The organism is Halobacillus trueperi (genome assembly GCF_003386945.1).
Lineage (GTDB): Bacteria > Bacillota > Bacilli > Bacillales > Halobacillaceae > Halobacillus > Halobacillus aidingensis.
The window spans coordinates 57,517-110,529 of sequence record NZ_QUAE01000010.1; the positions used below are offsets into that span (position 1 = coordinate 57,517).

General features: G+C 42.5%; 51 protein-coding genes and 1 pseudogene (1 of these 52 only partly in view). 22 read left to right on the forward strand and 30 right to left on the reverse strand.

The features are described from left to right. A protein-coding gene (locus tag DYE48_RS21410) for a methyl-accepting chemotaxis protein (protein WP_115824042.1) crosses the window boundary here: on the forward strand, positions 1-1,376 show its 3' portion. It extends 649 nt beyond the left edge of the window; only the last 1,376 of its 2,025 coding nucleotides appear in the window; its start codon lies off the left edge, out of view; it ends in the stop codon at positions 1,374-1,376. Between the two features lie 38 nt (positions 1,377-1,414). Here DYE48_RS21410 and DYE48_RS13190 read toward each other — a convergent pair whose 3' ends face one another. From DYE48_RS13190 to trpE, 8 genes are all read right to left on the reverse strand, one after another. After that, positions 1,415-2,827 carry a sodium:solute symporter family protein gene (locus tag DYE48_RS13190; protein ID WP_115824043.1) on the reverse strand — a complete coding sequence of 471 codons (1,413 nt, stop codon included), beginning with the start codon at positions 2,825-2,827 and terminating at the stop codon, positions 1,415-1,417. Positions 2,828-3,467: 640 nt separating this feature from the next. Continuing rightward, on the reverse strand, positions 3,468-4,052 hold the full coding sequence (locus DYE48_RS13195) for an anthranilate synthase component II (RefSeq protein ID WP_115824044.1): 585 nt from the start codon (positions 4,050-4,052) through the stop codon (positions 3,468-3,470). Positions 4,053-4,082: 30 nt separating this feature from the next. After that, the gene (gene trpA / locus DYE48_RS13200; protein ID WP_115824045.1) at positions 4,083-4,883 is read right to left on the reverse strand and encodes a tryptophan synthase subunit alpha; all 801 of its coding nucleotides are present in this window, start codon (positions 4,881-4,883) and stop codon (positions 4,083-4,085) included. Between the two features lies 1 nt (position 4,884). Further along, positions 4,885-6,078, reverse strand: coding sequence for a tryptophan synthase subunit beta (gene trpB, locus DYE48_RS13205; protein ID WP_115824046.1), 1,194 nt, complete (start codon positions 6,076-6,078; stop codon positions 4,885-4,887). Beyond that, complete coding sequence (locus tag DYE48_RS13210) at positions 6,059-6,715, reverse strand: phosphoribosylanthranilate isomerase (protein ID WP_115824047.1); 657 nt, start codon at positions 6,713-6,715, stop codon at positions 6,059-6,061. The genes trpB and DYE48_RS13210 overlap by 20 nt, the downstream gene beginning before the upstream one ends. Beyond that, on the reverse strand, positions 6,712-7,476 hold the full coding sequence (gene trpC / locus DYE48_RS13215; RefSeq protein WP_089653898.1) for an indole-3-glycerol phosphate synthase TrpC: 765 nt from the start codon (positions 7,474-7,476) through the stop codon (positions 6,712-6,714). The genes DYE48_RS13210 and trpC overlap by 4 nt, the downstream gene beginning before the upstream one ends. Beyond that, positions 7,469-8,491, reverse strand: coding sequence for an anthranilate phosphoribosyltransferase (gene trpD, locus DYE48_RS13220; protein WP_115824048.1), 1,023 nt, complete (start codon positions 8,489-8,491; stop codon positions 7,469-7,471). Before trpD ends, trpC begins: the two co-directional genes overlap by 8 nt. After that, entirely contained in the window at positions 8,488-9,996 is a 1,509-nt protein-coding gene (trpE, locus tag DYE48_RS13225; protein ID WP_115824049.1) for an anthranilate synthase component I, read from the reverse strand. The genes trpD and trpE overlap by 4 nt, the downstream gene beginning before the upstream one ends. Before the next feature lie 1,003 nt (positions 9,997-10,999). Here trpE and sigY point away from each other — a divergent pair. The 8 genes from sigY (at position 11,000) to DYE48_RS13265 (ending at position 15,498) form a co-directional block, all read left to right on the forward strand. Continuing rightward, the gene (gene sigY, locus DYE48_RS13230; RefSeq protein WP_115824050.1) at positions 11,000-11,518 is read left to right on the forward strand and encodes an RNA polymerase sigma factor SigY; all 519 of its coding nucleotides are present in this window, start codon (positions 11,000-11,002) and stop codon (positions 11,516-11,518) included. Further along, positions 11,508-11,828: a DUF5345 family protein gene (locus tag DYE48_RS13235; protein ID WP_115824051.1), complete on the forward strand. Its 321-nt coding sequence runs from the start codon at positions 11,508-11,510 to the stop codon at positions 11,826-11,828. Before sigY ends, DYE48_RS13235 begins: the two co-directional genes overlap by 11 nt. Continuing rightward, positions 11,825-12,037 (forward strand): sigma-Y antisigma factor component, encoded by a 213-nt coding sequence (locus tag DYE48_RS13240; protein ID WP_115824052.1) that lies wholly within the window; start codon positions 11,825-11,827, stop codon positions 12,035-12,037. The genes DYE48_RS13235 and DYE48_RS13240 overlap by 4 nt, the downstream gene beginning before the upstream one ends. Positions 12,038-12,092: 55 nt before the next feature. Next, on the forward strand, positions 12,093-12,314 hold the full coding sequence (locus DYE48_RS13245; protein ID WP_244199427.1) for a PLD nuclease N-terminal domain-containing protein: 222 nt from the start codon (positions 12,093-12,095) through the stop codon (positions 12,312-12,314). Next, complete coding sequence (locus DYE48_RS13250) at positions 12,311-13,231, forward strand: ABC transporter ATP-binding protein (RefSeq protein ID WP_115824053.1); 921 nt, start codon at positions 12,311-12,313, stop codon at positions 13,229-13,231. Before DYE48_RS13245 ends, DYE48_RS13250 begins: the two co-directional genes overlap by 4 nt. Further along, entirely contained in the window at positions 13,209-13,982 is a 774-nt protein-coding gene (locus DYE48_RS13255) for an ABC transporter permease (protein ID WP_115824054.1), read from the forward strand. The genes DYE48_RS13250 and DYE48_RS13255 overlap by 23 nt, the downstream gene beginning before the upstream one ends. A gap of 147 nt (positions 13,983-14,129) precedes the next feature. Next, complete coding sequence (locus DYE48_RS13260; protein ID WP_115824055.1) at positions 14,130-14,900, forward strand: SDR family NAD(P)-dependent oxidoreductase; 771 nt, start codon at positions 14,130-14,132, stop codon at positions 14,898-14,900. A 100-nt stretch (positions 14,901-15,000) separates the two neighbouring features. Beyond that, the gene (locus DYE48_RS13265; protein WP_115824056.1) at positions 15,001-15,498 is read left to right on the forward strand and encodes a DUF6241 domain-containing protein; all 498 of its coding nucleotides are present in this window, start codon (positions 15,001-15,003) and stop codon (positions 15,496-15,498) included. A gap of 26 nt (positions 15,499-15,524) precedes the next feature. Here the strand turns inward: DYE48_RS13265 and DYE48_RS13270 are convergent, their stop codons facing one another. After that, positions 15,525-15,923 (reverse strand): GNAT family N-acetyltransferase, encoded by a 399-nt coding sequence (locus tag DYE48_RS13270; protein ID WP_089653909.1) that lies wholly within the window; start codon positions 15,921-15,923, stop codon positions 15,525-15,527. A gap of 297 nt (positions 15,924-16,220) precedes the next feature. Between DYE48_RS13270 and DYE48_RS13275 the strand changes: the two genes are divergently transcribed. Then, positions 16,221-16,688: a hypothetical protein gene (locus DYE48_RS13275; RefSeq protein ID WP_115824057.1), complete on the forward strand. Its 468-nt coding sequence runs from the start codon at positions 16,221-16,223 to the stop codon at positions 16,686-16,688. Positions 16,689-16,762: 74 nt separating this feature from the next. Here DYE48_RS13275 and DYE48_RS13280 read toward each other — a convergent pair whose 3' ends face one another. The 3 genes from DYE48_RS13280 to DYE48_RS13295 form a co-directional block, all read right to left on the reverse strand. Beyond that, a complete protein-coding gene (locus DYE48_RS13280) occupies positions 16,763-18,916 on the reverse strand; it encodes an ATP-dependent helicase (RefSeq protein ID WP_115824058.1) in 2,154 nt (717 codons plus the stop codon). Between the two features lie 562 nt (positions 18,917-19,478). Continuing rightward, positions 19,479-20,222 (reverse strand): PAS domain-containing protein, encoded by a 744-nt coding sequence (locus DYE48_RS13285; RefSeq protein ID WP_115824059.1) that lies wholly within the window; start codon positions 20,220-20,222, stop codon positions 19,479-19,481. 751 nt (positions 20,223-20,973) lie between these two features. Further along, a complete protein-coding gene (locus tag DYE48_RS13295) occupies positions 20,974-21,177 on the reverse strand; it encodes a hypothetical protein (RefSeq protein WP_089653914.1) in 204 nt (67 codons plus the stop codon). A gap of 211 nt (positions 21,178-21,388) precedes the next feature. Between DYE48_RS13295 and DYE48_RS13300 the strand changes: the two genes are divergently transcribed. From DYE48_RS13300 to DYE48_RS13310, 3 genes are read left to right on the forward strand one after another with little or no spacing between them, the layout of a single operon-like run. Continuing rightward, positions 21,389-21,973, forward strand: a complete 585-nt coding sequence (locus DYE48_RS13300) for a TetR/AcrR family transcriptional regulator (RefSeq protein WP_089653915.1) — start codon at positions 21,389-21,391, stop codon at positions 21,971-21,973. 14 nt (positions 21,974-21,987) lie between these two features. Beyond that, a complete protein-coding gene (locus tag DYE48_RS13305; RefSeq protein ID WP_115824061.1) occupies positions 21,988-22,332 on the forward strand; it encodes a DMT family transporter in 345 nt (114 codons plus the stop codon). A gap of 2 nt (positions 22,333-22,334) precedes the next feature. After that, positions 22,335-22,649, forward strand: a complete 315-nt coding sequence (locus tag DYE48_RS13310; protein WP_089653917.1) for a DMT family transporter — start codon at positions 22,335-22,337, stop codon at positions 22,647-22,649. 311 nt (positions 22,650-22,960) lie between these two features. Here DYE48_RS13310 and msrA read toward each other — a convergent pair whose 3' ends face one another. The 4 genes and pseudogenes from msrA to nadE form a co-directional block, all read right to left on the reverse strand. After that, positions 22,961-23,647, reverse strand: a complete 687-nt coding sequence (msrA, locus tag DYE48_RS13315; RefSeq protein ID WP_244199428.1) for a peptide-methionine (S)-S-oxide reductase MsrA — start codon at positions 23,645-23,647, stop codon at positions 22,961-22,963. Positions 23,648-23,723: 76 nt separating this feature from the next. Then, a pseudogene (locus DYE48_RS21595) lies at positions 23,724-25,630 on the reverse strand (endonuclease MutS2). 382 nt (positions 25,631-26,012) lie between these two features. After that, positions 26,013-26,552: a cysteine hydrolase family protein gene (locus tag DYE48_RS13325; protein WP_425269303.1), complete on the reverse strand. Its 540-nt coding sequence runs from the start codon at positions 26,550-26,552 to the stop codon at positions 26,013-26,015. A gap of 28 nt (positions 26,553-26,580) precedes the next feature. After that, the gene (gene nadE, locus DYE48_RS13330) at positions 26,581-27,330 is read right to left on the reverse strand and encodes an NAD(+) synthase (RefSeq protein WP_115824063.1); all 750 of its coding nucleotides are present in this window, start codon (positions 27,328-27,330) and stop codon (positions 26,581-26,583) included. Between the two features lie 749 nt (positions 27,331-28,079). On the opposite strand from nadE, the gene bshB2 reads away from it, so the two are divergent. Both bshB2 and DYE48_RS13345 read left to right on the forward strand, forming a co-directional pair. Then, positions 28,080-28,766, forward strand: coding sequence for a bacillithiol biosynthesis deacetylase BshB2 (gene bshB2, locus DYE48_RS13340; protein ID WP_208599197.1), 687 nt, complete (start codon positions 28,080-28,082; stop codon positions 28,764-28,766). A 157-nt stretch (positions 28,767-28,923) separates the two neighbouring features. Next, complete coding sequence (locus tag DYE48_RS13345) at positions 28,924-29,673, forward strand: FixH family protein (RefSeq protein WP_115824065.1); 750 nt, start codon at positions 28,924-28,926, stop codon at positions 29,671-29,673. Between the two features lie 53 nt (positions 29,674-29,726). Here DYE48_RS13345 and typA read toward each other — a convergent pair whose 3' ends face one another. After that, a complete protein-coding gene (gene typA / locus DYE48_RS13350; protein WP_115824066.1) occupies positions 29,727-31,568 on the reverse strand; it encodes a translational GTPase TypA in 1,842 nt (613 codons plus the stop codon). Positions 31,569-31,894: 326 nt separating this feature from the next. Here typA and DYE48_RS13355 point away from each other — a divergent pair, with 326 nt between their 5' ends. After that, the gene (locus DYE48_RS13355) at positions 31,895-32,836 is read left to right on the forward strand and encodes an RluA family pseudouridine synthase (RefSeq protein ID WP_115824067.1); all 942 of its coding nucleotides are present in this window, start codon (positions 31,895-31,897) and stop codon (positions 32,834-32,836) included. Between the two features lie 34 nt (positions 32,837-32,870). Here DYE48_RS13355 and DYE48_RS13360 read toward each other — a convergent pair whose 3' ends face one another. Together DYE48_RS13360 and DYE48_RS13365 are read right to left on the reverse strand one after the other, a co-directional pair. Continuing rightward, positions 32,871-33,170: a 4a-hydroxytetrahydrobiopterin dehydratase gene (locus DYE48_RS13360; RefSeq protein ID WP_115824068.1), complete on the reverse strand. Its 300-nt coding sequence runs from the start codon at positions 33,168-33,170 to the stop codon at positions 32,871-32,873. A gap of 19 nt (positions 33,171-33,189) precedes the next feature. Further along, the gene (locus tag DYE48_RS13365; RefSeq protein WP_115824069.1) at positions 33,190-34,962 is read right to left on the reverse strand and encodes a M3 family oligoendopeptidase; all 1,773 of its coding nucleotides are present in this window, start codon (positions 34,960-34,962) and stop codon (positions 33,190-33,192) included. 780 nt (positions 34,963-35,742) lie between these two features. On the opposite strand from DYE48_RS13365, the gene DYE48_RS13370 reads away from it, so the two are divergent. Together DYE48_RS13370 and DYE48_RS13375 are read left to right on the forward strand one after the other, a co-directional pair. After that, positions 35,743-36,663 carry a TIGR03571 family LLM class oxidoreductase gene (locus tag DYE48_RS13370; protein WP_115824086.1) on the forward strand — a complete coding sequence of 307 codons (921 nt, stop codon included), beginning with the start codon at positions 35,743-35,745 and terminating at the stop codon, positions 36,661-36,663. A gap of 24 nt (positions 36,664-36,687) precedes the next feature. Continuing rightward, complete coding sequence (locus tag DYE48_RS13375) at positions 36,688-37,389, forward strand: DUF5694 domain-containing protein (protein ID WP_115824070.1); 702 nt, start codon at positions 36,688-36,690, stop codon at positions 37,387-37,389. A gap of 62 nt (positions 37,390-37,451) precedes the next feature. Here DYE48_RS13375 and DYE48_RS13380 read toward each other — a convergent pair whose 3' ends face one another. Further along, a complete protein-coding gene (locus DYE48_RS13380) occupies positions 37,452-39,077 on the reverse strand; it encodes a BCCT family transporter (protein WP_089654911.1) in 1,626 nt (541 codons plus the stop codon). A gap of 255 nt (positions 39,078-39,332) precedes the next feature. On the opposite strand from DYE48_RS13380, the gene DYE48_RS13385 reads away from it, so the two are divergent. Next, complete coding sequence (locus DYE48_RS13385; RefSeq protein WP_115824071.1) at positions 39,333-39,605, forward strand: hypothetical protein; 273 nt, start codon at positions 39,333-39,335, stop codon at positions 39,603-39,605. 3 nt (positions 39,606-39,608) lie between these two features. Here the strand turns inward: DYE48_RS13385 and DYE48_RS13390 are convergent, their stop codons facing one another. From DYE48_RS13390 to DYE48_RS13400, 3 genes are all read right to left on the reverse strand, one after another. Beyond that, positions 39,609-39,863 (reverse strand): hypothetical protein, encoded by a 255-nt coding sequence (locus tag DYE48_RS13390; protein WP_089654908.1) that lies wholly within the window; start codon positions 39,861-39,863, stop codon positions 39,609-39,611. Between the two features lie 275 nt (positions 39,864-40,138). After that, a complete protein-coding gene (locus tag DYE48_RS13395; RefSeq protein WP_115824072.1) occupies positions 40,139-40,561 on the reverse strand; it encodes a hypothetical protein in 423 nt (140 codons plus the stop codon). Positions 40,562-40,703: 142 nt separating this feature from the next. Next, positions 40,704-42,131 (reverse strand): aldehyde dehydrogenase family protein, encoded by a 1,428-nt coding sequence (locus DYE48_RS13400; protein ID WP_115824073.1) that lies wholly within the window; start codon positions 42,129-42,131, stop codon positions 40,704-40,706. Between the two features lie 149 nt (positions 42,132-42,280). Between DYE48_RS13400 and purU the strand changes: the two genes are divergently transcribed. Together purU and DYE48_RS13410 are read left to right on the forward strand one after the other, a co-directional pair. Then, the gene (purU, locus tag DYE48_RS13405) at positions 42,281-43,177 is read left to right on the forward strand and encodes a formyltetrahydrofolate deformylase (RefSeq protein ID WP_115824074.1); all 897 of its coding nucleotides are present in this window, start codon (positions 42,281-42,283) and stop codon (positions 43,175-43,177) included. 124 nt (positions 43,178-43,301) lie between these two features. Next, positions 43,302-43,796, forward strand: coding sequence for a L,D-transpeptidase family protein (locus DYE48_RS13410; RefSeq protein ID WP_115824075.1), 495 nt, complete (start codon positions 43,302-43,304; stop codon positions 43,794-43,796). A gap of 37 nt (positions 43,797-43,833) precedes the next feature. Here the strand turns inward: DYE48_RS13410 and DYE48_RS13415 are convergent, their stop codons facing one another. From DYE48_RS13415 to mbcS, 3 genes are all read right to left on the reverse strand, one after another. Continuing rightward, positions 43,834-44,490 (reverse strand): reverse transcriptase-like protein, encoded by a 657-nt coding sequence (locus DYE48_RS13415; RefSeq protein ID WP_115824087.1) that lies wholly within the window; start codon positions 44,488-44,490, stop codon positions 43,834-43,836. A gap of 65 nt (positions 44,491-44,555) precedes the next feature. After that, positions 44,556-44,984, reverse strand: a complete 429-nt coding sequence (locus tag DYE48_RS13420) for a GNAT family N-acetyltransferase (RefSeq protein ID WP_115824076.1) — start codon at positions 44,982-44,984, stop codon at positions 44,556-44,558. Positions 44,985-45,074: 90 nt separating this feature from the next. Then, complete coding sequence (gene mbcS, locus DYE48_RS13425; protein WP_115824077.1) at positions 45,075-46,649, reverse strand: acyl-CoA synthetase MbcS; 1,575 nt, start codon at positions 46,647-46,649, stop codon at positions 45,075-45,077. 764 nt (positions 46,650-47,413) lie between these two features. On the opposite strand from mbcS, the gene DYE48_RS13430 reads away from it, so the two are divergent. Continuing rightward, complete coding sequence (locus DYE48_RS13430; protein WP_115824078.1) at positions 47,414-47,632, forward strand: hypothetical protein; 219 nt, start codon at positions 47,414-47,416, stop codon at positions 47,630-47,632. 9 nt (positions 47,633-47,641) lie between these two features. Here DYE48_RS13430 and DYE48_RS13435 read toward each other — a convergent pair whose 3' ends face one another. The 4 genes from DYE48_RS13435 to DYE48_RS13450 all read right to left on the reverse strand — a co-directional run bounded on the left by DYE48_RS13435 (position 47,642) and on the right by DYE48_RS13450 (position 52,465). Next, a complete protein-coding gene (locus tag DYE48_RS13435; protein ID WP_167449513.1) occupies positions 47,642-48,391 on the reverse strand; it encodes a GntR family transcriptional regulator in 750 nt (249 codons plus the stop codon). Next, positions 48,366-49,214 (reverse strand): YitT family protein, encoded by an 849-nt coding sequence (locus tag DYE48_RS13440; protein WP_115824080.1) that lies wholly within the window; start codon positions 49,212-49,214, stop codon positions 48,366-48,368. The genes DYE48_RS13435 and DYE48_RS13440 overlap by 26 nt, the downstream gene beginning before the upstream one ends. A gap of 347 nt (positions 49,215-49,561) precedes the next feature. After that, a complete protein-coding gene (locus DYE48_RS13445) occupies positions 49,562-51,427 on the reverse strand; it encodes a PAS domain-containing sensor histidine kinase (protein ID WP_244199431.1) in 1,866 nt (621 codons plus the stop codon). 168 nt (positions 51,428-51,595) lie between these two features. Continuing rightward, positions 51,596-52,465 carry a DNA-3-methyladenine glycosylase family protein gene (locus tag DYE48_RS13450; protein WP_115824081.1) on the reverse strand — a complete coding sequence of 290 codons (870 nt, stop codon included), beginning with the start codon at positions 52,463-52,465 and terminating at the stop codon, positions 51,596-51,598. Positions 52,466-53,013 lie beyond the last annotated feature (548 nt).

Here is a 53,013-nt window from a genome sequence, read left to right on the forward strand (position 1 = left end):
GTGGTACATTCCTTTCCCATCCAGATCCAGATCTTGTAGGTACAGATGTTTCTGAGGAAAGCTACTATCTGAACATTATGGAACAAGAGCAACCTTCAGGTGTCATTACATACGAATATGATGGAAGAGATAAGACATTAGGTTACTCGATCAACGAAACGACTGGTTGGATTATCGTCGGAACAGTAGATAAAGCAGAACTCGAAGAAAAAGGAGCCGCAGTTCTTCTACCGATTACCATCACCGTTTTAGCCATTTTGATCCTATCCGTGATCGTTTCAGTGCTGATAGCTCGTCGGATTCGCCGGCCGATTACTGATTTACAAAAAAATATGAAACGTGTCGAAGAAGGCGACTTAACGGTTGACCTCATCCAACACAGAGACGATGAAATCGGACAATTGTCAGCTTCCACACACAAAATGAAAGAAAGCATCAAAAGAATCATCGAACAATTGCAAGAAGCAACAGAAGCTGTTTCTGAACAAAGTAGGGGATTGAAACAATCCGCTGATGAAGTTCGCGAAGGAAGTGAACAAATTGCTTCCACAATGGAAGAACTTTCGGCTGGTTCAGAATCACAAGCGCATAGTTCCTCTCGTTTGTCTGAAATGATGGATTCGTTCGTAAACGAAATCAAGGAAGCCCGCCATAATGGAGAAAACGTTGCGGACTCTTCTCAACAAGTTTTATCCATGACGAATAATGGCAGTGAGATGATGCGGCATTCGGTGAATCAGATGCAGAGCATTGACCAGATTGTCAAAGATGCCGTTAAAAAAGTACGTGGTCTAGATCAACAATCCCAAGAAATCTCTAAACTCGTACAAGTGATCCAAGATATCGCAGAGCAAACCAATCTACTATCTTTGAACGCTGCTATTGAAGCTGCTCGTGCTGGAGAACATGGCAAAGGCTTTGCCGTGGTCGCGGACGAAGTACGTAAATTAGCCGAGCAGGTAACCAATTCAGTAGAAGATATCACAGGCATTGTCACAGGCATTCAAAATGAGTCAACGAATGTCGTCACAACACTAAAGCATGGATATGAAGAAGTCGATCAAGGCACAAAACAAATGAAGGTAACTGGAGAAACCTTTGATAAGATTGAAGAATCTGTAACAGATATGGTAGCCAAAAGTCGTGAAATATCCGACAAACTTAAGAAAATTTCTGAGGATAGCTATGAAATGAACGCTTCTATTGAAGAGGTGGCCTCTGTTTCACAAGAATCTGCAGCAGGTGTGGAACAAGTGACAGCCGCTGCCCAACAATCCAACAGCTCTGTGGAAGAGGTTTCTCATAGTGCAGATGAATTATCTTCTCTTTCCAAACAATTAAATGAACAAATTCGCCAGTTTAAAGTAAAAGAGTAAACAAAAAATCCTCCCGTGTACCGGGAGGATTTCTTAAATTATGAAGCTTTTGTAGCCTTTGCAGCTTGAGATCCAGATGTCGTCATTAACGTTGCAACAATCAAGACAATAACCGCCACAGGCACAGCAACGACGACACTGTTCACTTCGAACGGCTGCCCTAGAACGATTTCCCATGTCAATGTTGCCACCACACCAGCGATCATGGACGATACACCACCGACCGCATTGACGCGCTTCCAGAAGAATACGGCCAGTACAGCAGGAGTCAAGCCAGCGCCATAAACTGTATAAGCATACATTTGCACACTTAATACGGTTGGGAAATAACTGATAATTACAAAGGCAAATACACCCAAGGCCACAATGAATATTCTTGTCATAGCAAGAAGCTTTTTGTCAGAAGCATCTTTATTCACATATTTACCATAAAGGTCATAAGTCAAGTTCGTAGCTGCAGACAGCAAGTAAGAGTTCCCTGTCGTAATGATGAAGGAAGCTGCTGCTGCAAGCAAAATACCACCGATAGCGACCGGCATCGCTACTGTAGTAGCCATCAATGCCATTCCTGGATCGATGTCCGGGAATAAGGAGCGGGAAGCGAAGGCGATTAATGAAATGGATGGTGAAATGACGATCATCGCAATCAGCCAGCCCATTTGCGCACGCTTCGCAGATTTATCCCCTTTGGAAGATGCAAGACGCTGATACATGTTTTGGTCACCAAGTAATAAGAACAAAGAAGGCATCAGATAACCGATCATTTGAATCGTTGTCAAACCACCCGTAGCACTCATGTGGGACTCGGGAACATTAGCGACGATTTCGCTCCATCCGCCTGCAACCATAATGATTGTAGGGACAGTAATGATCAAACCTCCCACCATCAAAAATCCGCTGATGGCGTCCGTTTGAGAAACCGAACGAAGTCCACCGATCATTGCAAGGAAGATGATCATGGCAGCACCAATCATCGTACCTGCTTGAACAGTCATACCTGTTGTCAAATTAAGAATAAATCCAAAGCCTTTCATCTGATAAGAGACGATACCGACATAAGCAAGAATGATAATAACACTCGCAATGTTACGGGATGTACGCCCATATTTCGACTCTAAAATACCGGCAACGGTGAATTTCCCGTGTTCGCGGATTTTAGGTGCGACGACATAAAGAATGATAATACCGACTAACGTTGGGAGCATCATCATCAAGGAAGGAAGAATCCCGTATGAGAAAGCCATAGACGTTTCCCCACCTGAAATACTTCCGCTTCCTGTCCATGTAGCTAGAAGCGTTCCCATCAATACAAAAGGTCCTAGACTCTTACCGGCTAATACGAAATCTTCACTGCCGGCTACTTTTTTCGACATGAATATACCAATGCCGACCATTAATATTCCATAGATTGCTATAAACCATAACAAAGTTGGATCTTGTTGCAGTTCCATAACTACTAAATCATCTCCTGATGTTTTTTGTTGGCTGGTTCTTGTTGAGCTGTTCTATTAAAAACATCGGCCGATGATGTGAAATCGCTCTTTGAACACAACGATAATAAAACTAACATAGATTTTAATTTTGTGAAAATGGCGATTTAAGAAGTGAAAAAGGGCTATTCCATGCATTTTTAGAGGATTCCATTTTTTCACATACCTTTATGAAAGCGATAACCACAACCTTTCCAAGAATTGCTTTATTCTTACGAAATTTCTGTTAAATAAGCAAATATGCGACAGAATTTTGTAGTGAAATTAGTTCTAAATACCTAATTAAAAGCTGGGATACTGCGTTGTCGAAAAGAAAAAAGTACACACGGTCCCCTTCTATTTTTAAAACCTACTAAATATTTAAATCAGGGAGTTTTGATATTCAGAATGCTTTTATCAACGACTTTTATCGGTACGCCGATCATATAGGACTACAGCGCTCCCACGGAAGCGTTCATTCCCCCATCTTCAAATGCATGCAGATATAAAAAAACCCAAAGTTTAAAAGGCTTAGAGAATAGGGAGTTATAGTTTATTATGTTAAAAAAGCTGGCACCCTTTGTAGATACCAGCTTTTTTATTCTGCTATATTAATGTCATATTAAGGGGTAAAAGCCTTTACACGATTTTGAATGACATTTTTTAGTAATTGTTTTCCATCACCTGTACCAATAGACTCTGGGTGGAATTGTACCCCTTCAATAGGAAACTCGAGATGACGGATGCCCATCAGTTCCCCTTCAACCGTTGAAGCTGTCACTTCAAAACACTCCGGTAAATCAGAAAGCTCTACGATCAACGAATGATAGCGCATCGCCTCCATCGGATTACTTAACCCTTCGTAAATTCCTTTTCCATCATGGAAAATGCGTGACGTTTTTCCGTGCATCAGCTTCTCTGAGCGCACGACACTTCCACCGAACACTTGAGCTATGGCCTGGTGACCAAGACAAACACCGAATATGGGAATGTCCCCTTTGAATCGGTTGATGACTTCCAGGGTCATCGGTGTTTCATCTGGGGAACACGGACCTGGGGAAAGAAAGATTAAATCCGGGCTCAGCTCTGTAATCTCATCTATTTCTACTTCATCATTTCTCTTCACTATGATTTCTTCTCCAAGCTCTCCAAGATACTGGACGAGATTGTAGGTAAAAGAGTCATAGTGGTCGATCATATAGATCACTCTGCTCCACTCCTCTCAGCTCTCTCAAAACTACTGAACGAGTACTCTAATTTCTTTGGTGAAATGTTCGAGGGCTTCGTCCACTCTACCTTTTTCAATATTTTCAAGTTCCGCTTCTATCAAACGTATGATTTTACTGCCAATGATGATACCGTCTGCGTGATTTCTCACAAGTTGGACGTGGTCATTTGTTGATATACCGAACCCAACAGCGACAGGTACTTGACTGTGTTGCCTCACTTTATCAATGAATGACAAAGCTTCCGCAGACATTTCCTTTCGCTCTCCTGTTACTCCTAGAGAAGAAACACAATAAAGAAAACCTTTCGCATGTTCCGCAATCTGCTTAATTCTTTGATCGGAGTTAGGCGCTACAAGAGAAATGAATTCAATGCCTCTTTCTTCTGCATAGTTACGAATTTCCTCACTTTCTTCGAATGGGAGATCAGGTATAAGAAGCCCCTCTACTCCATTTTCTCCTAAGAGTTCAAAGAATTCCTCATGTCCGATTTGAAGGACAGGGTTGTAATAAGTGAATATCACAACTGGAATTTCGAGTCCATGCTCTCTTAACTTCGGAACTAGCTCGATAGCTTTACGTAATGACATCCCTGTCTTCAAAGCACGTTGAGCTGCTCGTTGTATCGTCGGTCCGTCCGCAAGTGGATCCGAATAAGGAACGCCCAATTCCAAAACGTCCGCACCTTCTTCCTGCAAACGCAAAGCAAATTGAATCGTCAATTCCGGACTTGGGTCCCCTGCTACAAGAAACGGAATGAACAGGTTTTCTGTTTTCGTTAGTTTCCCTTGAAATGATGTCTTCGTCAGCATGTCAAACCTCCTCCCCGAAATGTTCCATTAATGTTGCCATGTCTTTATCTCCACGCCCGGAAAGGTTAATCAAGATTGTTTCACTTTGGCTCATTTGAGGTGCTTCTTTGAATGCCTGAGCAAGAGCGTGGGCACTCTCAATTGCTGGAATGATTCCCTCCGTCTGTGTCAAAAGCTTCAGTGCATCTAGTGCTTCTTTATCTGTTATGGCTTCATAACGTACTTGTTTCGTCTGGAATAAATGAGCATGTTCTGGACCAATCCCAGGGTAATCGAGACCTGCAGAAATGGAATAAGGTTCGGTAATTTGTCCATTCTCATCTTGCATGAGGTAGGTCATCGATCCGTGAATAACACCAGGAGTTCCCTTTGAAAGCGTCGCTGCATGTTCAGGTGTGTCCGTCCCTTTCCCGGCAGCTTCCACACCCACCAATTCACTCGCGTCTTCAAGGAATGGGTAAAACATCCCCATGGCGTTGCTTCCACCACCTACACAGGCAAAAATACGATCCGGAAGCTCTTTCTCCACCTCTAAAAACTGGCGTTTAGATTCGTCCCCAATAATTCGCTGAAAATCCCGAACCATACGTGGATATGGATGAGGGCCTACGACAGAACCTATTAAATAGAAGTGGTCTTCACAGTTGGCGACCCAATAGCGAATCGCTTCATTTGTCGCATCCTTGAGGGTTCCGTTTCCACTAGAAACCGAAATGACCTCCGCGCCGAGCAGCTTCATCCGGAAAACGTTCAACTCCTGTCTGCGGATATCTTCTTCTCCCATAAACACGATACACTGAAGTCCAAATTTAGCGGCAACCGTAGCTGATGCGACGCCATGCTGTCCGGCTCCTGTCTCCGCAATAATTTTCTCTTTCCCCATTCTTTTAGCCAGTAAAGCTTGACCAATCGCATTGTTAAGCTTGTGTGCCCCTGTATGATTCAAGTCTTCACGTTTCAAATAAATTTTTGCTCCTCCAAGGTGTCCGGTCAATTTGTCTGCATAAGACAAAGAAGTGGGGCGGCCTGCGTACTCTTTTAATACATGATGGTACTCCTCTAAAAAGGCCGGATCCGCCATCGCTTGATCAAGCGCTTCTTCCAGCTCCTGCAACGGCCCCATAAGGGTTTCCGGTACATATTTACCGCCAAAATCACCGTAGCGTCCTTTTAAATCAGGAAATACTTGCAACATTTTGCTCCACCTCTTTCATGATTGCTTGAATTTTTCCAATGTCTTTACCGTCCTCAATTTCAATGCCACTGGATAGGTCGATGCCGTCCGGTCGATAATGCAACAACTCTGTAACGTTTTCTGGTTTAATCCCACCTGCAATCAAGCACGGAACACCCTGGTCAAATGATTCCTTCTGATAGGTCGGCACAGACTCCCAGTCGAAGCGTACCCCGGTTCCACCTGAAACACCGTCCACTTTGCTGTCTACAATGTATCCATCAGCAACACCACGGAACACTTCCATTTGTTTAATGCCATCCGATTGATGGTGAACCACTTTCCAAACCGGCAGACCGAACGCTTCTTTGATTCTCAACAACTGAGATACCGTCTCATTTCCATGCAGTTGAATAACATCTAATGGGACAAAATGAAGAATCTCTTCGATTTCCTCAATCGTGGGCTCGATGAAAACCCCGACGATTTTTTGTCTTGGTCGGATTTTTTTCACCCAGCGTCCGACATATTCCGGTCGGACATATCGTTTTGTTCTCCTGACAAATATGAAACCAAGATGGGATGCTTGGGAGGAAGATGTTTTGGCTACATCTGATAAAGATCTGTTCCCGCATAATTTTACAATCGGTTCTTTCATCGAACATTCACTCCTTCCAACAACTGACGGACCGCTTCTTTGATGTCTTTCTGGCGCATAAGAGACTCTCCGACTAGTACACCCTCAGCCCCGTAACCAGCTACTTTCTGTAGATCATCATGGGAAGAGATGCCACTTTCTGAAACCAACAAACACTCCTTGGGTGCAAGTTTCGCCATGCGCTCGGTTTGTGAAAGTTTCGTTTCAAACGTATGGAGATTTCGATTATTGATGCCAAGGATTTTCGGTGTAAACTCATTCAGTACTTTTGTTAATGTTTCTTCACTGTGTACTTCAACAAGTACTTCCAATCCAAGTTCGTAGGCTTGAAGATAAAGTTCATGCAACTTCTCCGCTTCCAATGCTTCGCCGATTAACAGAATAGCATCAGCTCCGATGTACGCACTCTCAGCTACTTGTAATGAGTCGATTATAAAGTCCTTACGTAATACAGGAACATCCACCACTTTCTTGATGTTCGTCAAGTAATCACGGTGCCCTTGGAAAAAATGTTGATCGGTAAGAACCGAAATGGCTTGCACACCTGCTGCATTATAGTCATGGGCGATGCGGACAGGATTGAAGTCCTCACGTATGATTCCCTTGGATGGAGATGCTTTTTTCACCTCTGCAATCACACCTGCTGCAAATGGTGCGTTCTTCAGAGATTCATAGAGAGAATGATGAGGGAATGACTGCTCTTCTGGTAAATATAATTTTTCAATTTCTTGTTGTTTTACAGCTAAGATGGTTTCAAGCATACTGACGATTCTCCTTTTCATTAACAATCGATTCATAGTACTTGCTTGTGACGCCTTCACTGATCGCCTTTTGAACAAGATGCACGCCTTCTTGAAGGTCTGCTGCTTTTCCTGCTACGTAAAGTCCAGCTGCTGCATTCAATGTGACAATGGAGGCAGCACTTTTATTGGAGCGACCATACAAGACATCCTTAATGATCCGGGCACTATCTTCCGTTTCAGAAATACGAATGTCTGTCAGATTCCCTAAAGGAAGTCCGAAATCTTCAGGTGAAACAGTGAAACGAGTGATTTCCCCATTTTTCAATTCAACAAGATCGCTCTTCCCTGTCACTGTAATCTCATCCAGCCCATCTCTTCCTGTTGCTAAGAGCACGTGGGTGGAGCCTAGTTTCTTCAGTGTCTCTGCCATTTTCTCTGCATAATTCGTATCATAAATGCCGATTAGCTGCCTTTTTGCATTCGCGGGGTTGGACATAGGTCCGAGTAAATTGAAAATGGTACGAAAGCCAAGCTCCTGCCGTGCAGGTCCTGCATGTTTCATAGCTTTATGGTAAAGAGGAGCAAACATGAATGTCATTCCTTTTTGGGATAGTGCCTGCGCTCCTTGTTCTGGAGTTGTGTCAATCGGAACACCTAACTTCTCCAAAACATCGGCACTTCCACTTTTTGAAGAAACTTTGCGATTCCCGTGCTTCGCGACTTTCACGCCCATGCTCGCAAGAACGATGGAAACAGCTGTTGAAATATTAAAGGTAGAAGCACCATCGCCCCCGGTGCCGCATGTATCTACAATGGACGGATCATTCGTATCCATCTTCGTCATGTTTTCACGCATCGCTCGAACGAAACCGGTCATTTCTTCAACGGTTTCTCCTCGGTAACGCATCACACTCAGCATGCTCATCAACTGGCCGGTTGTCGCTTCACCTTTCATAATCCTATCCATCGTTTCAAAAGCTTCCTGTTCCGTCATTTCCTCTCCTGCGACAACTTTACTTAATGTATCTTTCATCTCGTCTCCACTCCTTCTCCACTCTTCTCAAATATCTTCTCAGCTAATTGAATCGTCTTCTTCAATGCACTCGCTTTGCTCAATGTTTCTTGATACTCTGCTTCAGGGTCAGAATCAGCAACGATCCCTGCGCCTGCCTGGATATATAAATCTTTTCCTGTTCTTGTCATCGTTCGGATGGTAATGCAGGAGTCGATGTTTCCATCAAAGCCTAAATATAAAATGCCTCCGCCATAGAGGTTTCTTGGTGTGGGTTCAAGCTCCCTGAGAATCTGCATGGCTCGGACTTTTGGTGCTCCCGATAATGTTCCAGCCGGGAAGGAAGAAATCAAGGCGTCAATCGGTGAAACACTCTCCTTCAATCGGCCGGTCACTTTACTGATAATGTGCATCACTTTTGAAAAACGCCCGATGGTCATATACTCACTTACCTTTACCGTTCCATATTCAGCTACCCTTCCAATATCGTTTCGTGCTAAATCCACGAGCATGCGATGTTCAGCTAACTCTTTCTCATCATTCAGAAGTTCTTCAGCAAGGGCGTCATCTTCTTCTTTGGTTCGTCCTCTTTTTCTTGTTCCAGCTATGGGATGGATTTCAAGTTTTCGGTCACGGACTTCAAGAAGTCGTTCAGGAGAACTTCCGATCACTTCCACCTCATCCATTTTCAAATAGAACATGTATGGAGAAGGGTTCACTCTACGCAGCACCCGGTAAAGTTCAAAGCCGCTTCGGTCTGTTACTGTATGAAAACGTTGAGATAAAACAGCCTGAAAAATATCTCCGGCACGGATATACTCTTTGATTTTTTCCACATCCGATTTGAATTTTTCTGGTTCATAATTGCTGTCTAACTGGAAGGATTCATTATCTGTTTCATTTTCAATCAGCATTAAATCAGGAAGTGTGTGGGCCTTCTGCAGCTGGTTTGTAATGGATTTGATCCGCTTTTTCGTTTCAGAATAAATTTCTTCTAGTGGGCGAGCCGCTTCTTTTCTAGCAAAGGATAGAATCGTCGTTTCTTTTGTCTTATGATGGTAAGCAATTAAAGTCTTGCAGAAAAGCAGATGATAATTAGCCAGATTCAACTCATCCGTCATGGCTCTCTCTACAGGCTCATAATCTGAAATTGCATCATAGCTGATATATCCGACCCCTCCTCCTTTAAACGGAAGGTCGATCGGAGGCTGTTTAACATCAAGCTTTGCAAGTACTTTCTCATAAGCAGACTTGAAGTCTTCAGAATACGTGACCTCGTTCTGGTCAAAGTCCTTGATTTGGAACTGCTGCTCATCCTCTTTGATTTGAATCATAGGATCAAGACCAAGGAAGGAATAATTCGACCATGGCGATTCAGGATCCTGGCTTTCCAGCATATACACGGCTTCATGATTCAGTGCATGAAACATGTGAATCGGTGTTAACGTATCCGTATAAAACGATTGTGTAATTGGGATGGTCTGATGCTCTTCAGCATCGCTTTGAAATGTTTCAAAAGTGGTCATAAAGGCTCACCTCTCCATTAAAATCATGGAGAATGAGACGTTGAGGGATGAAAACGAGTGGATAGAAAAGGGGTGAAAATTGGCCAGGCAATCCGTCGGCTCCTTACGTCCGAAGATTCCTCGCTCACTCAGCTCAGCTCATCCTATGCCTCAACTCAACTCATTCTCTACTCAACTTGCTTATTTCGACTTTGTAATAAAGCCACTTTTTAAATATCTTTCCAATAGTCTATAAAATTCAGATAATAAAGTCAACCAGTCTGTTCCAATAATTCTTAAGCCATGAATCTCAGTGGAATTCCAAATAAGCTTCGTATTCTTGAAGACTCAGTTTCGAGACTTTTGTAGAGTGGATGGGGCTGCGGGGAATGGCTCGCTTTCCGCGGGAGCGCGGTGAGCCTCCTCGAGCTTCGCTCTGCGGGGTCTCACCAAGCACTTTTTCCCACAGGAGTCTCGCCATTCCCCTCCGCCCACTTGCCATATAAGTATCTCGAAACCACTTCGGGAATAAGTTGCTTTTATGCACATGGTAATTGGAGGGGAATCAACTCTCAAGGAAGCTATTCTGCATGCGGAAAGATTGTTATAGAGCTCTTTATACTTATAACACCATGATAGTGGAAGACACCCTCCCACAGTGAAGGGGTTCGTTTCTCTCCTACATCAAATGGGGTGGTTGGGAAGCTGCGAGACTCCCGCGGGAATGGATTGGCTGGCGAGACCCCGTAGTGCGAAGCACGAGGAGGCTTGCCGTCATCCCCGCAGGAAAGCGAGTTGCTTCCCAACCACCCCTGACGCTCAACTCAGCAGAGAACCCCAAAACATCTCGAAATCGAGTCTCCTGCAATCCTGACATTTAGTTCAATAACTTTTTTAGATCATGATCAGGGACCTTTATAACAATTATGATGAAAAAGAGGAAAATAGAAATTTTTTAATATTCATTTGAACGAAACAACGAGAGCTTACGTCTTATAGTCAGGGAACGAAATGAGGGATGTTTATGGATTCGGATCTCATAAGGAGAGCACAAGATGGAGATGAACAGGCGCTTGCTGAACTTCTGAAAAAACACTATAGCTTCATCGTTAAATATGTATGGAAAATGAGCGGGGATGAACAATTGGCTTATGATGTGACGCAGGACGCATTAACCAAGGCCATCCAGAAAATCAATCAGTTTAATCATCGATCCAAGTTCTCTACTTGGCTGATCCAAATTGCTACACACACATACTTGGACTACAAACGAAAGCAAAAAAAGAAAAATGAACTGGATGAGAAACTGCGAAAAGAATTTCTCCACTCCCCTGTTTCTTTTCCGAGTGATTGGCATGAAGTCCAGGAGGCCTTATGGAAACTTGAGGACGAACATCGGATCCCACTCGTCTTGAAGCATTATTACGGCTATGACTATAAAGATATTGCAAAAATGACCAAGGTGAAAGTAGGGACAGTGAAATCCAGGGTCCATTATGGGCTGGAGAATTTACGAAAGGAGCTGAGAACGGATGACAGATGAAAAGACACCGAAAAACCTGGAAGAAAGGCTTCAGGAAGCAGCCCGGCACACAGAAGAACAAATGGAACTAACGGAACCTTCCCTCTCCTACTTCGAGAATCTTATCGAAGAACAGACCGCCCTTTGGTACCGGCGACTGTGGTTTGAATTGACTTGTTTATGGGGGATGGCGTTCATTTTTATTTCTTTCCTTATTTTCAGCTTTTTCTATGTCCCTCTTTTGTTTGTTTTTGCACAAATCACTTCCATTATCATTTTAATCCGCTACTTCTATAAAGAACGCTATGAAATGGTGGAGATGCGACAATGAAACATTACGGACCTGAAGAAATGCCTATATGGGGATGGCTTCTCGTTGTTCTCATTCTCATGACACAAAGTTCTATTCTTTTTATTAAAGCTAGAAAGATCGGAAAAGCACCATGGTTGTGGGGAATCGTAGGGCTGATTCAATTCCCTGTGCCAAGCATCATCTTTTTCATCTTATGGAAAACGGTTTGGCAGAGAAGAAAACGGTGACGAAATCATAAAATTTTCTAAAGGCAGAACAAAGCCCTTATAAGGAGGTGATGTCATGTTACTCACTCAAAATGTCATGGATATCATTAACGAGAATATAGCGATCATCGCTCCCCTGCTCATCATCCAACTGGTTTTAATGATTACAGCTCTTGTAAGTTTATTTCGTGCAGAGACTACAAATGGCCCAAAATGGATGTGGGCGCTTATCATCTTATTCATCAACACGATCGGCCCCATCGCTTATTTTATTTTCGGAAGGAGTCATGAGTCTTGATTCAACTGAAAAATTTAACGAAAACATTTGATAAACAATATGCAGTGAAGAACATCACATTCGATTTGCCATCAGGGAAATGCGTCGCTTTGCTTGGCCCCAATGGTGCAGGGAAAACCACCACATTAAAAATGATCGCAGGGCTCATGCACCCCACCTCCGGCCAAGTGGAACTCGCGAATGGAGTAAAAGGAGATATTCGCAAATACATCGGTTACTTGCCTCAACATCCGCAGTTTCACAGTTGGATGACCGGTAAGGAATTCCTTCACTACGTCGCCCGTCTTTCCCATATCCCTAAGCAGGAATCTCAAAAACTAGCGGACCAATTACTGGATCGTGTCGGGATCGCGGATGCCAAGAATCGAAAAATATCGAAGTACTCCGGGGGGATGAAGCAAAGACTCGGGATTGCACAAGCCATGATCCACAAGCCGAGTGTTCTCCTGCTTGATGAACCGGTTTCCGCTTTAGATCCAATCGGCCGGAGAGATGTATTAAACTTGATGGAAGAGTTGAAACAAGAAACTACGTTGCTTTATTCAACACATATCTTAGGTGATGCGGAGGAGGCCAGTGATGAAATCCTGCTCATGCACAAAGGAGCTATTGTAGAATCAGGCTCTCTTCAAGACGTCAAAGAACGACATCAGGTAGATAAGATCACTCTACGTTTTGACGGGAACATAGAAGCATACAAAGAAAAAATGGAGGAGTTCCCATTCGTCACCCATACAGATATCCAAAAGCAAAAGATCCATGTTTATGTACGAAATGTGCCTGAAGCTCGAGATGTTCTTTTAGAGCTTGTAACTAAGGAACAATGGCCGCTTCTTTTCTTTGAAGTAGGACAGACGACGCTTGAGGATCTATTCATGAAGGTGGTGAACGAGCATGCAATGGCTGACCATCTATAAAAAGGAATGCCTGGAGTCCGCCAGAAATTACAAGTGGGTTTGGGTTCCTCTTGTCTTTATTCTTTTTTGTATCATAGATCCTTTGACAACTTATTATCTCCCTCAAATACTTGAATCTACCGGAGGGCTCCCCGACGGCGCGACCTTTGATATCCCGACTCCGCCGGCGGCCAATGTATTCATGATGAGCATCTCACAAATCAATACACTCGGTGTGCTCGTCATAGCCCTGATTACGATGGGAACAATCGCCGGAGAACGTAAATCAGGGGTGGCCGAGCTGATCCTAGTAAAGCCGGTATCCTATACCGCCTATGTGACCGCCAAATGGGCAGCCCATGTCACACTTGTTCTTCTTTCTATTCTTGTCGGCCTAATAGCAAGCTGGTATTATGTTCAACTTCTTTTTGGTGACGTATCTTTCATTCACGTATTGAGTACGGCTGGCTTTTATGGCCTGTATATTATCTTCGTCATCAGCATAAGCCTCTTCATGAACACATGGACGAAAACCCCAGGCCTTGTTTTGTTTTTAACGATTAGTATCATCATTGTATTAAATTTGATCACAAGTGTCTTTTCTCACCTTTTGGAATGGAGTCCAACAAACATTACTTCCTATCTCCCTTCCTTACTAAGAACCGGAGAAGTCGGGCAAGACCTTTGGTTAGCAAGTCTATTTACCATTGTTACGATTGTTCTCCTACTTTTCGGAGCCATTCAAACACTAAAAGGAAAAGAGATTGTATAGCCAAAACATACTAGACCAGGTCATCCAAATTATGGATGACCTGGTCTGGTTATTTATGGTAATCAGACGTGTGATTTGTTCTTCTTGGTAATAGGGTATAGACTGTTAGCATCTATTGCATATGAAGTTGTTAAAGGAGAGATTTACATGAAGCCAACTGCATTGATCACAGGAGCCTCGGGCGGTATTGGATACGAACTTGCCCGTCTATTCGCTAAATCAGGGTATCACTTGATTGTCGTTGCACGATCCGAAGACAAGCTTCATCAGTTAAAAGAGGAACTGGACGGTCATCCGATTACGATCATTCCTCAGGATTTATCAGAGCCTGGAGCAGCTGAAGTTGTGTATAGTAAGGTGAAAGAACTAGGCCTCCATGTTACTGTTCTCGTAAATAACGCTGGTTTTGGTTTGAATGGACTTTTTGAGGACCTCCCTCTACTAGACCAACAGAAAATGTTGCAGGTGAACATCAATGCCCTAACTGAACTGACTCACCTGTTTTTACCTGAAATCAAAGCGGCCCGATTCCGCTCCATCCCTAAAGGGGTATTGAATGTAGCAAGCACGGCTGCCTTTCAGCCTGGTCCAAAAATGGCCGTGTACTATGCTTCCAAAGCTTACGTCCTTTCTCTTTCAGAAGCCCTTGTCGAGGAGATGAAAGATACAAGTGTGACGGTTACCACCTTATGCCCGGGGGCAACAGATACCAATTTCTTCAAAACAGCGAAAGCGGAGCACACGAAACTTGTAAACAGTACGATGTCTCCTGAATCGGTAGCCAAGTCAGGGTTCCTTGGCTTTGTGAAAGGAAAACGTGTGGTTGTTCCCGGCGTGATGAACCAGGGATTGGCCTATGCCTCTAAGTTCATCCCACGCTCATTCGCAGCGAAATTAGCTCATTATGTCGATAGCTAAGGAGAGGTCATACAAGTTTATTTGCGATCATTCTCTTTTTCTCCTCTCCCCCATCCTATATAATAGAAATTACTGGTAAACACTTTTAAGGGGGCTGTACATGAAGAGATTAATCCTATGGTTTTCGTTCTGTCTATGTATCGGTGCCGTCGCAGGAGCTTATTTGTATGTACAAACCCAGGGGGTATCTACTGCTCAGGGTGTCACAGGAACAGTGAATGCGGAAGAACTGAGAGCCTATGAGAAAGATGGGAAAAATCCTTTTGGAGGAGAGATTTCAGGGCCGGAGTTGACAGACAAGGAATACCAGGAATACATTCATGGCATGTCACATCAAAAAGTGAAAGCAGATGAAAAATGGACGTTTTTTGAAATCCACTCCCTTCGCATTTCCTGGCTGCTCGAACATTTGGAAACGAATGACTTGACTCATAAGCATGTCTATAAACAAATTTTAATGAAATGGGCCGATGAGGATTTTTCAAATGCTGTAGCTGACCATAACACGATTTGGGAAATGCAGCGTGGCACAATTGGAAAAGCCAAGCGCCTTCTCACTTCTGAGGAAGAAGCCGAATATATAAAAGAAAACAACTGACCCGATATCATCGAGTCAGTTGTTTTTTACATTTCTTCAGCAGATTTCCTGAATCCATAAAAGGAGCGGTACCCTTGATGAGCATAGTAACCCTCGGACTTTGTTGATGCTAACATTTCTACACGTGTACTTGGATAGCATTCGTGAGCGGTTTGAATCAATTTATCCGCAATCCCCTGATTTCTAAAACTTTCTTTCACCAGCAGATCGCACACATACAAAGTGATGGACCCATCTGTCAGTCCTCGGAGAAAACCGACGAGTTCACCATCCACCACCGCAACCAAAGCTGGTTCCGAATTCAGCCAGGAGCATAACGTTTCCTCACCACGTTCCACAAGGCCGCTCCATCCTTCTTCTTCATTTAGTTGCTGGACAGCGTCAAAATCTTTTTCAAGAAACGTACGAATTTGAATAGCTTCCATGTCATCCTACCTTTCACTGTGATTAAGATTTTCCCCTTTGAGCCGTCACCCAGTCTGTTGATTCTATTTGTCTACTCTTTATTACGTTTGATTCCCTTAAACGTTTCAAATTATATAAGAAAATCTGACTATTTTTAAAATAACCTTTAATGTCTTCCTACATCCGTGTTGGTATACCGTAGAATAAATCTAACGGGTGGGATTGAAAACAAATCAGAATTTTTAAGAATCAGATAAAGGAAAGTATGGTAAAATGTGAACGGAAGTTTTTCTTTTTATGTTCAAGGAGTGGAAAACATGTGGAAAAGAATTCTACTGTTCGCGACATTGATCTTTCTCGCCGCTTGTTCCTCGCAAAATTTATCGCTTGAGGATTTGAAAACGGCTTATCCTGAGACGTTCGCTCAGCCGGTAGATCCCTTATCGGATGAAAAAAAGGAGAAGCTTGGTCTTCCTGAAGATGTACCATTCGAAGTCACCCATGTTGCGTCAAATGTGGAAGACGAGAGAGTAGAGGTCCTCTACCAATCGGATGGTTCAGAAAAAGCCGTGGTGAACACCCTGTATGAACCAGGGAACATTCTCCAAGAATCTGAACTGCAGGTCCCATTAAACTCTGGGGCTGTAGCTGGTGTCCAGGAAAAGGAGGACCATATTTTTGTGGAATGGTATGATGGGGATCTCGATGTCATCTATCAGCTCGAATACTATGGTCCTGAAGAGGAACGTGCAGAAAAAGCAATGAATGTTGCAAACGCTATATAAAATCCTATAATCCTTTATACAAGGATTTCTAAAAAAGAGCTGTCACGTGTATGGTGACGGCTCTTTTGATTAATTTATAGTTTTTCTAGTTTTTTAAAGTTCCGACTGATCGGCCTAGGAGCTTTAAGTCGGTCGAAAAAGATCATGTAATTGTTTTTCTTCTCATCGACCTCTTCAATGGAACCTTCACCGAAAACAGGATGCTTGACCCGGGTTCCTTCTTCGAAAAATTCACCAGAAGGCTCTTTCTCAAGACGATGCGAAGCACGTATATATTCTTTTGCCTCTTCAATAAGAGACTCATCCAACTCTCCGACCCGGTCATATAAACGATCTTCGACTTCAAAGATAAATCGGGAAGGGTATTTCTTCTGTCCTCCATTTTGAAAGCCTTCAGATTCAGTCAAAAAGAGTTCCCTTTCCGCTCTCGTTACAGCTACATAGGCAAGCCTTCGCTCTTCTTCCAGCCCTCTCTCTTTCCGCTGCCTTAATGCACGGACATTCGGGAGAACACTTTCTGTCATCCCTATAACAAATACATAAGGATACTCAAGGCCCTTCGCTGTATGAATCGTCATGAGTTTGACAGATGGCACCTCGTCAGCCCTGTCGTCGTCTGTGTAGAGGGAGATCATTTGTAAGTATTCATCCAAATAAATGTCTTCCCCAAGCGTTTGCTCATATTGGACAATGGAATGAAGAAGCTCTGCCATATTATCCAATCTCTCCTGGTCACCGTCTTCCCTCCGGTAGGCTTCATACCCCGTCACCTGCATAGCCTCTTGAAGCAGTTCCGATACTTTTCTCTTGCCTCTAATTTTCTTCAAATACTCGACCGCTTCGATAAAAGTTCGTGCTCCTGTACGCCTCAGCTGATCATGCTCTACATATTTTTTCAAGGTTTCATATAAGGAAAGCCCATCCTCCTCTGCTTTCTCCCTGAGAAAACTCATCCGCTTCTTGCCAATTTGTCGTTTAGGAACATTTACGATGCGACTGAAAGACAAATCATCCTGAAATGCAATCATCCTCAAGTGAGCGAGCGCATCCTTGATTTCCAACCGGTCAAAGAATTTGAAGCCTCCAAATATTTTATATTCAATATTTTCAGCAATAAGTTCCTGTTCTACAAAACGGGATAAGTAATTCGCTCGATACAAAATGGCCACATCGCTCAAGTTCGCCTTCTTTTCTGCCACGACCTGTTTAATCTTACTCACAATCCATTTAGATTCCTGAATCTCATCTTTTCCATGATAATGAACCACCTTCACACCAGGTGGATTGACAGGAAGCATGTCCTTATCTACCCTGAAATAATTGTTCTGGATCAAAGCATTTCCCAAGGAGAGAATTTCCGGTGTCGAGCGGTAATTCTCTTTCAAAAATATGGTCTGAGCATCATGGAAGTAACTCTCAAAATCCACCATATACTTAGGATCGGCTCCACGCCATTCATAAATGGTTTGATCAGGATCACCGACAACAAATAAATTCCCCTGTTTTTCAGCAAGCATTTTAACAAGTTCGAATTGTTTCAAACTGCTGTCCTGAAATTCATCGACCTGGATATAATAAAGTCGATCCTTCCATTTTTCCAGTACTTCTTTATTCTGATCAAAAAGAGTAAAGACAAAGTTGAGTAAATCATCAAAATCCAGCCCATACACTCGCTTTTGCTTCTTGAGATACTGTTGAATAATCTGACTGTCAAGGTCTCCCGAATCATCCACAGAAGGCATTTCTCCACGTAAAATCATTTGTTGTACATAATGTGTGTTCCCTTTAAGAATTCCAATCTTATCGAGAATCCTTTTGAACGTTTTATCATTCAGTTTTAACCCCATATCTTCAAAGATCTCTCTTAGGAGAATCTTCTGATCTTCCACGTCCAAAATGACAAAATTCTTCGGGTAAAAAAGCCGGTGGATATCTTCACGTAAGACACGGACACAAAAACCGTGGTAGGTGGTTATAAAACCTGTGTCCTGCTCCCCTCCGATCAACTTTTTTACTCTTCGCCTCATTTCATGAGCCGCTTTATTCGTAAAAGTTACAGATAGAATATTTGCAGGGTCGATCCCCAGCTCATTCACGATGAATGCATAGCGGTGAGTTAAGGCACGGGTCTTCCCGGAACCTGCACCGGCGATGACACGGACGTACCCTTCTGTAGATACGACCGCTTCTTGTTGTGATGGATTTAGTCCGTCCAGTAGCTCTTCCATATCGATCACCTTTCAAGAACATTTGTTTGTATTATAGCACATTAGACAGCAGACAGTCTGTGTTCTCTACTTGAATGAAAGATGAGGATAATAGAAATCCCCTGAGCAGAAAAAATGCCTCAGGGGAAATGTGGATGGGGTGACTTACTGAATCATATCAAGAGATGATAAATAAAGAAGGAACACTAAAAACCGTTACTGTTTTGTGTGGAAGTTATGAAAATAAGGATCGTATTCAGGAAAGTCGCCCTTCTCCGAATTTGTATTTTTTCAGGGGAAAGAAACGAATGGGAAAGGTTGTTGAGCTTAAAAAGATCAGGTTTATGACCTTCTTCAGATAAAATCAGGGCTTCTCCCCTTGATTTTATCCATGTCATAGCTAAGGGCGGAATACAGGATGAGTTCGGAATTGCTCTTCTACAACGGAGTAAAAGGCGAAGGTCCCCATTTCAATTCCTTCATGCTTCTATAGGCAGATACTTAGAATTACAAATAGAGGCCGGCATCCGTAAAACCATAAGGACCGGGCCTGCCGTTCCCATGGAGGGGGTATTTTTCACTTTTATTCGAACCTCGGCTTCAACCCCGTTTCCAAGAAATACTTCGTCGCTTGCTGCACATTCATAAATGTGCGGACCCCGTCCAATTGGATATGGTTTTGCACAAATTGCATCACTACCTGTGGACGCATTCCAGCAAGGACAACTTCAATGCCCAACAATCTAAGACTCATCATAAGGTTTTTCAAAAGGACCGCCCATTCCTCATCAATTGATGTAATCCCCGAAAACTGGATGGCAAGTCGGCTCACATTCTGTTCCTGACATAAAACAGGTACTCTTGCCAATAAAATATCGCGCTGTTCTTCTCTCAAAATTGGCTGCAATGGTAGGAGGGCATATCCTTTAGCAATGGTTACAATATTCGCTGTCATTTCTTCAATCATATGGATTAATTCTTTCTCTTTCTTTGACTGCTCCGTCATATCGAATATACGGATGAGAACAAAGCTCTCCCCTTCATGAGTGAAGCGTTTAGTGTAAAAGTGCAGCACCATGTCCCTTCCCTGCCAATGAAAATCCATACCTTCAAAACCGATGTCTTTTTTCTCTTGGATGGACTTGGAAAGGAGCTTCTTTTCTGGTGCTAAATCCGGATACAGATGATTAAGTTTCTCGCCAACGATCCGTTCTTCCTCTAATTGAAACATCTTTACGTAGGCGGGGTTTACGTATGTGATTGTGTATTCTTCATCACTAATCAATACACCCTCATCTAAAAGGTCCATCGCATTCCGTAACAGCATGATTATCCCCCCAGTACAAATCTCTTACTTTTATTATGATGATATACAAAAGAAATGCAAGGTAATTCAACATTATTGTCTAAATATTATGAATAAATAACAATCCCCTTCCATATCTTCAACTTAATGGCAGGATTGTGTAAGACTCAGTTTCGAGACTTTTGTGGGACCTTAGGGGCTCCGGGAAAAGGTTCGCTTTCCGTGGGCGAGTGATGAGCCTGCTCGAGCTAACGCTCTGCGGGGTCTCATCTACCACGCACTTCCCACAGGAGTCTCACCGTTTCCCTACGCCCCTTTGCCATATGAGGTTCTCAAAACCCTCTAACAGTAACCTGCCGAGTTCTGTAAGGAAGACCTGCTCACCCGCGCCGTTATAGAGTTGTTTTAACCAAAGATCCTGCACAAATAAGGCGTGGGAATAGGGTCTGGGAAACGTCCGCATGAAAAGCGAATGGAGAAACGAACGTGTGTGTTTTTCTACTGACTGATCCAAAACACCGCAAATCGTCGTTTCCCTGACCCCGTATCCATGGCCAGGAATGGTCATTCATTATTTCAACTAGGCAAGGCTTCCCTTAAGGGTTCGCGATATGCGCTCACCGCGCTCCCGCGGAAAGCGAGCTATTCCCCTCAGCCCCCATCCACTTAACAAAAGTCTCGAAACTGAGTCTTCAAGAATAGGGAGCTTTTGTGGAAGAAAAAGAAGAAGTGCGTCAACGGTTCAGTTTCTGAGCCGCTGACGCACTTCTTCTTAAGCTTTTTCCATTTTGTCACATTTAGATAAAATAGCTACATGTTTAAGGTTACCAATGGAATCGAATTCTATTTCAACATAATCTCCTGGTTTTACAAAGCTAAGCCTTTCTCTGAGTACAGAAAGTTCATTCTTAAATTCGGATTCTTCGACCAAAATCGCATAAGCCCCTTCGTATCGATCCAGTTTATATTGGTTCACCGATTCAATCCCCTTCTGTTTTAGTATCAGGCACCTTGAAAAAAATTATGTGCCATTTCACCATTTCCTTTTATGGTATAAGTCCTCTTATTACAGAGCATTCCCTTCATTAATCATGACTAAACATGTCGAAATTAGAGTTCTGGACAACGTTCATCTGCCGTGGTAAAATGAAACTAACAAACGTTAGTTAGTAAAAGGAGAGAGCTGAATGACAAAAGAAACTATTATTGAAGAGAGTCTCAAGCTCTTTGCCAATTTTGGATATGAGAATACAACCCTTGCCAATATTGCGGAAGCTGTTGGAATAAAGAAGCCTTCTCTTTATAACCATTTTGATAATAAAGAAGATATCTTTCTTCATGTTCTTTATGACGTGGGTGAAAGAGAAAAGAGTCATTTGATGAATCAATCAGGATCCATTCATCAGGACTCAGTGGCTGATCATCTTCATGAGATCTATCGTGTCTACCTGGAACATATGGCTCATTCAACAGAAGGTATGTTTTTCAAGCGTGTAACCTTTTTTCCGCCCGAAGAATTCGCAGATGAAATTAAGAAAGTTTTCTTGATGGTGGAAGACTGTATGACTGAGATTATCCGCCCGGTATTTGAACGTGGGATAGAGAAGGAAATTATCCGCCCTCTTTCTACAAATACGCTGACTTCCGCATTTTATACGTTGATTGACGGTTTGTTTCTGGAAGAAAATTTTTATGACCGGGATGTTTTTGAAAAAAGACAGGAAGCAAGTTGGCAAATCTTCTGGCTTGGCATTAAAAACCCGGAGCATTAGGGAGGTATGAAACGATGGCATGGATTTATTTATTCTTTGGTGCTTTTTTCGAAATCGGATGGGCTGTTGGTTTGAAATTGTCAGAGGGCTTCACGGATCCCCTCTTTTCAACTATTACCGTCATTTGTATCGTTATCAGCTTCACTTTTTTCACCAAAGCATTAAAAGTGATTGATATTGGAACAGGTTATGCGATATTTACAGGGATTGGCGCAGCAGGTACAGCTTTAATCGGGATGATCTTTCTTGGCGACGGAGGCGGAGCTGGGAAAGTCTTTTTTATTGCGCTTCTAATTACAGGCATTATTGGTTTGAAAATGTCTGAGACCACTTCAGAACAGGTACAACAGGAGGGATAAGCATGGCATGGGTATTTTTAATGATGGCTGGAGTAGGAGAAATGACGGCCATGTTCTTCTTGAAGCTGTCGGATGGCTTTCAAAAACGCAAACCGGCGTTCATGGCTATACTTGCAGGTGCAGCGAGCTTCTATTTCCTTTCTTTATCTTTAAAAGATCTTCCAATCGGAACGGCTTATGGGATATGGACAGGAATTGGGTCGGCAGGTACCGTTTTGCTGGGCATCTTTTTCTTTAAAGAAAAAGCGAATCGAAAACGTCTGTTGTTCATTACTTGTATCGTTGCCGGAGTTATCGGTTTAAAAATGGTCTCTTAGACGAAGGATAGGCTTGTAATGTTATTTTCGAAAGCTTACAATGGAATAAGCAACAATCTACAATATTCGACAAAACCTGCTTTTTTCTGTCGTTTGTAGTGATGGAGGAAATATAATGAGAAGAATTTTACTTGCCATTCTTATGATTATTGTCATCGGTTTCAGTTACGTAGGCTATACAAGTATGGATACGGATGCGAATCCTTCCATTCCTAAAGAAACAGAGAGTTATTGAATTTCAATGATTTAAACCCCTTCGCTCCGCGAAGGGGTTTTGTTTTTGTATAAAAGATGGCGTCCAATGAAAAAGATTATTTCTTAGGAAGATCCACTTCTAAGTCCTCTCCCCACTTCTCCTCTAAATATTGATCGCGCCCTGAGTTCCCACGATAAAAATCGTATCTTAAAGTATTTTTCTTGTAATAATCTTGATGGTATTCCTCTGCTTTGTAAAACTCTTCCGCTTCCAGGATCGGGGTAACTAATTCATTCTGAAAGCGACCGGAATTTTGGAGTTCTTGTTTGGATTGTTCAGCGCTTTCCCGCTGTTCAGGTGTGTGATAGAAAATGGCGGTCGTATATTGGTACCCTCGATCCACAAACTGACCTTCGTCATCGGTCGGGTTGATTTGTCTCCAGAAGACATCGAGAATCTGTTCATAGGAAATCACGTCTGGATCGTAATAGACTTGGACAGATTCGATATGGCCCGTTCCCCCGGAAGATACTTCATCGTAAGAAGGATTTTCTGTTTCCCCTCCCGTATAACCGGATACGACACTATGGACGCCTTTCAGTTTTTCAAATGGAGGCTCCATACACCAAAAGCATCCACCCGAAAGAGTCGCCACCTCGTATCCTTCAGGGATCTCATTTGCTGTCACAGCTTCACTATCATAATTTCGTTTTGTTAAATAGGCATAAGCTTCCGGGATGGCAAGAACAGCAACTAATGAAAGTACGGCTATAATCATGACCCATTTCGTCCGCTTCTTCACCCTCTTCCCCCCTTTTCGCTGTTTAACTCAGAATAACACGCCTATACGTGCCAATTGAAATTCTAACACTCTCCCTTTATTCTTCATCTTCTAAAGTTAAGCCATCGACATGTTTCCGATCCAATACTTTTTTAACCTTCCTATATTCCTTGGATTTGAAAATAATATCAAAATCATAATCCTCTGGGTATAATTCATCGGCTGAAATATGGAGTTTCAAGCGCTTATGATTGTATTCTTTCTTTTCCCCTTTGATTTGGACGACGTAATTGCCTAAAGCATCCGGCCCTTTATAGACAATACCCATTTCTTCTTCTGCAGGAATCCATACATTATCCCCCATTTGAAAACCTGCTTTCTCTTTTTTCTGAGTTTGGCGTTTCTGCCTGTGCCTATTGATCGCCACTTGCTTGGCATAGGACGGAGTTTTCAAAAGCTTATCCTCTTTCGTAAAACACCCTTTTTGCTTATATGTGATGCCATAAGCATGATTGAGGATTTCCGGATGCAGTCCTAATTTATAGGCGATATCAAACGCCTGACTTTTCCCAGCTGTTCCTATTTGCAGCTGGTACGTAGGCTTAAGGGTTTCCAAATCGAAGGCCATCGCTCCATTAATGAACCCTTCTTTCTCCATGGCATAGGTTTTCATTTCACTATAGTGAGTGGTCGCCAAAATGGTCGAGCCTTTGTTGGCGAGTTGATCCAGAATCGCAGTCGCTAATCCCATCCCTTCTCCAGGGTCTGTTCCTGAACCGATTTCGTCCATAAGAAGTAAGGAATGATCATTGGCTTGTTGCAAAATATCAATCAAGTTCGTCAGTCTTGAACTGAAGGTGCTCAAATTCTCTTCAATACTTTGCCCATCTCCAATATCAACAAAAACATATTGGAAAAGAGGTAACCTGGTGCCGGGCTGTGCAGAAACCGGCAGACCACATTGGGCCATCAAACAAAACAAGCCGACCGTTTTTAACGTTACCGTCTTCCCTCCTGTATTCGGCCCAGTAATGAGCAGGGCTTGATCATCCACACCCATATGGAGATTCAGCGGAACGGCTTTTCCCCTAGTAGAGGATGACGCCCCTCCTTGATCTCAATTTCCCCTTGTGAAAACGCCGGGGAATGACCATCAATCGCTTTGCTGTATTTCGCTTTAGCAAAAAGAACATCATACTGGTGCATCGTTTCCATAGCGATATTCAATTCATATTCCTTTTCCAGAACAGAGGCAGTTAACGCATAGAGGATCCGTTCCACCTCCTGCTCTTCCTGCATTTTCAAGAGTTGGACCTGCTCTTGAAGGGAAGTCACTTCATTTGGTTCTATGAATAACGTCGCTCCAGAAGAAGATTGGTCAAGGATGACACCCTTCACTTTGGACCTGTTTTCTCTTTTGACAGGAAGGGTCAGACGCCCCCCTTTATCCACTGGCCTAGCTTCTTGGAGAAGAGAGCTATACTTTTTAGCTGAACTTTCCATTCTGGTCTTCATATCACTATGAGTTTTATCTATTTTCCTTCGAAGCTTTCCCAGCTCTTTCGTTGCAGACTCATCGATTTCCCTATGGCGTATTTTCCCATAAATCTCTTCTTCCAATTGGGATAAATCCGCGATAGAGTCAACATATAAAGAGATGGTCGGCGCAAGAATCTGCTTATCATTCATAAACCGTTTCAATTTTGTACAATGCTCCAGAAAAGAAACAAGGGAACCAAATTGCTGCGGACGGATATAGATTCCTTTGTTCCCTTGATCAATCATAGCCTGAATGTCACCAAGGGTATGAATGGGTACATGACTGTGACGATCTATAATGGCTCTTGCCTCTTTGACTTCCTCATGCATTCTTTCCAACCTCTTTTGGTCATTGGATGGTTGCAAGCTTAAAATCGTTTCTTTCCCTCGATCGGTATGAGCGAAATCACTGACCCTTGTTAAAATAGTGTTCAAGCCTAAACTTTCATATGTTTGTTGGTTCAATGTTTTTCCTCCTCGTTTTGACAGGTGATCATATAAATAAAAAAGTCCGCAACAAGCTGAAGATAGCTCGCTGCGGACTCCGTAGGGACACATATAGAATGTAGTTCCACGAATGTACGAAAAAAAGCTATGACTGAATAAGCCAGTCATAGCTTTTAGGATCGATTTATCCGGCTATGCTTATGCTTGTTCTTAACTGTTCCTGAAAAAAGGTATAACAAACCAAGCGTGCTTTCGCACACTTTTTTCAGGACGTATCCAGTTCATGGATTAGTTAAGAACAACCACACTCATAAATCATTTCTCCTTCACGGGTTAAAAGTTACATTCGTGAAACCATCACCTGTGTTCCCTAATAATATATGACAGGTACTCCATACTGTCAACTGCTGAAAATGGTTTTCAAATGATTGATATCCATAGAATCGGTTCTGGCAGCCAACGATCGTTTCATAATTCTCAAGGCATTTTCATTATCTTCTTTATACTCAGAAGCTGTCCCATCTTCCGGCACCCAAAGGTTGTATTCCCTCATATAGGCATCGTTCGCTGTGAAAATAACGCAGATATCACCAGCAATTCCAGTCAAAATTAGGTTTTTCACTTCTAAATGGTCTAAGAGAATACTTAACTGTGTACCAAAAAATCCCGAATGCTTCGGTTTAATAATAAAATAATCGTCTTCAGCAGGCTCCATTTGTTCCACGACAGGTTTTCCTATTCCTTTTTTACACTCTTCCAACAAATCAGAAGCGTTATCCTGCCAAAGCCCGAAGTTGTCGTTCACATAAATCACTGGTACTCCTTGCTGCTTCACCTCTTTCTTGAAGTTGTGTAAACGCTCGGCTACAGGGAGACTGTTTTCAAGTAGGTTCTCTCCACCATCAAAGTCCATTTTATTGATCATATCAATGATGATCATTGCTGTATCCTGCTTCATAATTGGACAATCACTCTCCTTCGAACCGCTCAGGGCCTGCTGGGATTTGGCGCTTATGTTCGGTTTTCTTGTGAAGTTCTTTCAAATTCTTTTCATCTTTGGGGTCGATTTTTTCTCCTCTCAAATAAGCATCAATCGTATCATAAGACATTCCCAGTTCTTCTTCATCTGTCTGCCCTTCCCAAAGTTCAGCACTCGGTTTTTTATGAACGATAGAGTCCGTGACCTCCAGCACCTTGGCCATTTCTCTTACTTCTTCTTTTCTTAAATTGATCAGAGGAACGAGGTCGACTCCTCCATCTCCGTATTTCGTAAAATATCCCGTATAATCTTCCGCTGCATTATCTGTCCCCACGACAAGATAATTATAGTTGTTCCCTACAGCATAAAGCGTACTCATACGGAGACGTGCTTGAAGATTCGCCCCACCAAGCTGTGACTTCTCATCATTCCAATCACCTTTTTCATTTAACTGGTTCTTAATAGTGTCGTAAGTCGTTTGATAAGCATCGGTCAATTCAATACCAACATAATCAAGATCCGCACCTTCCACGACATCCAGAGCATCTGTTTGGTCTTCAACGCCTTGGTTAATCGGTAGGATTACTCCTAAAGAATTTTCAGGGAAGGCACGTTTAATCAAATACGAAACAACTGCGGAATCAATCCCTCCACTGATTCCGACCAAAAGCCCATCAGCCCCTGCTTCTTTTGTCTTCATACGCAGCCAATCAGTCAAATACTCGATTCTCTCTTCCATGTTCATAAACTCCCTTCATTTTACAATCTAAAGATTGCTTTCCTTTAAAAGGGAGAACATAAACCTAAAGCTCACTTAAGAGAGTTATTAAAGTATTTGGCAGGATTATGGAAGACTCAATTTCAAGATGTTTCGGGGTTCGTTACTTGGGATGAGCTTCAGGGGTGGCCGGGAAGCTACTCGCTTTCCTGTGGGGGAGTGGTGAGCTTCCTCGGACTACGTCCTGCGGGATCTCACCTATCTCCTTTCTCCCACGGGAGTCTCGCAGCTTCCCAACCACCCCATTCCATACAGGAGAGAAACGAACCCACATACGCGAAGTAGCTTCTTGCAAAAGCACTGCTTTCCAGCTGGAAAACGCTGCTATAGCATGTGTAAGAATACATACATGCGCTGGCATTTACACCAACTTCTATAACAATGGTAAGCTGTTTATTCGGGAAGTGGTTTCGAGAGCCTTATTTGGCAAAGGGGCGGAGGGGAATGGCGAGACTCCTGCGGGAAAAAAGTGCATGGTGAGACCCCACAGGACGCAGTCCGAGGAGGCTCACCGCGCTCCCGCGGAAAGCGAGCTATTCCCCGCAGCCCCCGTCCACTCAACAAAAGTCTCGAAACTGAGTCTTCCACAACCGGGAGCGATAGTGAAATGTTAAATATGGATAGAGGGAAGCTTATAAACAAATGACTTTTCATTTATTCTGATTTAAGCAATAATGTAGGTTAGTGATCCTCTTGAAGGAGTGAAAGAAATGATCGAACAAGAAAAACATGTACTCGTTATTTTCCCGCATCCTGACGATGAAGCTTTCGGAGTTTCCGGGACCATTTCATCTTATATAAAACAAGGAACCCCCCTTACCTATGCGTGTCTCACGCTCGGAGAGATGGGGCGCAATCTTGGAAAACCTACGTTCGCAACGAGAGAGTCCCTGCCTGAAATCAGAAGGAAAGAATTGATTAAAGCTTCGGAAGCGATGGGCATTGAAGACCTTCGCATGATGGGACTGAGAGATAAGACGCTTGAATTTGAAGATGATGGTGAAATGAAAGCTATGGTCCGCCATTTAGTTGATGAACTTCAACCCTCTTTGGTCATCAGTTTTTATCCTGGATTTGCCGTCCATCCCGATCATGAAGCGACTGCGCGGGCAGTAGTGAGGGCTTTGAGGGAAATCGATGAAAAAGATCGACCAAAGTTTCACGCTGTAGCTTTTGCTAATGATACGGAAGAGAACTTGGGCCAGCCTGATGTCATCAATGACATCCGTTCCGTTCAAAACGAAAAATTAGCAGCGATGCGCGCCCATATCTCACAAACCGCACGAATGCTTGAAATGCTCGAAGAGGGCATCAAGGTCAATGACCCCGAAGCATTGAAATGGGTAACAGACGAACGTTTTTACACGTATGATTGGAATAACGACAATGTCGAGTAGAGGGCAGCTTTAAAAAGCTCCCCTCTTTTTTTGTTAAATCATCAAGTATTGTCACAAGATAGTCTAAAATCAAGCAAGAATGTCAAAGCTTTAGATGATATCCTGATTGTAGGTGTTCACTTTCAAAACTCCAATACACAGATAAAGGAGATACCTAATGAAAAAAGTATTCTTATTCATTATTTTATTACTTGTGGTAAGTGCTTGTTCCGCAAACAATGACGAGCAGGACTCCTCATCAGCGGAGGAAAGTAACAAAGCAGCTGAAGTTCCTGAAGTACAAGTAGAATTTGAGCATGAACCACTTCCTGTAAACAAAGAAACGACCATTCAAGCATCTGTCACCCAAGGCGGAGAACCTGTTCCGGATGCAGAATATGTAAAATTCGAAATTTGGAACAGTGAAGATGGACAGGATTCATCTGAAACGTTCGAAGCAAATCATACAGAAAGCGGAGTGTACACGATTACTCATAGCTTTTCTAAAGAAGGTACGTATCAGGTGATTGCTCATACTCAGGTAGATGACCTTCATACGATGCCTCAAAACGAGGTGGCCGTTGGGCAGCAAGCTGAAGCCAGTGGACACGAACATGAAGATAGTAGCGGAAAGTTCATGGTCCACTTGATGACAGAGCAAACCTTTAAGGCTGGAGAAGCTTCGACACTGACTACACATATCAACCACATGGAAGAACCTTTTTCTGAAGCGCTTGTGCGCTACGAAATCAGCTCGGATCAAATGGAAAAACACATGTATATCGATGCTGAAGAAAAGGAACCCGGGGAGTACACAGCGAACTATACGTTCCCTGAATCTGGTTCCTACACCATCAATATTCATTATGAGAAACCAGCCGAGGACATTCACGGACACCAGAAAGAGGACATCGAAGTTATTCAGTAAATAACAAAAAGCCCGGCGCATACCGATATGCGCCGGGCTTTTCTATTGAGTCATTATACTTCTGTGTTTTGAAGCTTCTTCTTCTTCGCCATTTTCTCACGTTCGTTCTTATTCAAGTACTTTTTACGAAGACGAACATTTTCAGGCGTTACTTCGCAATATTCATCATCATCAAGATACTCAATGGCTTCTTCCAGCGTCATTTGGCGAGTTTTCTTGATTGTGTTCGTTGTATCTTTGTTCGCTGAACGGATATTAGTCAAGTGCTTCTCTTTCGTGATGTTGACGGTAAGATCGTTTTCACGGTTGTGTTCACCGACGATCATTCCTTCATACACTTCAGTACCAGGTTCAACGAAAATGGTTCCACGATCTTCAAGGTTCATGATTCCATAAGTGGATGCTTTTCCTTTATCAAGGGATACAAGAACACCTTCACGACGGCCGCCGACTTGACCTTTTACAAGTGGCGCATAGCCATCAAAGGTATGGTTCAAAATTCCATAACCACGTGTCTGTGTCATGAACTCTGTCGAATATCCAATCAGTCCACGAGATGGAACAAGGAACTCGAGACGTACTTGGCCATTACCATCGTTGACCATGTCCTGCATTTCACCTTTGCGGTAACCAATGGATTCCATAACCGCACCTTGGTATTCTTCAGGTGTATCAATTTGAACACGTTCTACCGGTTCACACGTTTGTCCATCGATTTCTTTCAGGATTACCTTCGGCTTGGAAAGTTGAAGCTCATACCCTTCACGACGCATATTTTCCACCAGGATGGAAAGGTGAAGTTCACCACGTCCTGAAACCGTAAAGGCATCCGGAGAATCTGTTGGATCGACACGCAGGCTGACATCTGTCTCAAGTTGTGTCATCAAACGCTCTTCAATTTGACGGGACGTTACATACTTTCCTTCTCGACCAGCAAACGGACTGTTGTTGACAAGGAACGTCATTTGTAGTGTCGGTTCGTCAATACGAGGGATTTCCATCGCATTCTGGTGTTCAGGCAGACAGACCGTTTCTCCGACGTTAATATCTTCCAAGCCAGCCAGGGCGATAATATCTCCCGCTTTTGCTTCTTCAATTTCAACACGTTTCAAACCAATGAAACCGAACAACTTGGAAACACGGAAGTTCTTCACTGATCCATCCTTCTTCATTAAGGATACTTGCTGACCTACTTTAATTGAGCCATTAAAGACACGCCCAACTCCGATACGGCCAAGATAATCATTGTAATCAAGCAACGTCACTTGGAATTGTAATGGTTCTTCTTTTGTATCTACAGGTGCTGGAATGTTGTTCATGATCAATTTGAAAATTGGATCCATTGTTTCCTGCTGATCCTCTGGTTCATCTCCAGAAGTTCCGTTTAATGCAGAAGCATAAACGACAGGGAATTCCAACTGCTCATCATCAGCGCCAAGCTCGATGAACAGATCGAGAACTTCATCGACAACCTCATCCGGGCGAGCATTCGGGCGGTCGATTTTATTCAATACGACAACAGGTGTCAATTTTTGTTCCAATGCTTTTTTCAACACAAAACGTGTTTGAGGCATACAGCCTTCATAAGCATCGACAACAAGAAGTACACCGTCAACCATCTTAAGAATACGTTCTACTTCTCCACCGAAGTCAGCGTGACCCGGGGTATCAAGAATATTTATACGCGCATCATTATAATTGATGGCGGTATTTTTGGCTAAAATCGTGATTCCGCGTTCTTTTTCCAAATCATTAGAGTCCATGGCGCGCTCATCGACATGCTCATTATCACGGAAAGTTCCGGAATAGTGAAGCATTTGGTCGACCAATGTTGTTTTTCCGTGGTCAACGTGCGCGATGATCGCTATATTACGAATATCATCTCTGTGTTGCATGAAGCACACACCTCTTTCGTATCACAAATTATTCAACCCTTCTATTATAACATAGTTCTATTACCATAGATACCAGCTTTACATATCGTTAACATCAGAAGGTTAAGGACATCCTCTCAAACAGCCAGCAGCTCTGCTGTTACAGTCTTACACTCCATACCTCCCAAGCCTGACCCCCCATTTATTCCCAGGTGTACCAGGTACAACATAGAGGTGATTGCGTAAATGGTACTGGAAAGAGTACAATATAGGGCAGTTCGTACTTGGTACCAATATGTGCGATTAACGCCACGGGTATTCAGTAATTTAGGAAATTAGGTGTAGAAATGAAGACGAAACGTATGGGGGATTGGCTTGAGGTCATCATCCCTGATCAGTGGGACGGGTTTACAGTTGAAAAAATTCTGAAGAAGGAATGGAATGTACCAAGAAAGTTGATGCATAGTTTCCGTTCCAACAAAGAAGTGACTTTAAACAATGAGAGCCCTCATTGGAAGACAGCTAAAGTCAAGAGTGGTGACATTTTACGTGTCCGGCTTTTCCGCCCGCAACCACTTGAAGTGACCCCGACTTATATGGATATTGATGTCATTTACGAAGATGATCATATGCTGGTCGTCAATAAACCCGCAGGTGTGTTCACACATCCGAATACACCGCACGAACATGACACCCTTGTAAATGGAGTCGCCTTTTATTTTCAAATGAATGGCATTGAGTCCACGCCAAAATATGTCCACCGCCTGGACCGGGATACGTCGGGGGCCATCCTTTTTGCCAAGCATGATCTTGCTATTGCCATGCTGGGAAAAGAGTTGCAGGAGCGGAAAATTAAAAGAACGTATTTAGCATGGGCTCACGGAAAGCTGAAGCCGCGTCGTGGAAAAATCGAACAACCAATCGGAAAAGACCGTCATCATCCTGTAAGAAGACGCGTCTCACAAGGTGGCCAACATGCAGAAACACATTACGAAGTTCTTTCATATAATTCCACCCACGATGCTTCCCTTGTGAAATTACAATTACAAACTGGCAGAACCCATCAAATCCGCGTTCATCTCAGTCATATCGGACACCCGCTCCTAGGGGACGAAATGTACGGAGGAAAAGGAAGCATCGATTACAAACAGGCTCTGCATGCTGCGAGGCTCACGCTGATTCACCCTTTCACAGAAAAGGAAATCCAGTGTTTGGCCATGCCTGCAAAAGATTCGCCATTATTTACAGATGAACAAGTAAAGTCTTTAGACCAATCATCCTCTTCATAAGAGAAGCCGCCCCAGTGTAGGGAGCGGCTTCTTTTCATTTGATCGAATCATAAAGTTCGTCATATCTCTTAGCACAGGAAAGGTCAAGTTCGGTTAGTCCCTTCGCATTCCAGGAGGTCAGCTTAAGTGTAACCATTTTATAATCGATGCTTATGAATGGATGGTGTTGAATGTCCTCGGAATACTCAGCGATATGATTGACGAACTGGACGCCCGTCAGGAATTCTTGAAAACGGTACCGCTTAACAATGAACTTTTCATCCGTAAGCTTCCAACCGTCTAACTGGGAAACTCGGCGTTCCTTTTCTTCTTCAGGGATCAACTTTTGTTCCATTGTTCACTCCTCCTTTTAATCAGACCAAATCCATGAATGACTCAAGGTCAGATAGGCATAATTCCAATGCATGCACCCAAAAATCTTTCTTTTCTAAATCTACATCCAAATGTTTCTTCGCAAGCTCTTCCACGGTCATCCTCCCTGTGTCCTGCAGCAAGGCAATATAGCGGTCTTCAAACGTTGGCCCGACTTCAAGGGCTTTGGCGTAGATTCCCATGCTGAACAGATAACCAAAGGTGTATGGAAAGTTATAGAAAGGGACATCCGTAATGTGGAAATGCAACTTGGAAGCCCAGAATGTCGGATCATACTCCTCTAACGTTTGTACGTAGGCTTCTTGTTGAGCCTCTGTCATCAACTCGTTCAGCCTTTCCGTTGAAACGACTCCCTGCCTGCGTTCATCATAAAAACGTGTTTCAAACAAGAACCTGGCATGAATATTCATGAAAAAGGCTACACTACGCTGAACTTTATCCTCCAAAAGCACAAGTTTTTCAGCCTCCGTAGCGGCCTCTTTAACGGCCGCATCTGCAACAATCATCTCTGCAAACGTCGAGGCCGTTTCAGCAACGTTCATCGCATACCCTTGATTCAACTCAGGTAATTCATCCATCACATACTGATGATAGGCATGACCAAGTTCATGTGCCAGTGTCGCTACACTGGAAGGACTGCCTGAATACGTCATGAAGATTCTTGTTTCCCCGCTGTCCGGGAAGCTTGTGCAAAACCCACCTGGTTGTTTTCCAGGACGGTCCTCTGCTTCAATCCACCTTTTCTCAAAAGCCATTTCAGCAAAATCCGCCATTTTGGGACTGAACTTCCTGAATTGCTGGATGATAAACTCCGCCCCTTCTTGAAAGCTCATTTTCTGATCGGCCTCTCCAATCGGTGCTTCTACATCGTAAAAGCTCAATTGTTCAAGCCCCAACTTTTCTGCTTTCTTCTTCAAATAGGGCACGTAATGCTTTTTATATTCCGTAATCGTCTCCCACATGGCATCCAACGTCTTCTGGCTCATCCGATTGTAGTCGAGCGGTTCTTTCAATACATTTTCCCAATGGCGGTGCTTATAGGTCTGGAGCCTGAAACCTGACAAGTGATTCAACGTCTCTGTGAACAGATCCGAAACCTCTCCCCATGTATCCTGTAGTTTATCAAACACTTCCTTTCTCACCGAACGGTCTGGGTTATCCAATTGATTAGATGCTTGTCCCACAGATAACTTTTCCCCATTCATCTCAATGGATAACTTCGCTACAAGGGCATCGTACATTTGTCCCCATGCATGATAACCATCCACGCCTAAGTCATTGATGAGAGATTCTTTTCCGACTTCTAATTTGTCCTTTGCAAGAGAACGTCTCTCATTCAAAACAAAAGAAATCGCTTTAAAAGGAGCCTGATTCAATAAGGATTTCCAAACATCATCATCCACCTGAACAAACACCTGGTCCATTTCAGTTAATGCATTACCTAAGCGTGCACCCAGTTCACTTCTTTTCGATTGCCACATACTCGCTTTTTTATCATGAACATTTTGTGCACTTAAACAGCTTACAAATGCGCCAAATTCACTTAATTGCTTTGTCACCATTTGCACAATTTCTACAATCTTGTTGAGATCCTCTGTTTGGTCTGTATTTTTGGGAGGTGTAAACGTACGAATGGATGCTTCCAAATCATCCATCAGGTGTTCGGTTTTCCTCACATACTCTTTCATCTCTTCCGAATCACTACCTCCATGGAAAATGGAGTCTAAATCCCAAGTCATTTCATATGTTCCCATTATGACTTCCCCTCTCTTTTATGTAGATTCTTCCACCAAGAAAACCTCTTCCATTATATCAGAATTTTCAAACCTCCTCTTATATCGCCTTTTTCCCACTGCCCTCGTATTTTGTCACATTTGGTTGAAATGTTTTTGATATGTTATTGTAATATAAATGAAACCTTTCTGACTATTCAATCGTCTTATTAAGTAGAATGTTTTAAAACTAGTCCGCTCCGTTTTTAATTCCAGTCATTCGAAAGGGGATCACAATTATGAAAAAAAGAATTGAATACGATGCCACAGAAATCGCAAGTGTTGCAGGAGGATCGACTCTTCTAACCCTCCTCCTCTATCTGACCATCTATATATTATAATCACGCAAAAAGCTCCCTTATTATGGGAGCTTTTTTATTTCCCTTTTCTTCATATAAGCTCCCAATACTTGAAGACTCAGTTTCGAGACTTTTGTTGAGTGAATGGGGTGGTTGGGAAGCTGCGAGACTCCCGTGGGAGAAGGAGGTAGGCGAGATCCCGCAGGACGCAGTCCGAGGAAGCTCGGCGCTCCCCCACAGGAAAGCGAGTAGCTTCCCAGCCACCCTTGACTCTGAATACGGCAAACGAATCCCTGTTATCTCCAAACTGAGTCTTCAAGAATCCTGCCATATTGTTGAATAACTTTGCTTTATGTTTAACCTCTATGGTTAGTTTTCTAGGGAAATTCTCATTATAATAGAAAATAGTCGATTAAAATAAGGAGGGTTCCTTTTGTTTCAAGACCATCACGGTTATCAGCGAATGCTGCAGCCAGACCAAATCACATTCGGCTTGACCATCCCCATCGAAAACTATGACCAGTCCCCTCCAGAGATGAAGAACCAAATTCAAATGGCACAACTAGCTGAAGGTTTAAACTTTCATTCTCTTTGGTTCCAGGACGTGCTATTAGAAGACCCGACTTTTGAAGACCCAGCAACAGGGCAGATTTTTGACAGTTTAATTTATTTAACCTACGTGGCGGCCCATACGCAAAAAATCAATTTAGGTACAGCAGCCCTTGTCATGCCGCTTCGCCATCCGTTAAGGACAGCAAAAGAAGTGGCAAGTATTGAAAAACTTTTCCCTGAAAGACTGATGTTCGGAATTTCATCCGGAGATCGCAGGAAGGACTTTGAAGGATTGAATATCCCCATTATGGAGCGAAGTGAGTGGTTCAGGGAAGCATTCCATTTCTTCAATGAAGCGATTTATAATGAATTCCCTGAGGTTCGCTCTTCTTTTGGCACCATGAATCGTTCAAATATCGTACCAAAGCCTGAAAAGCGGATCCCGACTTTTATGACAGGCTATTGTCAACAGACACTGGATTGGGTTGCTGAACATGGAGATGGATGGATGTTTTACCCACAACGTCCAGCTCAACAGAAAGAAACTATCTTTCAGTACAGGGAGAAAGTGAAGCATTTCCATGGCGAATCCGCATTCCGTCCCTTCTTTATGCCACTTCCTTTGCAGCTCGAAGAAAACCCAGATGCTCCTACTGAAAAAATACCTGCCGGATATAAAGTTGGAAGAAATGGGTTGAAAGATCTGATTGAGCAGTATCGTTCCATCGGCGTTAATCATTTAATGTTCGGTCTTTCCAAAAACAAAAGACCAGTGAAGGAAGTGGTGCAGGAGCTTGGGGAAGAAGTCCTCCCTCCATTTAAAATAAAATGATAACAAAAGGAAGGAGATATTGATTTGCCTAAACCGGAAATTTTGCTCGTAGGAACTTTTCACATGTCCATGAACCCTGAAATGGTCAATGATCAACAAGAGGAAATTCGCGAAATCGTTCATTCACTAAAAAAATTCAAGCCGACGAAAATCGCCGTTGAAAAACCTTTCTTAATAGAGGAAGAAATGGAGCGTAAATATAAAGCCTTTAGAAATAATACCCTTACGCCCACTTACGATGAAGTCGAACAATTTGCCTTTCGACTTGCCAATGAAATGGACTTGCCATCCGTTTATCCGATAGACGAAATGGTGGATATGTCCAAGCCGTCACTAAACCAGGTCTTTGAATGGGCCAAAGAACACCAACCTTCTTTGTTCAAAGAAATCATGGAAGTTCAAAACAAACTCAAGTCGATGGAAAACAATAAAACCATAAGAAATATCTTACATTACCTCAATGATTCAGACTATAGTAAAGAGCTTCAGAGGATCTATATGAAGTTGGCACGTGTCGGGGACAGGCAACATCAAGTCGGTGTTCAATGGCTAAAGCAGTGGCATCATCGTGATTTGGCGATATCCGCAAACATCTCAAGAATCGCAGAAAAAGGCGACCGCATCCTCGTTTTCATCGGCGGGGACCACCTTCACCTTCTACAACAATTCTTAACAGATAGCGGAGATTATAAGGTTTTGTCTGCCAAACCGTACCTACCTCAATAATGTTCATTGCTAGTTCAAACAAAAAAGAGGTTTTCCCCAGTGTGGGAAAACCTCTTTTTTCATTAATCTCGATCTGGTTTATCTTCCAGGGCTTCAAGAGCCGAGCGTTTTTTCTTCTTCTTGCGATTTTTCCAACGTTTAATATGAATCGTACTCGGTTCATAATCATCAGATTCTCGAATATCTGTGTTGGAGGCTTTCATGAACGACCATGCAAGTAAGAACATAATCACAATCAGCGGGAATCCACCGACGATACTTGCTGTCTGCAAAGTATCTAATCCTCCGAGGAACATAAGCGCAAGCGGCATTAAGCACAAGGCGAAGGCCCAGAACAAACGGTTCCAACGTAAAGGTTCTCCTTCCACATTCTTCTGTACGACTGAAGCAAGAATGTAAGAAGAGGAATCGAAAGTCGTTGCAAGGAAAATGATTGCTAGAATGGTAAAGATTAATACCATGAATTTCGCTAACGGAAGTTGGTTGATGATTTCAATTATGGTCGCAGGGGCACCATTCGCATCCATAAATGCAATAGCATCAAACTGACCTGTTAACTGCATGTACAGACCGAAGTTCCCCATGATCCCGAAGAAAAGCACACAACCGATCGTTCCGTAAACCATTGTTCCAAGTACCATTTGACGGATGGTCCGCCCTCTGGAAATACGTGCAACAAACAAACCGACAAACGGAGCATACACAAGCCACCAAGCCCAGTAAAAAATAGTCCAATACTCTGGGAAGCTTGTTTTTTCAAATTGACCCAAGTTTCCAAACGGCTCCATCCAAGTCGCCATCTTGAAGAAATTATCCGCCAGTATCCCCAACGCGTTGAATGTAGTCTCACTGATGAATCGGGTCGGTCCAAATATGAAGATAAAGGCCAGCAAAAAGATCGACAGCCACAAGTTCACATCACTGAGCACTTTAATCCCTCGTTTAAGCCCTGAATACGAGCTAATCGCGAAGATCAATGTACACAATAACATAATGACTGTTTTAAGACCTAAATTGGCCGGTATACCAGTCAAACTATTAATTCCTTGAGCAATCATTGGTGTACCGAGAGCAAGCGTCGTTCCTGCCCCTCCCAAAAGTCCGAACATGAATAACACATCAATGATGTTTCCAAGAGGACCGTCAACAGAATCACCTAATACAGGTCGGACAGCCTCACTAACTTTAAGTACAGGTTTTTTTCGAACGTAGTAGAAATAAGCAATCGGGAGGGCCGGCAATGTGTAAATCGCCCAAGCAATCGGGCCCCAGTGGAACATTCCATAGGCTGATGCCCATTGGATCGCCTCTTTGGATCCAGCTTCTACGCCAAACGGCGGTCCTTGGTAATAATACGCCCATTCAATAACTGCCCAGTATAAAATACTGGAACCGATGCCGGCGGCAAATAGCATCGCTGCCCACGAGAACGTATTGAACTCAGGCTTTTCCCCTTCATCCCCTAGTTTAATCGATCCATTTTTACTAAAAGCAACATAAACAAGGAAAGCGAAAATAACAAAGCCCATAATCATATAAAGGACACCAAAGTTTTCCGTCATGAACGTATTTGCTTGTGATACAACCTCTTTACCGGCTTCTGGGAAGATGATCAGTGGTAACGTGACACCGAGCAACAACACCAGAGCGCCGATAAACGTTGGCCAATCAATTAATTTTGTTTTCAAATGACATACATCCTTTCCACTTCTTCATGATTTAGTTTGTTCTGCATGAGGTAATTCATTCAACTTTGGGAGGTTATGTACCGGAGGAAAACACGAGCTTCATTCTAACAAGTGTAAATACAGAAGGCAAATGGGGATGTATGGTTTATACCCTATCCAGGAAAAAAATAACGCGATTTTTGTCGTTGTTTGACAAAAGGAAGGAAAAGATGGAAAGTAAAAAGAAATATATTCTGGAGATGAGGTGGGAGAATCATGTCTGAACAGAAGAAAAAGTGGGAGGATCGCTTAAATCCTTTATACTTCCCACTCTTCACAGCCATTCCAGTGGAAGGTTGGCTTACATTCAAACCTTCCCCCTTTTCCGACGTTGATATTACGTTATATATCATTGGTGTGCTCTTTTTAGTTTTTGCAGGAACCGTCGAAACAAACAGTGAAGAAGGAAAACACAGAGCCCTCGGTTACATTTACTTAGTATCCGCGTTGCTATTCGGGAGTACTGGGCTGTTCAAATGGCTCACTTAATTTTTATATAAAAAACAACCAGGGAAGAATCATAGGAACCAATATGATTATCGTTACAATTAACCAAGCGCTTGGATTATCACTAGTTAGTTGTTTGCGATAAGACATTCCCCACGCTAAAAATAACAAAGCCGTCATCATAATACTTCGTAAATGAAATTCTCCATCTTTATTGTTCATGAAAATATATACAGCACCTTCGGCTACAATCAGAATTCCGACGATGATATTAAAAATATGCGTAAACCATTTATTCATGGATTAGGTACCTCCTTAGCATTCTCTATTATCTTTATCCTTTCCAAGTATATTACAACCTCATCCATAAGGAAAAGAACAAAACAATTCACTCTCTTCTCCCCACTTTATTTCGAGACTTTTGTTGAGTAGATGGGGGCTGCGGGGGATGACTCGCTTTCCGACCACCCCTGACTCCTAATATGGCAAACGAACCCCGGTTATCTCCACAATCGGGAGCTATTGTGGAGGTTGGAGAAATAAAAAAAGCCAGTTGGAACGGCCGTTCCAACTGGCTAGAGTGTTTCGATTAATCCCTTAAGATCCTTAGTCATTTCATACATTTTCCCACTTTCACGAAGGATTTCCCAATAACCTTCGTAGAAATACACTTCCAATAAGGTATCACCTTCGCACGAAAGCTTAAGTGCCCCTTCCACTTCTGAGGTTGCAGATGATTCCTGCATAGGCGGGCTGTTCTTCATTTCTTCCAGGAACCTGCGGACTGCCTTTTCCCGCTCCAGTTTGTATGCTTTTCTTTCTGTTTCTAAATCGTAGTAGGTAATCGTGACAGGTCTTTCATATTCACTCCAATGATAGGGTGTAATATCATCTTGGGTGAAGGCTATTGGATTGAAAAAATACCTTTGATCGACGTATATGTAGGTACAAAACACGACAATTATAAGTCCACCAAAAATAATTAGTTTTTTTCCCATTCTTCCACCTCTTCACAAGTTCCATCCAAGTGCTTCTACATTTTATACGAATAAAAAGAGGGGAAGGTTTCATTTTTCCCAAAATACTTCCTGTTTTTTCAAAAAGAAAAAAGGCGGAATCCATTTTCCGCCTTTTTCTCTCTTATAGTTTCGGATAACCTAAAACTGTTTTCACTTCTAAATATTCTTCGATACCATAATCGCCCCATTCTCTTCCTATACCTGACTGTTTATATCCACCAAATGGTGCGGCGAAGTCTGCTTCCGCATCATTGATTTTCACTCGACCCGCTCGGATGCTGGATGCAACCTTGGCTAGTGTCTGTTCATCTTCACCGAAGACATAACCTGCAAGTCCATATTTAATATCATTGGAAAGTTGGATGGCTTCTTCAATCGTGTCATAGGTGATCACACAGGTGACTGGACCAAATATCTCTTCTTGTGCGATGACCATATCGTTATTCACATCTGTGAATACTGTAGGTTTGGCATAATAGCCTTTATCTAATCCATCAGGCTTCCCTGTTCCTCCTACCAGAAGAGTGGCTCCTTCTTCCTGTCCTTTTTCAATATAAGATTGAACGGTGTCCCATTGCTTTTGTGAAACCAATGGACCGATATGATTATCTCCTTGTGGATCCCCAACAGGGAATTCAGGGAGCACTTTTTTAATGGCCTCTTCAAAAGAATCTTTCATTGAGGAAGGCACCAATACTCTTGTGGCAGCTGAACAAACCTGCCCACTGTTGGTTGCGATGTGACTGACAGCCGCTCTAGCCGCTTTTTCAACATCAGCGTCTTCAAGCACGACTAACGGAGATTTCCCTCCAAGTTCCAGGGCGACGTTAGCAATGCGTTCAGACGCGTTTTCCATAATTTTTTGACCTACAGCACCAGAACCTGTAAATGATACAAAGTCGATATCTGGATGTGAACTGATGCCATCACCGATAACGGAACCTGATCCATTCACTAAGTTGAAAGCACCTTTAGGTACGCCGACCTTATCAAATATTTCAGTTAAAATGATGGCCGCAAAAGGTGTCAATTCTGCTGGTTTCGCAATCACGGGGCTTCCTGAAGCAAAAGCACTGGCGATTTTTGTTGATATTTGGTTTGTCGGAAAATTCCATGGGGTAATCAAGCCACTGACACCGACTGAATCCTTCATGACCGTATGGCCTCCGCGATCTTCAATGAATGAAAAATCTCTTAATGATTCTGCCGCTTGTGAAAAATGATTATATCCCATCATGTAATGTACGTTTTCTGAGATGGATTTTGGTGAACCCAACTCTTCCGTAATCGTCTCAATAATTTCTTCTTTCCGGTTCTCATATTCAGCAGCTATGTCTTCTAGCAATTTTATTCTTTCTTCTTTAGAGGTTTGAGAGAAAGATGGAAAAGCATCACGGGCCGCCTGGACCGCTTTATCCAAATCCTCTTTCGTTCCAAGACTAATGGTACCGATCACTTCTTCTGTTGCAGGGTTGATCACGTCTTCTGTTTCATTTCCTGTAGATTCTACCCATTCACCGTTTATATAATGCTTTAAATAGTTACGCATTTTCATTTCTCCTTTATAGAAAGAAAATTTTATTATACTTGCTACATGGAGAATGTATCCGAATTCTCCCATTTCGAAACATGATCCAACTTTCCAAACGGCTTTCACTCGACTATAATGGGAAGAATAAAAAGGAAGGATGAGTGTTGATGACTTCGACCAACCAACAAATTCAACATTACTTAACCAAGAATGAAGATAAAGCCCGCTTGCTCGTCAGTTGTCCCGATAAGCCAGGAATCGTTTCCAGCATCTCAACATTCCTCTACGAACACGGGGCAAACATTGTGGAATCGAATCAATTTACGACAGATCATGAAGAAGGGACCTTTTTCCTACGCATCGTATTCGCTGCAGAAAATATGAAGTCCAAAGAAAAAACAATGAAAGCAGACTTCCATTCCCTTGCAGAACAATTCGAAATGACCTGGCGAATGACTTTCCTACACGAATTGAAACGCACGGCTGTTTTTGTATCCAAGGAGCTTCATTGCCTGCGTGAGCTCTTATACGAATGGGAGAGCGGTGACCTCGTGACGGACATTTCGCTTGTCATCAGTAACCATGAATCAGCGAGAGAAATTGTCGAGTCTTTTGGCATCCCTTTTTATTACATTCCTGCAAATAAAGAGATTCGAGAAGAGGTAGAAGAGAAACAGTTGGATTTGTTAGAAGAATACAATATCGATTTAATTATCTTAGCCAGGTACATGCAAATCCTCACTCCTAAGTTTGTAGACAGGCATCCATCCAAGATTATTAACATTCACCATTCCTTCTTGCCCGCATTCATTGGTGCCAACCCGCACAAACGGGCCTACAAACGTGGAGTGAAGTTGATTGGTGCCACCTCCCATTATGTTACAGACGACCTCGACGAAGGACCAATCATTGAACAAGATGTTATTAGAGTAGACCATAGGAACAGTGTAAATGATCTAAAGAAGAAAGGACGCCTAATCGAACGCAGTGTCCTAAACAGAGCCGTCAAATGGGCCCTTGAAGATCGTGTCATCGTTCATAAAAATAAAACCATCGTTTTATAATGGTTTACCTAAGAAAGGACCTGACTGGTTACGTCAGGTCCTTTCTTCTGAGAGAGAAATGGATAGGCAAGTCACCGGTTTTCCCACATAAAATGGTATAACCATTTTAAACGGGGGGATAGGAATGATTCACATCGTAAAAACAGGTGAAACATTAGCACAAATTTCAAGAGATTATCGTACGCCGTTAAGAGATATCCTGGCAGCAAACCAAATCGCAAACCCGAATATGATTTTTCCCGGGCAACAAATCAGTATCCCAGGTTTTCCGAATCCAGATACAATTCCATACAGGATTGATGTATCCACTACCAAAAGACGATTACGTTTATACAAAAATGGTTCGCTGGAAAAAGAATTTCCTATTGCCGTGGGACGCATTCTCTCAGCGACTCCTGTAGGAAACTTCTTCATCATTAACAAAGCTCCCAATCCAGGTGGGCCTTATGGAACGATGTGGATGAGTTTATCCAAACAGTATTATGGCATTCATGGGACCAACAATCCTTCCTCTATCGGAAAGGCAGTCTCCAAAGGTTGTATCCGCATGTTTAATAAAGACGTAGAAGAGTTAGCAAGGATCATCCCGTTGGGAACTCCGGTTACGATTCAACCTTAAGTGGAATAAAAAAGGCGGTGGACATCCATCGCCTTTTTTACTCCAACTCCGCTCGACTTGTCACCTTTACTCCTTTTAAAGCTTGTGTAGCAAGTCGATCTGCCTCTCCGTTATCTTTCCTCGAAATCACTTCAAAGGAAGGGGTAATTCCCATCTGCTTTAATTTTTCATCAATACGGTCCGCCCAATTATTTAAAGTCTCTTCCATCGTGGGCCATTCATCATTCAGTTGATTGATTACAACTTGAGAGTCTCCTACGAACCGAATGGGAATATGATGAACCCCCATAAAATCCAATTCCTGAATGGCTAAATGTAAGGCCGCGTACTCCGCCTCATTATTTGTACCTAACTCATCAACGAGAGCATTCGTTCGAAGACGCATAGCTTTCCCACTTTGAGTGTAATAAATGACACAACCAAGGCCTGCCTTACGCTCCTTTATTTCGTAACCGCCATCAAAATAAACGGTGATATCATGAGGTTCTGTTTCCAGATCATTCAAATATTTTTGTAAATCCTTCCGCTTCCATGTCGTATCATAGTCGTCGATAAAGGTAATTGATTTGGCCCGTCCCGTCTTTTCCAAGTCCTCTGTTATTAACAAAGCTTGCCCGATCGTCATCTCTTCTGACCTAAAAAAAGCTTCTGTTTTCTTTGGGGTTTTATATGTAACTTCCAGTCTGATTTTCACCCACACTCCACCCTCCTTAAGAGTTTTCCCATGTCTTTATTATGGTCTAAACATCTAAGATTATTTTAGTCGAGTCGTTTATAAAACCCTGTCGCTCTTCCCTCAAATCCAAAGGAATGATAGATCTCATGAGCCTTCTTTCTTTCTGCTCTATTTCCACTATTCAACATGATCGTTTTAGCCCCTTTAGTGAGAGCCCATTCCCCGGCTTTTTCCATGAGCATTTTCCCTATCCCTTTTCCTTGTTCCGTTTCACGCACAACAAAAGCGATGATCCGTACGTGCGGGTCATCCGTATGGTACGCTTCACTAAATGTCATCCCGATCATGCCAAGCAATTCGTCATTCGCCTCATAGACGAAGGTTTGGTAGTGTTCTTGTGGTAATATACTTTGTAATCTGTTTTTTATCTGTTCTTTACTTGATGGATAACCGAGGGCATCCATTAAAGGAACGAACCCTTCTGCATCTTCAAGCTTTACACTCCGAATCATATGCCCCTCCTAACTGATCTTACTGAAATTTCCTTTTCAGCATAACAAACCTGAAGGCCTTTCTCGACCTTCAGGTTTGTTATGTTTCCCCTATTTCATAACGTTCTCTTTTTGACGAAGCTCCACTCTTCGTATTTTTCCGGAAGTCGTCTTCGGCAATTCTTGAATGAATTCCACTTTTCGAGGATATTTATAAGGCGCCGTCAATTCCTTCACATGATTTTGAAGATCGGAAACCAACTCGTCGTTTCCTTCAAATCCTTTTTGAAGAACAATGTAGGCCTTTACAATGTTTCCGCGAACTTCATCCGGGCTTGCAACGACTGCACATTCTTGAACAGCTTCATGTTTGACAAGCGCATCTTCTACCTCAAACGGCCCGATGGTATAACCGGAACTAATGATGATATCATCACTTCTTCCTTCAAACCAAAAGTAACCTTCTTCGTCCTTTTTTGCTTGATCGCCAGTTACGTAATAGTTTCCTCGATGGGACATCTTCGTACGTTCAGGATCTTTATAGTACTCTTTGAACAAAGCCGGTGTATCGAGGTGGACGGCTATGTCTCCTACCTCACCCGCATCCACAGGCGTACCCATTTCATCGATGATTTCGACCTGATTACCAGGTGTTGGCTGTCCCATCGATCCAGGGCGTACTTCCATATCCTTCATAATTCCAACGAGTAACGTATTTTCTGTCTGGCCGTAACCATCTCGTACTGTTACATTATAATGTTTTTGGAAAGTATCGATGACCTCACGATTTAAAGGTTCCCCTGCCGATACCGCGCTGTGCAAACCCTCTAATTTATAATCAGATAAATTGTCTACTTTGGCCATCAAACGATATTCTGTTGGTGTACAACAAAGAACATTCACATCATGCTTATCCATCAAGTTTAAATATTTTTTAGGATCAAATTTCCCTTGATAAATCAGACCTTGAGCCCCTGTTCCGAGTACAGAAAGGAAAGGACTCCATATCCACTTCTGCCATCCGGGTCCCGCTGTCGCCCAAACTGTATCTCCATCTTGAATCGCCAGCCATTTATCGGCAGCCGTCTTCAAGTGGGCATACCCCCATCCATGCGTATGAACAACACCTTTCGGGTTACCCGTCGTACCAGATGTGTAAGAAAGAAACGCCATATCATCTCTTGAAGTATCCGCGAGGGGCAATTCCTCACTGTGGTCATCCATGAGAGAATCAAGATCACGCCATTTTTCTTTCGCCCCACCTACAGAAAAAGTGATTAAATCATCAAATTCATTAACGCCGTGGAATTGGTCTGTATAAGGATAATAGCTGACGACACCACTCACTTCTCCATGTGAAATTCTATACTGCAAATCCTTGGTCCTCAGCATTTCAGAACTTGGAATAACGACAAGTCCTACTTTAAGAGCCGCAATATACACTTGATAAGCTTCAATCAAGCGAGGAATCATGACGAGTACTTTGTCCCCCTGCTTCAACCCTTGTTCAAGGAAAGCGTTTCCAATTCTGTTCGCATTATTCATTAACTCTTGGTATGTAACTTCTTTCTGATCGCCTTGTTCGTTCAACCATAACAAAGCTTTTCTTCCCGTTTCATTTGCGTACTTCTCCATTTCAGAGACGACATTGTACTTTTCAGGAGCAATCAGTTCTTCTCTTTTCATATAGCGGCCTCCTTTTTAATGAGCGACTGTTCAGTTTGTCCATTTCTATTATAGCAATTTTTCTTAATATTTCAAATAATGACTCACAAATAATCATACCACTAACCCTCCCGTTTGTGGAAGACTCAGTTTCGAGATAACCGGGGTTCGTTTGCCGTATTTGGAGTCAGGGGTTGTTGGGAAGCCACTCGCTTTCCTGTGGGGGAGCGCCGAGCTTCCTCAGGCTATCGCCTTGCGGGATCTCGCCTGTCTCCTTCTCCCACGGGAGTCTCGCAGCTTCCCAACCACCCCATTCCATGCATGGAGAAACAAACCCTTCTATCATGATGGTACGTCTTACTCCCCAATCAGAAACTGTTAAAAAGCGCTTTACATCAATCTTTCACCGTCGGAATGACCAATGGGGGGGGAGATTTAAATTATCTACTTCGTTTGAGCATACAAGCAGAAATTCTGAGAAGTGGTTTCGAGAGACTACACATGGTAAAGGGGCGGAGGGGAATGGGAAGACTCCTGCGGGAAAAAAGTGCATGGTGAGACCCCGCAGGACGCAGTTCGAGGAGGCTCACCGCGCTCCCGCGGAAAGCGAGCCATTCCCCGCAGCCCCCATCCACTCGACAAAAGTCTCGAAACTGAGTCTTCCACAACCCTGCCAATTAGTTGAATAAAGAGGAGTATTTGGGGGTATGGTACATATACTTGAATTGACAAATTATTTTAAGTTTTCATATAATACGTGTAAGCATAACAGGGAGTGATCAGCAGTGGAAGCTCGCCCCGTTCGCAAACAGCTTGGCCTTAGCAAGTACCAATTATTTCTCATATCCTCCATTATGGTCGTCGCATTCTTATCTGTATCCATGATTACGAAGAATTTCAATTATACGCTGGCTTCTTTGATCACAGTGGTTGTTATTAACCTCAGTATTTTACTAAGAACTGTACGCCTTCAAAGAAAAAGAGCCTTTAAATCCGGACTGTAAATGTCTGGATTAAAGGCTCTTTTTCTTTTCTTCTATCCTATCTTTTCTCTGACTTATAGACATATAATTCAAGCTTTCTTCCATATGCTGATCGATCAGCTGGAGCAAGCGTGACAAATCTTTATTTCTTAATGCTTCAAGCAATAATTCATGTTCTTTGAAGCGCTGCTTTTCGTACAGGTCTTCATCTACAAACACATCATACAACATAAGATATACATTGATTTGATTAAGGATTCGTTCAGTAAAGTCAATCAAAAACCTGTTTTTTGTTTTTAACGCAAGGGTCATATGAAATTGCTTGTTCACATCCAGGTACTCCAGAATATTTCGGGTTTCGTAAGTTTTTCTTTCATGTTCAATCCATTCTTCCAAATGTACGAAATCTTCTTCATTCATCTGATCATAAATTTGTTCAAGTGTCATTTTCTCTAAATGGCGCCTCATATCAAAGGCTTGTCTTATTTCTTCAAGCGTCGGTTCAACTACAAAGGCACCGCGATTGGAGTAGATTTTGACTAACCCTTCTTGTTCCAGCTTTTTCATCGCATTCCGGATAGGGGTTCGTGAAACTTGTAATTCTTTTCCGATCATGTTTTCAACAAGCTGAGTCCCTGGTGGTAGTTGGCGAAACATAATGTGGTTCTTCAAGTATTCGTATACGTCGGCCGTTCTGGATCGGCGCTCATTGAGCGTGTCTGTAAACGTACGGTTCTGGATGTTATCCCACCTTTTATGCCAATCGTTTAAAGTTTTCACCGAGAATTTCATTCATCGAGTGAACCGTAATGAAAGCTTGTTCGTCTATCGCTGTCATATATTTTTTCAAACGTGTGTAGTCTTTGCGGCTTAGAATCGTTGTAATGACTTCTTTGTCTTCTTGATTAAAAGCTCCTTTTGCCTGGTGAATGGTAGCCCCTCGGCCGAGCTGATGGACGATGAAATAACGGACTTGTTCACTTTCACGACTGATAATGACGATCTCTTTATTGTCTTCAAATTGTTGCAACATGTAGTCGATAACTAGACCATTCAAAATGACACCGAAAAACGCGTACATTCCGACGGTTGGTCCGAATAGGAAGATGGACGATGTTGCAATTGCAATATCAGAGAATAAGACACCTTTTCCAACTTCAATGGAAAAGAATTTATTCAGGATCATAGCGAGGATATCTGTTCCGCCGGTAGAGGCTCCCTGATGAAAAACAAGTGCCATTCCTGATGCCGCGATAATTTGGCCGATAATCAATTGGATGAGAAGGTCATTACTTAAAGCTTCCTGCATCGGGAAAAATGCTTCCAGCCCCCATACCATAAAGGACAAAGCAAAACTTGCATAAATGGTCTTGAGACCGAATTGAAAACCTAAGAATATAAAACCAACGATAAAGAGAATAATGTTCAAGATAATCATGATCATTCCTAGTGAAAGATCAGGAATGACTTTATTCAGTACAATTGAAGCACCACTTACTCCTCCTGTGGCAAGATCGTTTGGCGATAGGAAAAAATGTACGTTGATGGCTACCCCGAGCGCACCTAAGTTCATTAATAGAAAAGACCATACTTTTTTCAGCATCAGAAAGCCTCCTTTTTATGTGGGAATAAGTTAGAATTTGTCGAACAAAATTGTAGTACAATCGGGATTATAGAGCCCATAAATACGTTTGTAAACAGCTTTGAGTGTAAAAATATATTTTATTTTTTGTAAGCGATTGAACGTAGAATTTTCTAATAACTATAAGGGTTGAATCGCTGAAATTTCAGAATTTGATGAACCCTGACACATTAAAAAGAATGAAGGTGTCATTTGCAGATAAGGTTTCCGTTAGTCTTTTTGCCGCAAGGGCCTCTCTCCTTCCCTTTAATCACTAATCAAACATAAAAAAATCATCATCCGTTGGGATGATGATTTTTCAAAGATTTCTATTTTGGTAAGGTGACGGTAACCGTTGTACCGGTCCCTTTTTGACTTTCGTATGATATTTCTCCATTCAGGTCTGAGACAATTTTCTTTGTGACCATCACTCCTAGACCGGTTCCTTTTTCTTTGGTTGTAAAGAAAGGTTCACCAATTTTGGCAAGCTCTTGTGGTGTTAATCCAGGTCCATTGTCTCTAACGGAAAGCGTTAGGTTAGAGCTGGACATCTGTATGCTTACACGAACCTCTCCTCCTAGATCCACAGCGTCGATGGCATTTTTGACAAGGTTGATAAGAATTTGATTCAACCGCTTCGGTTCTGTTTCGAATTTGTCTTGTATAGGATCACAATCAAAAAGAAGGTAGATTTGCTTTTCGTTCGCTTCTGGTTCCAACAGCCGCAATACATAGGAAACCAGTTGTTCAGGATCTACCTGTTCAAGCTGAATAGAGGATTTCGGCTTGGACAACATCATGAAGTCCTGGACGATGGCTTCGATGCGATTGACTTCGTCGAGAATAATTTCCTGATAGTTATCCCTCAACTCAGGATTAGCTGCCCCAATCTGGAGAAATCCTTTAATCGCGGTCAAAGGGTTTTTAATTTCATGTGCAATACCGGCCGACATTTGCGTGATCGTGGACAGCTGCTGGGATTTCTCTTTAAGTTCTAACATCTCTTTGTATTCCGTAACATCCTCATGAATACCAAGAACATAAGAATTTCCATAATACTCAACAGGAAAACCTTTCGTACGAATCCATTTCGATTCTTCTTTAGGACCTGAAAGACGATATTCTACTTCACTTTCTTTCTTTGCCATTTCGTCTAGAGCTGTTCTTAAAGAAGCGCGGTCTGATTCATGAACTTTTTCCATCAATGAATTCGGATCCAGAAAAGCTTCCCGTCTGGATATTCCGAACATTTCCTGAAAAGCAGGACTGACATAGTGCAGTTCTTTAAAGTCCGGCTGGCTGATCCAGAAGACATCTTTAATATTATTTGCAAGTAATGCAAACCTTTCTTCTGACGCCCTCAACGCTTTTAATTGATTCTTGTACTCTGTTATGTCCTGAAGGAAGACAGTGATCCCCATTTCGGTAGGATGAACTGTAACCTGGACATCTGTATTGGTTTTCTTAAGATATCCTTCAAATTCCACCGTCTCTTGTGTCTCCATGGACCTTAAATACTGTTGAAAGAAATGATAATGTTCACGAATCGGAAAGATATCCCACAACTTCTTAAAATAGTTTTGTAAGAAAGGGACCTCTGTCATCTCTTCCATTTTTGGATTGGCATACGTGACTTCCCAGTTGTGATTGATCAATGCCAGTCCGTGTGGGAATTTATCGACAAGGTGCATCATTCGATTTTTCATAGGGGAAGACTCGGTTCCAAACATGTGTATCATATTACGATGGTGTTGATAACCGATAGATTGGTTCAATGACAAAGGGGCTTCTTTTTGCTTATTCGAAGAGAGAGTCATGGGAACAGGACCATCGTTCAGGCCCTTTATACTTTTCAAGGAAAAAGCAATCTGACCATTCGTCAGATGAACCATTTTGCATTGATATTTATACTTGTTGATATCTGTCAACTGGACAGACGATTCCCTATTACCATCTGTCAGGAGATTATGCAAAACCTGTTGAAGGCGTTGCTGTCCTGTGTGACCAAAACTACGGATCCACTGAGAGAACGACATGTCCGACTCTTGCAGTTGAAGTGTTCCTTGCATCTGCTGATTAAGCGTAACCGTTTGTAGACGCAAATCCAGTAAACATGCAGGTGTACCATTCAAACTTAGAACATCCAAAATTTCGCCGCTATGCACTTGGTCAGAATACCTCTCTCTAATTACCAATATTAAGACCTCTTTCCTTTTAGCCGTTCAATATTTTCCAGTACGGTTATCATTATAACGCAAGCCTGAACAATTTTGAATATTTTCAAAACAATTCACCCATTATTTTTCTATTTACTACAAATTATGAGACAGAAGACAAGTTTATGACTATTTTCTTGTTTGTTTTCACCCTTCAATACTTCTCCAGAGCGTTAAGGAAGCATAACTCAAATAAGGCTCCCATTCTTTACTCCACTGCTCCATTTGCTCGTATGTCGGCTTAGTTTCCAAATCGAAATAAAACTTCAGAGCATTTTGAATACCAATATCGGCTTTTGGAAAAAGGTTCGGTCGACCAACACCGAACATCATCCAGTTTTCTGCTGTCCAAGGCCCGATCCCTCTAACCTTAACCAGTTGCTTCATAATCTCCTCATCTGATTCATTCGCCAATGCTTCCAAATGCAGCTTCCCATCCACAATCAAACGCGATGTATCAATAACATATTCTGCTTTACGCTGACTGAATTGCAATTCTCTCAACGTTTCATAAGGGGTATCGGCTACAGTTTCAGGATCTGGGTAAAACCATACCCCGTCCTTTTTTGTCCCAAGCGTTTCCACGAAACGAGTACTCAACGTATAAGCGAATTTCATATTCAACTGCTGGTGGATGATGACTTTCATCAAACAATCATAGAGATGAAAATCTTTCACAATCGGTGTACCTGGATGTGCTTGAAACATTGTTTTTAAATTTGTATCTAAGAAGTGGTGATGCACTTTTTCTATATCTATATTCCATTGAAATAAATCAGATATGTGGGAGAGCAACGCTTTTTTATCTTCCTCACTGTCACTCGACACTTCAAAAGAAGGATCAGCGGTTGTGCCGAGTCCCTGGACACGGACAATGTGATGGTTTCCTCCTAGCTTCACTGGAACATCCACCCAACGCTCTTCTCGGTTTAGACGTGTTAGAGGATCAAACGCCCACCGAAGCAATGTGTAATCAAAATCATAAAAAGTGTTTGCTTTAAACTTTTCTTTCCACAAACTGTTTTTCCTCCCTTTTGTCGGACGATTTGTTTATAATTTGTTAAGAATGGGAACTATGCCCTAATATCCTCTTTTACTCATTTCCATCTTCATTCCTTTTCAAACATTGTTCTACATCCACATACATATGTCCACCCTCAATGTTTCCTTTAACTTTTCAGTGTTCATTCAATTTCATATATGCTCCCGATTGTGGAAGACTCAGTTTCGAGATGTTTGTTGTGTGGATAGGGGCTGCGGGGAATGGCTCACTTTCCGCGGGAGCGCAAGGAGCACATACCACGCATCCTTAAAGGAACTTGCCTAGTTGAAATAATGAATGACCATTCCTGGCCATGGATACGGGGTCAGGGAAACGACGATTTGCAGTGCTTTGAATCAGTCAGTAGAAAAACACACACGTTCGTGTCTCTATTCGTTTTTCATGCGGACGTTTCCCAGACCCTGTTCCCACGCCTTATTCGTGCAGGATCCATGGTTAAAACGACTCTATAATGGCGTGAGTGAACAGGTCTTTATTACAGAGCTCGGCAGGTTACTATTAG

What these genes read in the sequence shown, in the direction of transcription:
- DYE48_RS13190 (WP_115824043.1), bottom strand. Translation starts at nt 2,827, where the DNA reads ATGGAACTGCAACAAGATCCAACTTTGTTATGGTTTATAGCAATCTAT.
- trpA (WP_115824045.1), bottom strand. Translation starts at nt 4,883, where the DNA reads ATGCTGACGAAGACATCATTTCAAGGGAAACTAACGAAAACAGAAAAC.
- trpB (WP_115824046.1), bottom strand. Translation starts at nt 6,078, where the DNA reads ATGTTGCAAGTATTTCCTGATTTAAAAGGACGCTACGGTGATTTTGGC.
- DYE48_RS13210 (WP_115824047.1), bottom strand. Translation starts at nt 6,715, where the DNA reads ATGAAAGAACCGATTGTAAAATTATGCGGGAACAGATCTTTATCAGAT.
- trpC (WP_089653898.1), bottom strand. Translation starts at nt 7,476, where the DNA reads ATGCTTGAAACCATCTTAGCTGTAAAACAACAAGAAATTGAAAAATTA.
- trpD (WP_115824048.1), bottom strand. Translation starts at nt 8,491, where the DNA reads ATGAAAGATACATTAAGTAAAGTTGTCGCAGGAGAGGAAATGACGGAA.
- trpE (WP_115824049.1), bottom strand. Translation starts at nt 9,996, where the DNA reads ATGACCACTTTTGAAACATTTCAAAGCGATGCTGAAGAGCATCAGACC.
- sigY (WP_115824050.1), top strand. Translation starts at nt 11,000, where the DNA reads ATGGATTCGGATCTCATAAGGAGAGCACAAGATGGAGATGAACAGGCG.
- DYE48_RS13235 (WP_115824051.1), top strand. Translation starts at nt 11,508, where the DNA reads ATGACAGATGAAAAGACACCGAAAAACCTGGAAGAAAGGCTTCAGGAA.
- DYE48_RS13240 (WP_115824052.1), top strand. Translation starts at nt 11,825, where the DNA reads ATGAAACATTACGGACCTGAAGAAATGCCTATATGGGGATGGCTTCTC.
- DYE48_RS13245 (WP_244199427.1), top strand. Translation starts at nt 12,093, where the DNA reads ATGTTACTCACTCAAAATGTCATGGATATCATTAACGAGAATATAGCG.
- DYE48_RS13255 (WP_115824054.1), top strand. Translation starts at nt 13,209, where the DNA reads ATGCAATGGCTGACCATCTATAAAAAGGAATGCCTGGAGTCCGCCAGA.
- DYE48_RS13260 (WP_115824055.1), top strand. Translation starts at nt 14,130, where the DNA reads ATGAAGCCAACTGCATTGATCACAGGAGCCTCGGGCGGTATTGGATAC.
- DYE48_RS13265 (WP_115824056.1), top strand. Translation starts at nt 15,001, where the DNA reads ATGAAGAGATTAATCCTATGGTTTTCGTTCTGTCTATGTATCGGTGCC.
- DYE48_RS13270 (WP_089653909.1), bottom strand. Translation starts at nt 15,923, where the DNA reads ATGGAAGCTATTCAAATTCGTACGTTTCTTGAAAAAGATTTTGACGCT.
- DYE48_RS13275 (WP_115824057.1), top strand. Translation starts at nt 16,221, where the DNA reads ATGTGGAAAAGAATTCTACTGTTCGCGACATTGATCTTTCTCGCCGCT.
- DYE48_RS13280 (WP_115824058.1), bottom strand. Translation starts at nt 18,916, where the DNA reads ATGGAAGAGCTACTGGACGGACTAAATCCATCACAACAAGAAGCGGTC.
- DYE48_RS13285 (WP_115824059.1), bottom strand. Translation starts at nt 20,222, where the DNA reads ATGCTGTTACGGAATGCGATGGACCTTTTAGATGAGGGTGTATTGATT.
- DYE48_RS13300 (WP_089653915.1), top strand. Translation starts at nt 21,389, where the DNA reads ATGACAAAAGAAACTATTATTGAAGAGAGTCTCAAGCTCTTTGCCAAT.
- DYE48_RS13305 (WP_115824061.1), top strand. Translation starts at nt 21,988, where the DNA reads ATGGCATGGATTTATTTATTCTTTGGTGCTTTTTTCGAAATCGGATGG.
- DYE48_RS13310 (WP_089653917.1), top strand. Translation starts at nt 22,335, where the DNA reads ATGGCATGGGTATTTTTAATGATGGCTGGAGTAGGAGAAATGACGGCC.
- DYE48_RS13325 (WP_425269303.1), bottom strand. Translation starts at nt 26,552, where the DNA reads ATGATCATCATTGATATGATCAATAAAATGGACTTTGATGGTGGAGAG.
- nadE (WP_115824063.1), bottom strand. Translation starts at nt 27,330, where the DNA reads ATGGAAGAGAGAATCGAGTATTTGACTGATTGGCTGCGTATGAAGACA.
- bshB2 (WP_208599197.1), top strand. Translation starts at nt 28,080, where the DNA reads ATGATCGAACAAGAAAAACATGTACTCGTTATTTTCCCGCATCCTGAC.
- DYE48_RS13345 (WP_115824065.1), top strand. Translation starts at nt 28,924, where the DNA reads ATGAAAAAAGTATTCTTATTCATTATTTTATTACTTGTGGTAAGTGCT.
- typA (WP_115824066.1), bottom strand. Translation starts at nt 31,568, where the DNA reads ATGCAACACAGAGATGATATTCGTAATATAGCGATCATCGCGCACGTT.
- DYE48_RS13355 (WP_115824067.1), top strand. Translation starts at nt 31,895, where the DNA reads ATGAAGACGAAACGTATGGGGGATTGGCTTGAGGTCATCATCCCTGAT.
- DYE48_RS13360 (WP_115824068.1), bottom strand. Translation starts at nt 33,170, where the DNA reads ATGGAACAAAAGTTGATCCCTGAAGAAGAAAAGGAACGCCGAGTTTCC.
- DYE48_RS13365 (WP_115824069.1), bottom strand. Translation starts at nt 34,962, where the DNA reads ATGGGAACATATGAAATGACTTGGGATTTAGACTCCATTTTCCATGGA.
- DYE48_RS13370 (WP_115824086.1), top strand. Translation starts at nt 35,743, where the DNA reads ATGCTGCAGCCAGACCAAATCACATTCGGCTTGACCATCCCCATCGAA.
- DYE48_RS13385 (WP_115824071.1), top strand. Translation starts at nt 39,333, where the DNA reads ATGTCTGAACAGAAGAAAAAGTGGGAGGATCGCTTAAATCCTTTATAC.
- DYE48_RS13390 (WP_089654908.1), bottom strand. Translation starts at nt 39,863, where the DNA reads ATGAATAAATGGTTTACGCATATTTTTAATATCATCGTCGGAATTCTG.
- DYE48_RS13395 (WP_115824072.1), bottom strand. Translation starts at nt 40,561, where the DNA reads ATGGGAAAAAAACTAATTATTTTTGGTGGACTTATAATTGTCGTGTTT.
- DYE48_RS13400 (WP_115824073.1), bottom strand. Translation starts at nt 42,131, where the DNA reads ATGCGTAACTATTTAAAGCATTATATAAACGGTGAATGGGTAGAATCT.
- purU (WP_115824074.1), top strand. Translation starts at nt 42,281, where the DNA reads ATGACTTCGACCAACCAACAAATTCAACATTACTTAACCAAGAATGAA.
- DYE48_RS13410 (WP_115824075.1), top strand. Translation starts at nt 43,302, where the DNA reads ATGATTCACATCGTAAAAACAGGTGAAACATTAGCACAAATTTCAAGA.
- DYE48_RS13420 (WP_115824076.1), bottom strand. Translation starts at nt 44,984, where the DNA reads ATGATTCGGAGTGTAAAGCTTGAAGATGCAGAAGGGTTCGTTCCTTTA.
- mbcS (WP_115824077.1), bottom strand. Translation starts at nt 46,649, where the DNA reads ATGAAAAGAGAAGAACTGATTGCTCCTGAAAAGTACAATGTCGTCTCT.
- DYE48_RS13440 (WP_115824080.1), bottom strand. Translation starts at nt 49,214, where the DNA reads ATGCTGAAAAAAGTATGGTCTTTTCTATTAATGAACTTAGGTGCGCTC.